Annotated in this window: 53 protein-coding genes, 2 tRNA genes and 1 pseudogene (1 of these 56 only partly in view); 13 read left to right on the top strand and 43 right to left on the bottom strand. The window is 45.1% G+C overall.

All coding sequences use genetic code 11. The features are described 5' to 3' along the window. From proC to glpX, 3 genes are all read right to left on the bottom strand, one after another. Positions 1 to 415, bottom strand: the start of a protein-coding gene (gene proC, locus RJ60_RS07465; RefSeq protein WP_099828673.1) for a pyrroline-5-carboxylate reductase. Its footprint begins 416 nt before the window's first position; 415 of the gene's 831 nt are visible here — the first part of the coding sequence; the start codon lies at positions 413 to 415; its stop codon lies off the left edge, out of view. Between the two features lie 21 nt (positions 416 to 436). Further along, a complete protein-coding gene (locus RJ60_RS07470; protein WP_103134395.1) occupies positions 437 to 1,024 on the bottom strand; it encodes a type 1 glutamine amidotransferase in 588 nt (195 codons plus the stop codon). Positions 1,025 to 1,165: 141 nt separating this feature from the next. Continuing rightward, complete coding sequence (gene glpX / locus RJ60_RS07475) at positions 1,166 to 2,179, bottom strand: class II fructose-bisphosphatase (protein WP_099828675.1); 1,014 nt, start codon at positions 2,177 to 2,179, stop codon at positions 1,166 to 1,168. Between the two features lie 394 nt (positions 2,180 to 2,573). Between glpX and RJ60_RS07485 the strand changes: the two genes are divergently transcribed. The 4 genes from RJ60_RS07485 to RJ60_RS07500 all read left to right on the top strand — a co-directional run bounded on the left by RJ60_RS07485 (position 2,574) and on the right by RJ60_RS07500 (position 5,563). Next, positions 2,574 to 3,275, top strand: a complete 702-nt coding sequence (locus tag RJ60_RS07485; RefSeq protein WP_099828676.1) for a DUF3298 and DUF4163 domain-containing protein — start codon at positions 2,574 to 2,576, stop codon at positions 3,273 to 3,275. Between the two features lie 100 nt (positions 3,276 to 3,375). Then, a tRNA-Leu gene (locus tag RJ60_RS07490) sits at positions 3,376 to 3,465 on the top strand. 68 nt (positions 3,466 to 3,533) lie between these two features. Next, positions 3,534 to 4,280 carry a WecB/TagA/CpsF family glycosyltransferase gene (locus tag RJ60_RS07495; RefSeq protein WP_243392199.1) on the top strand — a complete coding sequence of 249 codons (747 nt, stop codon included), beginning with the start codon at positions 3,534 to 3,536 and terminating at the stop codon, positions 4,278 to 4,280. After that, positions 4,277 to 5,563, top strand: a complete 1,287-nt coding sequence (locus RJ60_RS07500; protein ID WP_099828678.1) for an amidohydrolase — start codon at positions 4,277 to 4,279, stop codon at positions 5,561 to 5,563. Before RJ60_RS07495 ends, RJ60_RS07500 begins: the two co-directional genes overlap by 4 nt. Here the strand turns inward: RJ60_RS07500 and disA are convergent. The 6 genes from disA to RJ60_RS07530 all read right to left on the bottom strand — a co-directional run bounded on the left by disA (position 5,544) and on the right by RJ60_RS07530 (position 13,785). Further along, entirely contained in the window at positions 5,544 to 6,623 is a 1,080-nt protein-coding gene (disA, locus tag RJ60_RS07505; RefSeq protein ID WP_099828679.1) for a DNA integrity scanning diadenylate cyclase DisA, read from the bottom strand. The genes RJ60_RS07500 and disA overlap by 20 nt on opposite strands. Beyond that, positions 6,610 to 7,938 carry a DNA repair protein RadA gene (gene radA / locus RJ60_RS07510; protein ID WP_258006221.1) on the bottom strand — a complete coding sequence of 443 codons (1,329 nt, stop codon included), beginning with the start codon at positions 7,936 to 7,938 and terminating at the stop codon, positions 6,610 to 6,612. Before radA ends, disA begins: the two co-directional genes overlap by 14 nt. A 98-nt stretch (positions 7,939 to 8,036) precedes the next feature. After that, positions 8,037 to 10,529 carry an ATP-dependent Clp protease ATP-binding subunit gene (locus RJ60_RS07515; protein ID WP_099828680.1) on the bottom strand — a complete coding sequence of 831 codons (2,493 nt, stop codon included), beginning with the start codon at positions 10,527 to 10,529 and terminating at the stop codon, positions 8,037 to 8,039. Between the two features lie 5 nt (positions 10,530 to 10,534). After that, the gene (gene tmk / locus RJ60_RS07520; protein ID WP_099828681.1) at positions 10,535 to 11,164 is read right to left on the bottom strand and encodes a dTMP kinase; all 630 of its coding nucleotides are present in this window, start codon (positions 11,162 to 11,164) and stop codon (positions 10,535 to 10,537) included. Between the two features lie 5 nt (positions 11,165 to 11,169). Beyond that, a complete protein-coding gene (locus RJ60_RS07525; RefSeq protein ID WP_243392200.1) occupies positions 11,170 to 11,841 on the bottom strand; it encodes a tRNA1(Val) (adenine(37)-N6)-methyltransferase in 672 nt (223 codons plus the stop codon). Between the two features lie 9 nt (positions 11,842 to 11,850). After that, positions 11,851 to 13,785 carry a hypothetical protein gene (locus tag RJ60_RS07530; protein ID WP_243392201.1) on the bottom strand — a complete coding sequence of 645 codons (1,935 nt, stop codon included), beginning with the start codon at positions 13,783 to 13,785 and terminating at the stop codon, positions 11,851 to 11,853. A gap of 91 nt (positions 13,786 to 13,876) precedes the next feature. Between RJ60_RS07530 and RJ60_RS07535 the strand changes: the two genes are divergently transcribed. Then, positions 13,877 to 14,410, top strand: coding sequence for a dihydrofolate reductase family protein (locus RJ60_RS07535; protein WP_258001830.1), 534 nt, complete (start codon positions 13,877 to 13,879; stop codon positions 14,408 to 14,410). A gap of 1 nt (position 14,411) precedes the next feature. Here RJ60_RS07535 and RJ60_RS07540 read toward each other — a convergent pair. From RJ60_RS07540 to RJ60_RS07635, 20 genes are all read right to left on the bottom strand, one after another. After that, positions 14,412 to 14,487: transfer RNA gene (locus RJ60_RS07540), tRNA-Gly, on the bottom strand. 65 nt (positions 14,488 to 14,552) lie between these two features. Beyond that, positions 14,553 to 15,923 carry a GlmL-related ornithine degradation protein gene (locus RJ60_RS07545; RefSeq protein ID WP_099828683.1) on the bottom strand — a complete coding sequence of 457 codons (1,371 nt, stop codon included), beginning with the start codon at positions 15,921 to 15,923 and terminating at the stop codon, positions 14,553 to 14,555. Beyond that, on the bottom strand, positions 15,920 to 16,381 hold the full coding sequence (locus RJ60_RS07550; protein WP_099828684.1) for a GatB/YqeY domain-containing protein: 462 nt from the start codon (positions 16,379 to 16,381) through the stop codon (positions 15,920 to 15,922). Before RJ60_RS07550 ends, RJ60_RS07545 begins: the two co-directional genes overlap by 4 nt. Positions 16,382 to 16,391: 10 nt before the next feature. Further along, entirely contained in the window at positions 16,392 to 17,897 is a 1,506-nt protein-coding gene (lysS, locus tag RJ60_RS07555) for a lysine--tRNA ligase (RefSeq protein ID WP_099828685.1), read from the bottom strand. Between the two features lie 12 nt (positions 17,898 to 17,909). Further along, positions 17,910 to 18,383, bottom strand: a complete 474-nt coding sequence (greA, locus tag RJ60_RS07560; protein WP_099828686.1) for a transcription elongation factor GreA — start codon at positions 18,381 to 18,383, stop codon at positions 17,910 to 17,912. Between the two features lie 17 nt (positions 18,384 to 18,400). Next, positions 18,401 to 18,862: a transcriptional regulator NrdR gene (gene nrdR, locus RJ60_RS07565; protein ID WP_099828687.1), complete on the bottom strand. Its 462-nt coding sequence runs from the start codon at positions 18,860 to 18,862 to the stop codon at positions 18,401 to 18,403. Then, positions 18,863 to 19,789 (bottom strand): DNA-binding protein WhiA, encoded by a 927-nt coding sequence (whiA, locus tag RJ60_RS07570; RefSeq protein ID WP_099828688.1) that lies wholly within the window; start codon positions 19,787 to 19,789, stop codon positions 18,863 to 18,865. It lies immediately after the preceding gene. Next, complete coding sequence (gene yvcK / locus RJ60_RS07575; RefSeq protein ID WP_099828689.1) at positions 19,786 to 20,748, bottom strand: gluconeogenesis factor YvcK family protein; 963 nt, start codon at positions 20,746 to 20,748, stop codon at positions 19,786 to 19,788. Before yvcK ends, whiA begins: the two co-directional genes overlap by 4 nt. Further along, the gene (murI, locus tag RJ60_RS07580) at positions 20,745 to 21,572 is read right to left on the bottom strand and encodes a glutamate racemase (protein ID WP_099828690.1); all 828 of its coding nucleotides are present in this window, start codon (positions 21,570 to 21,572) and stop codon (positions 20,745 to 20,747) included. The genes yvcK and murI overlap by 4 nt, the downstream gene beginning before the upstream one ends. After that, positions 21,562 to 21,843, bottom strand: a complete 282-nt coding sequence (locus RJ60_RS07585) for a cell division protein ZapA (RefSeq protein ID WP_099828691.1) — start codon at positions 21,841 to 21,843, stop codon at positions 21,562 to 21,564. Before RJ60_RS07585 ends, murI begins: the two co-directional genes overlap by 11 nt. 11 nt (positions 21,844 to 21,854) lie before the next feature. Continuing rightward, positions 21,855 to 22,091 (bottom strand): hypothetical protein, encoded by a 237-nt coding sequence (locus RJ60_RS07590; RefSeq protein ID WP_099828692.1) that lies wholly within the window; start codon positions 22,089 to 22,091, stop codon positions 21,855 to 21,857. Positions 22,092 to 22,183: 92 nt separating this feature from the next. Beyond that, positions 22,184 to 24,151 carry a triose-phosphate isomerase gene (tpiA, locus tag RJ60_RS07595; RefSeq protein ID WP_099828693.1) on the bottom strand — a complete coding sequence of 656 codons (1,968 nt, stop codon included), beginning with the start codon at positions 24,149 to 24,151 and terminating at the stop codon, positions 22,184 to 22,186. Positions 24,152 to 24,211: 60 nt separating this feature from the next. Next, positions 24,212 to 25,207, bottom strand: a complete 996-nt coding sequence (gap, locus tag RJ60_RS07600; protein WP_099828694.1) for a type I glyceraldehyde-3-phosphate dehydrogenase — start codon at positions 25,205 to 25,207, stop codon at positions 24,212 to 24,214. Positions 25,208 to 25,219: 12 nt separating this feature from the next. Next, the gene (locus tag RJ60_RS07605; protein WP_099828695.1) at positions 25,220 to 25,585 is read right to left on the bottom strand and encodes a YbaB/EbfC family nucleoid-associated protein; all 366 of its coding nucleotides are present in this window, start codon (positions 25,583 to 25,585) and stop codon (positions 25,220 to 25,222) included. Between the two features lie 2 nt (positions 25,586 to 25,587). Beyond that, positions 25,588 to 27,045: a DNA polymerase III subunit gamma/tau gene (gene dnaX / locus RJ60_RS07610; RefSeq protein ID WP_099828739.1), complete on the bottom strand. Its 1,458-nt coding sequence runs from the start codon at positions 27,043 to 27,045 to the stop codon at positions 25,588 to 25,590. Positions 27,046 to 27,181: 136 nt separating this feature from the next. Further along, positions 27,182 to 28,546, bottom strand: a complete 1,365-nt coding sequence (locus RJ60_RS07615) for an MATE family efflux transporter (protein WP_180977930.1) — start codon at positions 28,544 to 28,546, stop codon at positions 27,182 to 27,184. Positions 28,547 to 28,644: 98 nt separating this feature from the next. Beyond that, positions 28,645 to 30,426 (bottom strand): M3 family oligoendopeptidase, encoded by a 1,782-nt coding sequence (locus RJ60_RS07620; RefSeq protein ID WP_243392203.1) that lies wholly within the window; start codon positions 30,424 to 30,426, stop codon positions 28,645 to 28,647. Beyond that, the gene (locus tag RJ60_RS07625; RefSeq protein WP_099828696.1) at positions 30,419 to 30,976 is read right to left on the bottom strand and encodes a hypothetical protein; all 558 of its coding nucleotides are present in this window, start codon (positions 30,974 to 30,976) and stop codon (positions 30,419 to 30,421) included. The genes RJ60_RS07620 and RJ60_RS07625 overlap by 8 nt, the downstream gene beginning before the upstream one ends. Further along, on the bottom strand, positions 30,973 to 35,454 hold the full coding sequence (locus tag RJ60_RS07630; protein ID WP_099828697.1) for an MG2 domain-containing protein: 4,482 nt from the start codon (positions 35,452 to 35,454) through the stop codon (positions 30,973 to 30,975). Before RJ60_RS07630 ends, RJ60_RS07625 begins: the two co-directional genes overlap by 4 nt. A 15-nt stretch (positions 35,455 to 35,469) precedes the next feature. Further along, complete coding sequence (locus RJ60_RS07635) at positions 35,470 to 36,459, bottom strand: DUF1175 domain-containing protein (protein ID WP_099828698.1); 990 nt, start codon at positions 36,457 to 36,459, stop codon at positions 35,470 to 35,472. Between the two features lie 181 nt (positions 36,460 to 36,640). Between RJ60_RS07635 and RJ60_RS07640 the strand changes: the two genes are divergently transcribed. Then, on the top strand, positions 36,641 to 37,126 hold the full coding sequence (locus RJ60_RS07640; RefSeq protein WP_102818937.1) for a hypothetical protein: 486 nt from the start codon (positions 36,641 to 36,643) through the stop codon (positions 37,124 to 37,126). Positions 37,127 to 37,234: 108 nt separating this feature from the next. On the opposite strand, the gene RJ60_RS07645 is transcribed toward RJ60_RS07640, so the two are convergent. The 5 genes from RJ60_RS07645 to RJ60_RS07665 all read right to left on the bottom strand — a co-directional run bounded on the left by RJ60_RS07645 (position 37,235) and on the right by RJ60_RS07665 (position 41,570). Continuing rightward, the gene (locus RJ60_RS07645; RefSeq protein WP_099828700.1) at positions 37,235 to 37,609 is read right to left on the bottom strand and encodes an FMN-binding protein; all 375 of its coding nucleotides are present in this window, start codon (positions 37,607 to 37,609) and stop codon (positions 37,235 to 37,237) included. 145 nt (positions 37,610 to 37,754) lie between these two features. Further along, complete coding sequence (gene dnaA, locus RJ60_RS07650) at positions 37,755 to 39,098, bottom strand: chromosomal replication initiator protein DnaA (RefSeq protein WP_099828701.1); 1,344 nt, start codon at positions 39,096 to 39,098, stop codon at positions 37,755 to 37,757. A 194-nt stretch (positions 39,099 to 39,292) separates the two neighbouring features. Beyond that, complete coding sequence (locus RJ60_RS07655) at positions 39,293 to 39,472, bottom strand: ferredoxin (RefSeq protein ID WP_099828702.1); 180 nt, start codon at positions 39,470 to 39,472, stop codon at positions 39,293 to 39,295. A gap of 32 nt (positions 39,473 to 39,504) precedes the next feature. Continuing rightward, positions 39,505 to 40,428: a hydroxyacid dehydrogenase gene (locus tag RJ60_RS07660; protein ID WP_099828703.1), complete on the bottom strand. Its 924-nt coding sequence runs from the start codon at positions 40,426 to 40,428 to the stop codon at positions 39,505 to 39,507. Then, complete coding sequence (locus tag RJ60_RS07665) at positions 40,428 to 41,570, bottom strand: alanine--glyoxylate aminotransferase family protein (RefSeq protein WP_099828704.1); 1,143 nt, start codon at positions 41,568 to 41,570, stop codon at positions 40,428 to 40,430. The genes RJ60_RS07660 and RJ60_RS07665 overlap by 1 nt, the downstream gene beginning before the upstream one ends. Before the next feature lie 344 nt (positions 41,571 to 41,914). On the opposite strand from RJ60_RS07665, the gene RJ60_RS07670 reads away from it, so the two are divergent. From RJ60_RS07670 to RJ60_RS07680, 3 genes are all read left to right on the top strand, one after another. Continuing rightward, positions 41,915 to 42,847 carry a 6-bladed beta-propeller gene (locus tag RJ60_RS07670; RefSeq protein WP_243392209.1) on the top strand — a complete coding sequence of 311 codons (933 nt, stop codon included), beginning with the start codon at positions 41,915 to 41,917 and terminating at the stop codon, positions 42,845 to 42,847. Between the two features lie 29 nt (positions 42,848 to 42,876). Next, positions 42,877 to 43,863: a hypothetical protein gene (locus RJ60_RS07675; protein ID WP_099828705.1), complete on the top strand. Its 987-nt coding sequence runs from the start codon at positions 42,877 to 42,879 to the stop codon at positions 43,861 to 43,863. Positions 43,864 to 44,747: 884 nt separating this feature from the next. Then, complete coding sequence (locus RJ60_RS07680) at positions 44,748 to 45,014, top strand: hypothetical protein (RefSeq protein WP_099828706.1); 267 nt, start codon at positions 44,748 to 44,750, stop codon at positions 45,012 to 45,014. 108 nt (positions 45,015 to 45,122) lie between these two features. On the opposite strand, the pseudogene RJ60_RS07685 reads toward RJ60_RS07680, so the two are convergent. Both RJ60_RS07685 and RJ60_RS15435 read right to left on the bottom strand, forming a co-directional pair. After that, positions 45,123 to 45,443 (bottom strand): annotated as a pseudogene (locus tag RJ60_RS07685) (Pr6Pr family membrane protein); the annotation flags it as partial. A gap of 12 nt (positions 45,444 to 45,455) precedes the next feature. Continuing rightward, entirely contained in the window at positions 45,456 to 45,797 is a 342-nt protein-coding gene (locus tag RJ60_RS15435) for a hypothetical protein (RefSeq protein ID WP_133117305.1), read from the bottom strand. An 897-nt stretch (positions 45,798 to 46,694) separates the two neighbouring features. Between RJ60_RS15435 and RJ60_RS07690 the strand changes: the two genes are divergently transcribed. From RJ60_RS07690 to RJ60_RS07700, 3 genes are all read left to right on the top strand, one after another. Continuing rightward, complete coding sequence (locus RJ60_RS07690) at positions 46,695 to 47,099, top strand: DUF4332 domain-containing protein (RefSeq protein ID WP_099828708.1); 405 nt, start codon at positions 46,695 to 46,697, stop codon at positions 47,097 to 47,099. A gap of 179 nt (positions 47,100 to 47,278) precedes the next feature. Further along, complete coding sequence (locus tag RJ60_RS07695; RefSeq protein ID WP_165775320.1) at positions 47,279 to 48,268, top strand: GNAT family N-acetyltransferase; 990 nt, start codon at positions 47,279 to 47,281, stop codon at positions 48,266 to 48,268. A gap of 66 nt (positions 48,269 to 48,334) precedes the next feature. Further along, positions 48,335 to 51,010: an HAD-IC family P-type ATPase gene (locus RJ60_RS07700; RefSeq protein ID WP_102818936.1), complete on the top strand. Its 2,676-nt coding sequence runs from the start codon at positions 48,335 to 48,337 to the stop codon at positions 51,008 to 51,010. Positions 51,011 to 51,032: 22 nt separating this feature from the next. Here the strand turns inward: RJ60_RS07700 and RJ60_RS07705 are convergent, their stop codons facing one another. Both RJ60_RS07705 and RJ60_RS07710 read right to left on the bottom strand, forming a co-directional pair. Beyond that, entirely contained in the window at positions 51,033 to 51,857 is an 825-nt protein-coding gene (locus RJ60_RS07705; RefSeq protein WP_102818935.1) for an alpha/beta fold hydrolase, read from the bottom strand. Beyond that, positions 51,838 to 52,512, bottom strand: a complete 675-nt coding sequence (locus RJ60_RS07710) for a non-canonical purine NTP pyrophosphatase (RefSeq protein WP_258001825.1) — start codon at positions 52,510 to 52,512, stop codon at positions 51,838 to 51,840. Before RJ60_RS07710 ends, RJ60_RS07705 begins: the two co-directional genes overlap by 20 nt. A 1,534-nt stretch (positions 52,513 to 54,046) precedes the next feature. On the opposite strand from RJ60_RS07710, the gene RJ60_RS07720 reads away from it, so the two are divergent. Continuing rightward, positions 54,047 to 54,595 (top strand): manganese efflux pump MntP family protein, encoded by a 549-nt coding sequence (locus RJ60_RS07720; RefSeq protein WP_102818932.1) that lies wholly within the window; start codon positions 54,047 to 54,049, stop codon positions 54,593 to 54,595. Positions 54,596 to 54,597: 2 nt separating this feature from the next. Here the strand turns inward: RJ60_RS07720 and RJ60_RS07725 are convergent, their stop codons facing one another. From RJ60_RS07725 to RJ60_RS16145, 5 genes are all read right to left on the bottom strand, one after another. Then, positions 54,598 to 55,089, bottom strand: a complete 492-nt coding sequence (locus tag RJ60_RS07725) for a flavodoxin family protein (RefSeq protein ID WP_102818954.1) — start codon at positions 55,087 to 55,089, stop codon at positions 54,598 to 54,600. Between the two features lie 4 nt (positions 55,090 to 55,093). Further along, positions 55,094 to 56,224 carry a beta-aspartyl-peptidase gene (gene iadA / locus RJ60_RS07730; RefSeq protein WP_102818931.1) on the bottom strand — a complete coding sequence of 377 codons (1,131 nt, stop codon included), beginning with the start codon at positions 56,222 to 56,224 and terminating at the stop codon, positions 55,094 to 55,096. Then, positions 56,225 to 56,560: a S41 family peptidase gene (locus tag RJ60_RS16135; RefSeq protein ID WP_258006222.1), complete on the bottom strand. Its 336-nt coding sequence runs from the start codon at positions 56,558 to 56,560 to the stop codon at positions 56,225 to 56,227. 270 nt (positions 56,561 to 56,830) lie between these two features. After that, entirely contained in the window at positions 56,831 to 56,992 is a 162-nt protein-coding gene (locus RJ60_RS16140; protein ID WP_258006223.1) for a hypothetical protein, read from the bottom strand. Positions 56,993 to 57,021: 29 nt separating this feature from the next. Next, positions 57,022 to 57,522, bottom strand: coding sequence for a hypothetical protein (locus tag RJ60_RS16145; RefSeq protein ID WP_258001821.1), 501 nt, complete (start codon positions 57,520 to 57,522; stop codon positions 57,022 to 57,024). Positions 57,523 to 57,671: the final 149 nt, after the last annotated feature.

The following is a 57,671-nucleotide window of genomic DNA, read 5'->3' on the forward strand; positions in this document are numbered from 1 at the left end:
TTCCGGTCAAAGAAGTCGAGCAGACGAATCCCGTCATCCCTCGTCCGATAGCGCTCGGAACATTTGGCATGATCCTTGCAATCTTCTCCAGTCCTGTATTCTTCGAAATGACCTTGATTTCTATCCCGGTGATAGTACTGATAACCACCGGACCGTCGTTCTTTCCGTTAATTATCTCCAGGAATAGCTCCCCACAGTCTTGAGGTTTCACCGAAATGATCACGTGGGTGCAATTGGAAAGAACTTCATCTGGACTCTTTGCGATTACCACTTTTTCACTTTCGGCAGAAAGACCGGAGAGTCTGTCGAGATTTCTGTCCAGCAAGTAAAGCTTCTCAAGGTCATGCAGCTCGTGAAGCAGTCTGTTCGCAAAAATACCACCTATGTTGCCAACACCAATAATGCCTATTTTCATTTTCCCCTCCTGAATAGCTGTCTAGCGAGAATTAACTATAGTCGAGAAGTTGGAGAAGATTCTCAGCAACTCTTCTTCAGAACCAAGTTCGATTTCCTCTGGATGGAACTGCACACCAAATCGCGATCCGTCAAGAGAAGCTATCCCTTGTATGAAGGTCGATTCCCCCCATGCAATTTGATAATAGCCACCGGGAATGTATGGAAGGCCATAGTTGTGACGCTGATAGGCATTCACTTCCGATTTCATTCCCCTGAACAGCTCATTCGAAGTGTCCAACCTAACCTTTGATACTCCGAGCTCACGCGAGGCTACCAAGGATTCCTGAAAGAGCCGAGCCAAGATTTGCATTCCCAGACAAATACCCAGAACAGGACCATGAAAATCCTTAACAAATGATGCTCCCCAAGAAAGAGCACCACCATCGAAATACTCGCTCATCGAGAAGCCTCCTGACAGAACCAGACCATCACATCCCGATCCATCTTCAGGAAAGCCCTCAAGAAATATCCTCCAGGTTCTGTATGCTACGCCTGCTGTCTCCAAAGCGCTTTCAACAGGCGATACAGATGTCCCAAAATCGGTGTCGTTCACCAAGATGCAAATCACAGAGTCTCCCCCCTCTGTTTTGCGGCAATTATAGCACTTTATCTTGTGGTAGCTGTCCGCAAAATGAAAAGCAGATCATTTATGATTTGAAACGACTTCAGACCTTCAAACTCAGGGAAGTAAAGAACTGCGGATAAACTACTAACCTCTCTTACCAAGCAAGCTGTTGAAAATGAAGACTTCACCTCCCGATTTCGTTGTGATGGTCTTATAGGCGATTTCGTGATAAGCCCTTATTCTCCTAACCGTTCTGGTGCTTGATCGCATGGCGATAGAATCGGTTATAGCCTGGTTATGGGTGAAGCGAACACCCTTCAGGAATGAACCGTCAGTTATTCCGGTGGCGCTGAAGACAACCTCCTCACCATCAATCAGATCCTTTGTTCGATAGACTCTATCAAGCTCAAACGAAGAATTTTCTACCTTTTCAATCTCTTCTGAATCTCTTGGCCAGCACTTCACCTGGATCTCACCACCCATACACTGAAGTGCCGCTGCAGCCAGAACTGCTTCTGGAGAGCCTCCAACGCCCATGTAGATTTCTGTCCCTCCATCAGGAAGAGCAGTCGCGATTGCCGCAGCAATGTCTCCATCATTGATCAGTCTGATTCTTGCACCGACAGCTCTAACGGCTTCAACGAGAGGGTAGTTTCTCTCTCGATCGAGCATTGTCACCGTCAGTTCCGATACTTTGACACCAAGGATAGCTGCCGCGATACGGAGGTTTTCTCGTGGAGTTGCGTCGATATCCAGGTTTCCTGCAAGCTCCTTTCCAACCGCCAATTTGTCTACATAGTAGGTTGGTAAGGGAGCTACCTTGCCTCCTTCGGTTGCTGCAATCACGCTTAACGCATTAGATCTTCCATTCGCAACCAACCTGGTTCCATCTACCGGGTCAACAGCGATAAGGACTTCCGGATCGTCGTCATTCCACTTTCCAACATGCTCTCCGGCAGCCAGCATTGGTGCATCGTCCTTTTCTCCTTCGCCAATGATTATGGTTCCCTTCATGTCGAGCAAATCTAAAATACCTCTCATTGCATCTACAGCTCTTTGATCTACTGCTTCTTTGTTACCGCGGCCAAGATAAACACTAGAAAAAAGGGCCGCCGCCTCTGTCACCCTCACCATATCTAGGGTTATTTCTGCAATCAAGACTATCACCCCCCATGTGATAATCATAGCACCGGAATAAGGCTTTTTTGCTGAATGATTTCAGCGCCCGTTTTCGAATTCTGTAGTTGTCAGAAACATTGCGAAGCGTTTGTGCTTTTTCGGAACCGATATTTGCTGCAAATCACTGCTCATTCTGTACAGAAGACCGTTGTGAGAAACGATAACAGAGCTTGGACGATTAAAATCTTTCCTGATTCTGCGGCAATCAATATCTGTATCCATTGACCTCTCAATGATCACGACCCACACTTTCTTGATAGGCAACTAATCCCGATTTTCAGTGATATGATCTTTCTAGATGATCGCAGGAGAACGCTTCCGGTTGTGAAGAATACTGGACCGGTCTTTTAAGTGATCAAAAGGAGGGAATTGTATGCGTAAGCTGTTGATAGCAGGCTATCTATTTATTGCACTGGCCGTTGTCTTCTCCTATACGGTCGATCTTCCTGAGCAGATCTTTGTTTCTCAAGGGAAACTGATCTCCGTTCTTGGAGAGAATGTAATTGAGGATTCCGAAATCTGTGCCGTAAATGTACAGATACCTTCAGTCAATGGACTTAGAGACAGACCTTTCGAGCAGTTTCTGAATTCTACTATCGAGGGTGAAATATCCCAGTATAGAAGCGAAATCGAGGAATTGGCCCGGAAAGCTTTTGAAGAGTCTAAGACTTCTGAGTGGCCATTCAGAACTTTCGATGTCTATGTTGTTTACTCCGCTTATCTTAGTGATGGAATTCTAAGCATAGACATGGTCTTCAGTGAGTTCACCGGAGGCGCACATCCAAACGCATCGAGAAGAACGTATAACATCGATCTGGAGAAGTCCCGACTTGTTGCTTTGCACAACATTCTCGGAAGCAAAAAAACTGAAGAGAAATTGAACGGATTGATTAAGGAAGAAATCTCTGCCCGCGATGATCTCTGGCCTGAGTACTTTGAAGGAGTCACGTCGGATCAGGGCTTCTACCTTAAGGGAGGAAGGCTTTGCATTTACTTCCAACCGTACGAAATCGGTCCCTGGGCAGTTGGAATGCCTGAGTTTTGTTTTTCGCTTGAGGAGTTGCTTGGCAACTGATGACTCTTACCTAGCTTGCATTCCAAAGTGATTTCTATGCTTATCTCTGAGTGAACGCTCGTTGACACCAATAATCATTGATGGTAAAGTTTTATTGCTGGCCGAGGTGGTGGAACTGGCAGACGCGGCGGACTCAAAATCCGCTGGGGTTGAGAGCCCCGTGCGGGTTCGATTCCCGCCCTCGGCACCAGAGGAAGGCTTAGCCTTCCTCTTTTCGTTGAAAAGGTTTTCATTTGTGCTTTAATGAAGTGTGGAGGTGTGTGTTTGCAGTTCCTTGATTTTGATCTCCAGGAAAAAGACCTCTTTTCTGCAGCCGATGAGCTCATACAGCGAACGCAATTGGGAGTGAGATCACATGTGCTTACGCTCAACGCCTTGATTGCTTATGAATACATCAACAACGAAGAATACAAGAAGGCTCTGAGTACAGTCAATTATGTAGTTCCCGATGGCAGCGGTGTGCTGAAAGCGATCAAGCTGATTTCAAAACAAAGAATTGAAAGAGTACCCGGAATAGACCTAATGCTGAAAATCTGCGAACTTTCATCCGAGGCGGGTCAAAAGATATTCCTTCTGGGGTCGAAAGAGAGTATCGTAACAAAGACTACCGAAAAACTAAAACAAAGATTTCCACTAATAGACATCGTTGGGTATCACAGCGGCTTTTTCACACGAGAGGAAAGTGATACAATCGTTTCGAAAATAAACAATTCATCAGCGGATATTGTTTTTGTCGGTATGGGTGTTCCAAGACAAGATATCTGGATTGCGAAGAACCTTGACAGACTTAATGCCATGCTTTTGATGGGAGTCGGTGGATCGTTTGATGTTATCTCAGGCGATCTGAAGAGAGCTCCTTTGTTCATGCAGAAAGCCGGCCTTGAGTGGCTGTACAGGATATTTCAAGAACCAGGAAAACGACTCAAGATTATCCCGAAATTATTCAGCTTTGAGTGTTACGTTATCAGATCCTATTTCAAATCAAGAAGAGGTGGTTCCAGATGATCGTAACTAATGTTTTGGCATTCACAAATGATCTAAAGAACCCTCTTGTGGATGATGCTTTGGTTAGATTTGAGAATGGGAAGATCACTTTTGTCGGACCGAGGAGAGAGTACAGCATCCAAGAAGACGAAGAGATAATCGACGGCGAAAAGGGAATTCTCTTGCCTTCGTTTTTTAATGCACATTACAGCGTCTATTCCAGCATCTCCCCATATCCATTGAAACTTCTTAAAGATAATCAGACTAACAAAAGCTTTTTCAGCAATCTGCTGGAATCCGTCAGAAGCGAGATTAACCCTTCTTTAGTAAGGCTTTCTGCGGAAGTTGCCGTATTGAAAGCAATCAGGAGTGGTTCTGTCGCAATCAGCAGCCCAATAGTCGATCATCCTGAAATCGATCCAACATTCTACAAGGAAGTCGCAGCCAAGTACGGAGTTTACCTTGCTGTCGGACCTGTATTGACCGAGGAGACAATTGACAACGTCGCGGGGCGCTGGGAAAGCGTTACTCGCGATTCCACGTTCTGCCCAATAGTCTACGTAAGTGAGCTTGCCACCTATAGCGAAGATAGCCTGAGAAAATTGAGGGAGCTGTACGAAAAAGGGATGAATCTGAACCTCTTCATTTTCGACATGAAGAGAGAGAATGAGACTTGTCTTCTCAGGTGGGGAGAGAGTCTTATAGAGAGACTCCTGAAAAACGGTATCCTTGGACCCGAATGTGGTGTCATCTACGGAGGTAATCTAAGCGAAACTGACATGGATATTATCTCTTCCCGGAGAATCTTCGTGACGAAATCACTTAGATCAGAAATGTACGCAGGTAGCTTTCAGTCAAACATATCCGACCTACTCGGTCGGGGGATGCAAGTTTGTTTGGGCACAGGATTCATTGGTTCGGATATGTTTGGAGAGGCAAAGGAAGTTATTCTTACTGAAAGGTACCACAGGGGTTTCGACAATTATGTCATCGATTATGAGATAAGAAAGACTCTCTTCGATAACAACCACAGGTTGTTCCAGAGGTTGTTCGGAAAAAGTACGGGAGTGCTTAAAGAAGGCTATTCGGCCGACCTGGCGTTGTCGAGGTCCTGCCTTGACCTGGAAAAGTTCGATCCTCATTTGCCTATAACACTTCAATTGGTCCTGAAATCGTCCTTTGACACGAGTTTTGATAAGGTTTGGAATTCAGGGGAATTGATTCTTGACAAAGGTTTCCCTCAGAGGATTTCGAAGAAAGAGCTTAAAGATCTCTCTAAGGAGCTCAGAAACCTGGAATTGTGATCTCGCCGGACTTCTTGTAAACTTCAATTGCGTGCCTTATTGCAGAGGCACGCTTTTCGCCAATTCCGTCGACATCCATCAGTTCGTCTTCCGTTCCCTCAAGAAGATTAGATAGCGTCCCAAATTCCTTGCCCAGGTTTATTGCGACCTGAAGAGGAATTCTAGGTATATGCCGAGCAAAACGTATTCCTCTTGATCTAATGAAATACTCAACAGCCTGAGAGGCAGTGTTAATTTCGTATCCAAGATGTCTCAATATTACCCCGAAACTGCTTATCTCTTTTTCGCTTAGATTCCTCAATTTTCCAATTGCCTCTTCAAGATTATCCTGATCAAGCAACTGTTCACTGAAATCCAGGACGAGACTTTCGATTTCTTCATTAACATTCACCAAAATCTCTGCTAGTTGCAATGCAGGAAATCTTCCGTGGTTACCTAATTCGGCTATTGTAAACTCTGCTTCCTCGCAAATTTGAAGGACCATCAGTCCCTTTTGTATTGTCTTAACAACATCAAAGAGCGTGAGTGAACCTGCTCGCTCCATGAATTCTATTCCCTGCAGCGCCTCAATGAAGGCCTCTTTGTACTTCTCTGCCGTTCTTATTGTCTGAGTTATTTTGGAGGTAAGCGTCTCAACACTGTTCAAGGTATAAGTGTAATCGCCCAAAAAGATAGTCATCGTATTTCTTCTCTTTGAAACTGCAACAAGCATCTTGCCAGTCTCTTTAGCCATTCTTTCGGCAGCCCTGTGCCTCATGCCTGTCTGATTGGTCGGGATCGTGTGATCGGGAATCAGCTGAACGTTAGCTCCAACTATCGTTGTGAGATCATCATCCACCACGATCGCACCATCCATTTTGGCTAACTCATACAACTTGTTAGGATTGAACTGGCAGTTCAGAAGAAACCCTATCTGCATAAGCTGACCATACTTCTTGTAGTCATCGACAAAGAAAATCAGACCTCCCACGCTGGCATCCTGTATATCATCGAGAGCATGTCTTAACGGAGTCCCCGGCGCAATCTTCTTGATTTTCTCTATTAGTTCACTCCTTTCCACTCTTCATACCTCCGATGATTTTCAAGAGTTGCTTCACATCTTTTATACCATTTCTTCCCTCTGGCGAGACTATCCTTGAGAAAGATGATTTTCTAGCTCTCTCCAGCCTCTTCTCTGTTGAAGATACTGAGCGAATGGTCCCGTCGAGGCCGATCTCACCAAAAAAGCCTACACCTTCAGACAATGATGTATCGGAGTACGAAGATATCAAAGCTGCTGCAATTGCTAAGTCAACACCGGTATCCTCTATCTGAAGCCCTCCTGCAACGTTAAGGTATAGATCAAGACTGTCCAGTGGAATACCCGCCCTCTTATTCAGCACGGCGCTTACGAGAAGCAGTCTTTCTAGTGGCACTCCGGTTGATAGCCTCCTGGGGGTTCCATATACTGGTTTCGAAACGAGCGCCTGAACTTCTACCAGAAAGGATCTTGAGCCTTCGTAGACAACCGATACTACGTTGCCGGGAGCACTTGTGTAATCCTCAACAAAGAGGCTACTTATGTCAGGAACCTCTTTCAGCCCTTCCGCAGTCATTTCGAAGACGGCGATTTCATCGGATGGACCAAATCGATTCTTCACGGTTCTAAGGAACCTGTATCCCGTCTTGCTTGATTCGAAATAAAGGACTGTGTCGACAAGATGCTCCACAAGCTTTGGACCAGCGATTTGCCCACCTTTAGTTATGTGAGATACTATCATAACAGGTATTTCAGAGGTCTTCGCCAGTGAAACGAGCATGTTTGCACACTCCTTGACTTGCACCACAGAACCGGGTAATGAAGGAGCGCTGGACACCCTTATGGTCTGCAATGAATCTACCACCAGCATACCGTACTTTCCAATCTCAAGCGATCTGAGAGCGTCTATTTCGTTAGTGGATACAACTTCTATTCGTTCCTTGTTTAGTAGCCAAAGTCTGTCGCCCCTCAACTTCAGTTGATGGACAGATTCCTCCCCAGATAAATAAAGAACGGGTCTCTCATCTGCCACCAAGTCTGATAGTTGCAGCATCAGAGTAGACTTCCCAATTCCAGGTTCTCCACTGACAAGAATTGCGCTACCGGGTACTATACCGCCGCCAAGAGATCTGTTCAACTCTTCGATGTGAGTGTCTATTCTCAAGGATTCTCTAGTGTCGATTTCAGAGAGAGGTCTAGCCTCTAGGTCTGCAATCGAGGAAGCTTCTTCGCGGCTTCCTTCTGCAGTAAAAGACACCGCGGTATTCCACTCGCCGCAGGAAGGGCAACGGCCGAACCAGGCAGGGGAATCATAACCACAGACTTCGCAAACGTAACTTCTTCTCTTCTTCATCATTTACAACCGCTTTGCTGCGGCTATTGCACCCCCTATCCTTAGATTCCAGAAAGGGGGGCGAGAAACTGCCCCCCTTTCTATCTTATCTGGAATGAGCTCTAGGTAACTGCTTTCACTTCAGTTTTCTCATCCTTCTTCTTCTTGAAGACGAGAACTCTGTTGTCAACTTCAGCCGTTATTAGATCCCCTTCTTGGAATCTTCCTCTGAGAAGTTCTTCGGAAAGAGGATCTTCAACGTACTTCTGGATAGCTCTCTTCAGTGGTCGAGCACCATATACAGGGTTGAACCCTTCATCGACCAGAAAGTCCTGAGCTGCTTCCGAAAGAAGCAATGTCAAGCGTTTCTCCTTAAGTCTCTTTCTCATATCGTTCATTAGTATATCGATTATCGACTTTATCTGAACTTTGGTTAGTTGATGGAATACTACTACCTCATCGAGTCTGTTAAGGAACTCAGGTCTAAAAGTTCGTTTTACCTCTTCGAGGACAGAAGTTTTCATGGCCTCATATTCTTTTTCCTCCTGAATAGACTCGACAAAACCTATCGAAGATTTCGTTTTGTTTATGAATTCCCCGCCTAAATTGCTCGTCATTATAACTATGGTATTCCGGAAGTCGACCTGTCTACCCTGCGAATCGGTAAGTCTACCATCGTCCATTATCTGTAGAAGAATGTTGAAAATATCGGTATGTGCCTTCTCAATCTCATCAAAAAGTATCACCGAAAAAGGCCTCTTTCTTATTCGTTCTGTCAGGGTTCCGCCTTCGTCATAACCAACATAACCTGGAGGTGCTCCAATAAGCCTGGAAACGGAGAACCTTTCCATATACTCCGACATGTCGAACCTGACAAGGGCCTTGTCATCCCCAAACAAGTACTCGGCTAAGGCCTTCGCTAGTTCAGTCTTTCCGACTCCTGTAGGACCTAAGAATAGGAAGGCTCCAATCGGTCTTCTAGGATCTTTAAGACCGCTCCTAGCACGCCTAATTGACTTTGCAACGGCGGTAATTGCTTCGTCCTGGGATACTATCCTCTCGTGTAACGCGGATTCAAGAGTCAGCAACTTCTCGCTATCGGTCTCCTCAAGTTTTCTGAGCGGAATCCCAGTCCAATTGGATACGATCTCGGCGACTTCATCATCATCGAGAGTTACAATCTCGGAATCGACCCTGCTTCTCCATTCGTTATAACCGTCTCTATATTTCTGCTGTATCAGACGTTCTTTCTCTTTAAGCTGAGCCGCCTTCTCATATTCTTGATCTGCTGCAGCTGTCTCTCTCTTTATCTTAAGAACCTCGATCTCTCCCTGCATGTTCTTCAACTCATTCGGTACTGTGAGTTTCTTCAGTCTAGCCCTGGAACCTGCCTCGTCAATGATGTCTATTGCCTTGTCAGGAAGGAATCTGTCAGACACGTACCTATGTGACAAACTTACCGCCGCCTCCAGGCCCTTATCTGTATAACGAACTTTGTGGTGAAGTTCATACTTGTGTCTTATACCTTTCAAAATCTCTACAGACTGTTCGGGAGACGGCTCGGTCACATAGATTTTCTGAAATCTCCGCTCCAGAGCTGCATCCTTTTCTATGTACTTCCTGTATTCATCAGGAGTTGTCGAGCCTATACATCTAATCTCCCCACTGGCCAAAGCTGGCTTTAGGATATTTGCAGCATCTACGGCACCTTCAGCCGAACCAGCGCCAACTATCGTATGGACTTCATCTATGAACAGAATGATGTTTCCGTTGGATTTCACAACATGGATGAGTTTCTTCAGTCTCTTCTCAAATTCACCTCTGTACTTTGTCCCGGCTATGAGTGAAGCTACATCCAGTGCAAAAATGACTTTATTCTTGAGTGTCTCGGGAACCTCTTCATCAACGATCATTTGTGCAAGTCCTTCAACAATCGCAGTCTTTCCGACGCCAGGTTCTCCAATCAAGACAGGATTGTTCTTCTTCCGTCTGGAAAGAACCTCCATTAGCCTCTGCCTTTCAATCTCTCTACCAACAATCGGATCTAGTTTTCCCGCTTTGGCCATAGCAGTAAGATCGGTGCCAAAGCCCTCAAGCTGCTTAATCGCTGAACTCATTGTCGGACTTTGTTGAACGAAAACATTATCAGGCTGCTCACTTCCTCCTTCTTCCCAGTCGCCCGTGATGTTTTCAATGATCTCTCTCCTAAGCTGCGACAAGTTCACTCCCATCTGCTTCAAAATGTGGGCCGCGATTCCTTCTCCTTCGCGAACGATTCCGAGCATAATGTGTTCCACATCAATCTTGTCTTGCCCGAGCATCTTCGACTCGTCATTTGCTAGCTCGATAACTCTCCTTGCTCTCGGGGTCATCTGTGGAGCCCCAACTACAGACTGATGTACATTCGTTCCAACCATCGAAGTAACTTCTCTGGAGATTCTCTCGTATGTAATCGAGTAGTTTCTCAGAATCCTAGTTGTTTGCTCATTATCAACCTTGATGATCGCTAGGAGGAGGTGTTCAGTTCCAACGTAAGGGTGGCCGAGACTTCTAGCCTCGTCCTGGGCTGTCACAAATACTTGAGCAGCGCCTTCAGAAAACTTGTCGAAGTACATTATCGTCACCTCCCATTTGGCTTCCTCTTTCCTAAGAAAACTGATAAAGCCTTTCTGATGTCTTGTTGCACTCTCTCTTCACTGTTTGTTCCGTCTATAACAACAAATCTCTCTCTATTCTCAGCCATCAATTCTTCGTATCCTTTTCTTACTCTTTCGAAAAACTCTAAACTCTCCACTTCTATTTTATCATTTTTCCTTTCTTTTCTCATCCGCGAGATAGCAACATCAGCCGGTACATCAATATACAAGGTAATGTCAGGTAATGTGTCTGCCACAGCAAAAGAATTCATCAACTGTACAATCTCACGCCCAAGACATCTTCCGACTCCTTGATAAGCAACTGATGAGTCCATGAACCTGTCGGCGATGACTATGCGACCGCTCTCAAGAGCTGGCTTTATGACCTCTCTGACAATCTGAGCGCGGGCAGCCATGAATAGGAGCAATTCCGATTCGGCGCATAAAGGATAATCCTTGTGGAGAAGTATCTCCCTGATCTCCTCGCCAGCTCTAGTTCCTCCAGGCTCTCTGACAATTGCAAACTCCACATCTAATAGACTCAAATACTCTTCGAGGAGTTTGATTTGAGTAGTCTTTCCACATCCGTCTATTCCTTCTATACTAACGAACATAGCTTTCACCTCATCTCTATTGGAGGTTCTACAACGACTTCAGACGATGAACCCTTTCTTCCGCTCAAAAGAACTAGCTGAGCTTGTTTGTCGAGAGATCCATGTGCAAAACGTACTCTGTGAATCCCAAGACCTTGATCCTCCAGAAGACGAAACCACTTCGTCATATCTCTAGGATGCAGCAGAAAAAAGAACGCGCCTCTGTTCTTCAAGAGTCTACCTGTGGCAAAGGCGAATATTCTCGCGGATTCACGATCGGTCCTTCTTGCAATGTTTCTTCTTTCATCGGGGCTTTCCACTCCTGAGTGAACGAAATGCGGCGGATTAGCGATCACTACATCGTAGACCTCTTCACTTTTGTCTCTCAAGTATTCTTCTATATTGCAATTGATGAAAGTTGTGAGTTCTTGCACGCAGTTCGAATATGAGTTCTTGACCGAAATATCGCGGAGATTTCTATCGATCTCCAGCCCGGTAGCCTTCAGGCCGAAGGTCTTCGCAAGAAAGATCGATATTGCTCCACTCCCAGAACCCAGTTCAAGAACAGTCCTAGAACCCTTTGGAGGATCAATAAACCAGGATAATAATACCGTGCCGTGGTTTACACGAGCATGTGGAGAAGTGAAATCCAGTTTCAACCGCTCAAGAACATGCGGATCGAATTCTCTAAAACTCATTCCCATAGCTCAGAACACCTTGATTGCAGACTTTTCATCTGAAAGAATCTCGAGTAAACCCTCCACTTTCTTCTGAACGGATAGACGCGACAGCTCTTTAATGTCGATCGTAACACTTCCGATTATTTGAGGTTCATCAATATGAAGAGAAGACGCACCGGAGACTTCAATTACTGTATCGATCAACGGACCTCCGATAAATGAGAATCGGGAGGTCTTGTTCACCAGAACACTCTTCGATTCGATAAGAGAATCAACCACTTCGATCCGCGAATTGATAACTCGAAGGGTCTGAGACTTCATATCGCTCCTGGAGAGCATTGCCATTCCGAGATTGCTGAAAGTGACTTCGGTTCCCGAAAAGTCGCTAATATGAATAAGCATTTCTCTAACGTTCTCAACGACAACTTCGCCCTTAACGTTGCTCCCGTATATCTGGACAGTACGCGCTCCTTCTATCTCGAGCCCTCTGGAAAAGGTGCAATTCTCAAAGACAACTACAGCAGCTTCCTTAACCAGTATTCTGGTGTTGTTGAAATCAACGCTTCTCGCAATCAGAACCCCATTATTTGCAACTTCAATAGTACCGGTTGAACCTCCCGGGTTCACCGAAATTCGATCCTTCCGTCCTTCTAGATCAAGAACTCCGCTCACCAAAAGGGTGTTACCCTTAGGAATTGTAAGAGAAGAGCCAGATTCGGCTCTCATCACCGATCCGTCTCTTACAACAATGTTCCCGTAGAATCTGTAGTCGTTACCTCCAACTAGTAGAGCGTCCATTCCCAAGAAGGACGAGATAACCTCAGTGCTGAATCTCCTGAACAGACTTTCTTTCGCGAACACCGGAACTGAAGGCATGAATCTCTCTCTATCTGACTCGAAAACAATTCTGTACAAGTCGCCATTCTCAGATATGCTTTCCTTGGTTATCACAGAAGACCTTTCGTTTGGCATATGAGTAGAAAGTGTTATCCATTCGCCATCTCTGTATCTCTGCAATTCGACCGGACCTTCTGAAGCACTCCATCTCGCATTTCTGATTGTACCCTCTTCAATATAGAGCTCGGGAAGATCAACCGAAGTCTTGCGAATAACTTGAATCTGTCTTCTGCATTCGGTCTTGTTGCCGGAAGAGTCTATCACTTGAACTACAAGAGTATTCTGTCCTTCCGGAAGAGGTATCTCCGGAATCAACTTTGTCCCGTCAAAGAGAAGGGGGATTCCACTTTCTTCAATATAGGCCCTAATCGAAAGATCGGCAACGCTGTCCCAATCGTCGCTTATTGCTGCTCCAAATGACCCTCCCAAATACGGTTGTCCTATTGACAGGTCGACGACAGGAGGAAAATCCTCAGAAAGTCTCAAATCAATTACTGAGGGTTTTGAAGTGATGGAACCAGATCTTGAGAATGCTTGTACTATGTATTCGTTGTCCCTCTCAATAGGAAAAGTAAAGACCCCATCCGATGAACCGTATTCGGTATCGTTAACGAGAATAAGGTAGTCGGTAACTGAACCATTAGTCTCTGTCTCCAAAGTCAGAGTCAACTCTCCTTGTGCGAGATTCCATCGAAATACCGGAGCGTTAGGTGGCTGAAGATTTACGGTTGCTTTCGCATAGGCCGGCGTAGTCAAGAATCTCTTTCCCTTGATCAGAGTCACATAAATCGAATGAGTACCATGCTCTTTCAGCTCAAAGGAGATCTCCGAGCCTTTGAACTTCATTCCATCATTGCCGTCAAGGGGCGATCGACCGACGGTAACCAGAACCGAAGGAAGGTCTCTGCCGGGAGAAGACACATCCAGCTTCAAATAACACATAGTACCTTCACATTCGATGTTCACTATTGACAAGCTGTGACTCGTACTGTCACTGCAGGCACCAAGTATTACGACCAACAACGTAACGACAAATAGCCACCTAATCTTCCTGATGTCCTTCACACTCCCATCTTAAGAAGAATAACACATCTTTCTGAAACTGACTCTCGAAATGTTGCCAGAAGTTGGGGAAAAAAGATACAATCAACGAGTAATGAAACCAAATGCGGATCGGGAGGTGTTCAACCTGCGAGTTATTGCAGTATTTGCAAGCACGGTAAACGGTAAAATTGCGCTGTCTCATGACGACAGAAGCGAATGGACATCCAGCGAAGATAAGAAGTACTTCAAATCTCTAACATCAAGAATAGGAGTAGTCATTATGGGTAGAAAAACCCACGAGGCAATCGGAAAACCTCTATCCGGAAGGTTTAATGTAGTTTTGACTAGGCATCCGGAGAGATACCGGAACTCGAGGGAATTGCTCTTTACTTCGACTACGATCCTTGAACTACTTGAAGAGCTTGAGAAGAGAGGTTTCAAGGAGGTATGCCTAATAGGTGGAACAGAAACGTTTGATCAATTCGCCAATCAAGGTTTAATCAACGAACTCCATATCACGTTTGAACCCATCTTGAGCAAGGGAATCAAAGGGTTGGGAGAAAACCTTAGTCGCAAAATGGAAATGAAACTCAGAGAGTCCCGTCAACTCGGTGAAGCAACTCTTATGGTCTATGATGTGAAATAGATGGAGCGGGCGACGGGACTCGAACCCGCGACCCTCAGCTTGGGAAGCTGATGCTCTACCAACTGAGCTACACCCGCATTCATGGAGATTCTATCACCCTGGTGAAATGCTTGTCAATCACTCTAGAAGGATCGTTCTCCAATCAAATGTCTACAAGTTCTTCTAAAGAAGCTTTCGCAAGATCCGCAGCAGACGAAGAGTCTACAGTAGATATCAGACCTATGGCTCCAAGAATATAGTCTCTATCCCTGAAAAGACTGACTTCCTTTCTTGGAAGGAGTTCCTTTTCATGTTTCGCCGATAGACTTCTTATACTCTCCATAATCTTCGAGGCAAACCGAGACCTGCTGAGAATTCCTCCTGTGCCAATTACTGACCTAACGGCAGTAAGATCCTTGCCGTAAGCCACTTCTATTCTTCCAGTTGGCCCAAAGAACTGCTTGAGGCCTCCGGCATGTCTTCTGATTGAAGTCTCGAAACAATACGTTGCCAAACGAGCAGAGAACGCCTCATCATTAGCGTCCTTGGGATAGGGAGTAAGGTTGCTCACGATTTTATCTAGATGAGGAAACTCGATTTTCAGTTTGTCCCTGCCTATGTGTTCAACAACGTGACGGGCATTAACGTAGATCCCCAGATCTCCTTCAACTGTTCTCTTGGATCTCGGTTCAGGAGAAACCAGCATTGAAGCGATTTTGGGGTCTCCATCTGTAACGGAATCGACATCCGTTGTAGCCCCTCCTATGTCTACAGCAACAACGTCCCCATGAAAACTGGAAAATAACTCTGTTGCAAGCATTACCGCTGCTGGAGTAGGAACTATTGGTCTGTTGATCATTGAGTAGATCTTCTCCATACCAGGTCCTTTTACAATGTTTTTCGAGAAAACCTCTCTGATTACTTCTCTGGTAGGCTCGACATTGAGTTCATCTATACGAGGGTACACATTATCTACAATGTGAACATCTCGCCCCTTCTGCGAGATTATCTCCTCCACCTCATCGGCTGCCGCGGAATTGCCTGCATAGACAATGGGGATTTCGTGATCTATGTTTCCCAGAACTTCAGCGTTGCGCACTACCGTCTCTCTCTCCCCATAGTCTACCCCGCCCGCAAGAAGAATCAATTTAGGACTTGTTTCCATTATCCTCTTCAGGTCTCTTTCTGAGAGCTTGCCAGCAGTTACCAACTTTATAACTCCGCCAGCCCCAAGCGCCGCTTCTCTGGCGGCTTTTACTGTCATATCATAAACAAGTCCATGAACCGTCATTCTGAGTCCGCCGGCCGCACTCGAAGATGCGAGGAATGCATCCCATTCAAGACTGTCAATGCGAAGAGATATCTTAAGAGCTCTCAAAGCCTTCTCTATCCCAATTGTCACATCTTGCTCATCAACTGTAGTATAGGATTCACCCTGTCCAAGAAACCTCATTGATCCAGAAGCGTCAGAAGAAAAAGCAGAGAGCACCGTAGTGGTGCTCCCGATTTCAGCAGTCAGGAACTCAATTCTCATCTGCTTTCAAGGAGCTCCCTTACGATCCTGTTGGCCAGCTTGCCATCTGCTCTTCCCTTCAGTCTGGCCATCAGTTCTCTCATTACCTTGCCCAGATCTGACGGATTATTGGCCTTTAAATCATCAATCGTCTTCAATGCAAGTTTCCGAATTTCATCAACGGTCATTTCTTCAGGAAGAAATCGCTTAAGGATTTCCAGCTCTGCCGATTCGCTTGCAACGAGATCGTCTCTCCCGGCCTTCTCGTAAGCCTCAATAGATTCTTCGCGTTTCTTAGCTTCCTTCGCAATGAGATCTATCAGCAACTCATCGGTAACTTCTGCGCCTCTTGTTTCTTCAGAAGACGCAAGATATGTCTTCACTGAAGCGATAACTCCCCTAAGTGTGTTGGTTTTCAGGGTATCCCTGGATTTCATGGCTTCTTTCATCTCTTGTTGGATTCGATCGAACAGACTCATAAAATCACCTCTACAGATCCTCGATGTCGCTTAGCGACTCTTCTTCATCAAAAGAGATCGGTCTCACGAGCGGGAACGGAATGATATCCCTTATTGACGGCGAATCTGTAACAAGCATGATTACTCTATCCCAACCCACCCCCAAGCCTCCAGTAGGCGGCATTCCGTATTCAAGAGCCCTTATGAAGTCTTGATCCATCATCTGAGCTTCCTCATCTCCAATATCTCTCAAGCTAGCCTGGTGAAGAAAACGGTTGTACTGCTCTATTGGATCGTTCAGTTCACTAAAGGCGTTGGCCATTTCCATTGAGCTGATTATCAACTCGAATCTTTCGGTCACTCTAGAATCTTCTCTGTGGACTTTCGACAATGGAGAGATTATCACCGGATGCTCGGTCACAAAAGTGGGATTCACAAGATTATGTTCCACGAGATCCCAGAGCTTCTCAATCAAGTGGCCCCTTTCCTTGATTTCGAGTTCAGTATTGTTCTTTTTCAAAATGGCTATTAGTTCTTCATCGGAGTCTTTCAAAATATCTACGCCTAGATTCTCCTTGATAAAATCTGCCATCCTCACTCTTCGCCATGGTCTGGAAAAGTCGATTTCTTTTCCCTGATATGTAATCTTTTCAGAACCCGTGATTTCGCGCACGACGTAATTGATCATCTCTTCAGTGATGTCCATTATGTCGTTGTAGTCCGCATAAGCCCAATACAGCTCCATCATAGTGAACTCAGGATGATGCTTGTAGGATACTCCCTCATTGCGGAAATTCTTTCCGATTTCAAATATCCTTTCAAATCCACCAACGAGATACCTCTTGAGGAATAGCTCTTCGGCGATTCTAAGATACATGTCCGATTCAAAAACGTTTATGTGAGTCCTAAAAGGCCTTGCTGATGCCCCTCCCGTCAAGTAGTGGAGCATTGGTGTATCCACTTCGATGAAATCCTTAGACTGAAGAAACTCTCTAACAAGCCTGAACAGTTCCGAACGAACCTTGAACCTTCTGAGAGCATCATCGCTTGAAAGCATTTCGACGTATCTCTGCCTGTAGATTATCTCCTTGTCCCTCACTCCGTGCCATTTTTCGGGCATCGTTCGTATCGCCTTTGAGAGTATTTCAAATTCCTTGACGAAGACCGACATCTCACCTGTATGGGTCTTGAATGGGAAACCGACTACTCCGACGAAATCTCCGATATTCACAAATTTCTTGAAGACTTCGAAGTTCTCGGCACCGACCCCATCAAGCCTTACATAGGCCTGGATCCTATCGGAATTATCTCGGATAACAAAGAAGGCTGATTTTCCGTGGTTTCTCATCGCCACGATTCTTCCCGCAATTCTTACAGTCGTATCTTCCTTTGTTTCGGAGTCCTTGAGGTAGGAAAACTCTCTCTTGATTTGATCTGCCCAATGAGTCTTGTCGAAACGATACGGAAACGGCTCGATTCCTTCATTGCGCATCTGATTAATCTCTTCTATTCTTTGTCTTCGTGCTTCTTCGCCCATAAATATCCCCCATCACTTGCCGATGGTAAGAATCTTGTACTTAGCCCAGCCTGCAGGGGTTTTCACCCTTACCACTTCATCCACTTTGTGAGTCAGGATTCCCCGTCCAATCGGAGAATCGGAACTGATTTTTCCCTCGAAAATGTTGGCTTCCTGTGCGTTAACAATTCTGAACTGAGATTTTTCGCCTGTCTCTATATTCTGAAGCTCAACTACATAACCGAGCTTCACAGAGCTTGTATCTCCGTCATCTTCAATAATCTCGGCATTATTCAGAATTTCCTCAAGCTGCTTTATCCTGCTATCGATTCTTCCCTGTTCGTTCTTAGCCTCGTCGTATTCGCTATTTTCGCTAAGGTCTCCGAGCTCCCTTGCCTCCTTAATCCGCTCCGCAATATCATACATGAGCTTCTTCCTTAGGCTCTCGAGCTCCTCTTTCATTCTGTCGAAACCTTCCTGCGTGAGGTAGATAACCTGCTTTTTCACGAACTGAATCCCTCCATTCAACGATCTCTATCGTCTCTGAGTTCCTCAATTATATCCATGAAATGGTCTATGTCCCTAAATTCTTTGTAAACAGATGCAAATCTGACGTAGGCAACCCTATCCAGGGACTTAAGTTCCGCCATTATCATTTCACCAATCTCGCTTGAGATTACTTCATATTTTCCCGATTTCACTACCTCGTTTTCTACTGAATTTACTATCCTGTTGACTGTGTCTACAGATATGGGCCTCTTTTCACAGGCTCTGAGTAGCCCGTTTAGGAGTTTCTCCCTGCTGAACTTCTCTCTCCTTCCATCCTTCTTAACAACTAAGAAAGGAAGTTTCTCATACCTTTCGTAGGTAGTAAATCTTGCACCACAACTCTCGCACTCTCTTCTTCTCCGAATGGAAGTGCTTTCATCGGTCGGCCTTGAATCAAGAACTCTTGTCGAATCTCCACCACAAAAAGGACATTTCATCTAGCTATCTCCCAACTCTTCCGCCAATGCCATGAGCTTCTTCAACCTATTATATACTGCTGACTTGCTCATCGGCGGATTCATAATCTCGCCCAGCTCTCTCAGATTAAGATCCTCGTTTTCAATCCTGAGGATTGCAACTTGACGAAGATCCTCATCCAATCTGTCGATGCCGTACTTCTTATCGATGATTCTTATGGCTCTTACATGCTTTGCCATTGCCTGAGCAGACTTGTTTGCATTTGCTGTAAGGAAATTCAGAGTCCTGCTTACATCGCTCCTGATCTTTCTTACTTCGATCGCGCTCGAAAGTCTCGTCACCGTCTTCTTTCCCCCCATCAGAGAAAGCAGTTCTATTAGGTCAAGCGACGACTTCACATATGCTTTGAACTTATCTCTTACTCTTACTATTCCGATCTTAATGTTGAAATTGTCTGATATGTACTCCTTCAGTGAACTAACAAAAGCCTCAGTAGTATCAAGCGTTATTTCCAGGTGATACTCCTTGGATGGATCAACAATCGAACCTCCAGCCAAATACAGTCCCCTGATGAACGCACCGAAGTAGACCGGATCATCTCTAACGGGTTTTGGTATGGAGTCATCTCTGACTGAAATGCCATTCTTTCGGAGGAACTCTTCTACCTCTTCAAAGCGAAAAGTAAGCTCTCCGCCTCTCTTTCTTCCTAATCTGATTTCTTCTATTACCTGTGTTTCATGAATCGGCATGGAAAGCTTCTTCGAAATCTGAAACAGCCTTTTAAGACTCGTTATAGATGTAAGCGGGATAACAAGGAAAGCGGTACTTCCTCTTAATCGTAATGTCCCTCTCGACTTAACAAAACCCAGATATTCAGATCTGCACTCGTCTTGGTCGTCCAACGGGAGATGACAAAGCTCTTCTTTGAGTTTGTCGGCATAGCTCACATCTTTTCCTCTCCCAATAGATTCAGCTCTTTCAGGATCGACAGAATGCTGTCTCTCGAATGACGAACGACCAGACGGTTCCGTCCGTCATCAATCAGCTCTGCAGTACCGCCTGAAACTACCCTAACCCGAGTATCGGTAAGCATATCGTTTCTCACCGGCATAGAGCCCCTTTCATAATACCTATTCAGCACGGCAGGCTCTACTTCTCCCACTTCAGTCCAAAAGATCATGTCAAAAGTCACCCCACTATAGTCTTCAACGACATTGACGTGATCGGCAAGTGAAAAACCTGTAGACTCACCAGGTTGGGTCATAATGTTACATATGTAAACCTTATTTGCTTTGGACTTCCCGAAGGCCTCTCTGACCCCGGAAACCAGGAAATTGGGTACAACACTTGTAAACAGGCTGCCGGGGCCCACAATTACCGTCTTTGCAGATTCTATTGCGCCCAATACCTCTGGAAGTGCCTTCACAGCCTTATCGAGAAATACCCTTTCTATTCTCTTTCCGGCAGCCGATATCCTTGACTCTCCCTTAATGAATGATCCATAATCAATCTCAGCCACAAGATGCACAAGATCGTCGGCTACGGGCAAGACTCTCCCTTTGATTTTCAGCATTCTTGAGGCCGCGAGGACCGCTTCTGGAAAGCTCTGAAACATCTCAGTAAGACCTGCAATAATTATATTGCCAAGAGAATGACCATTCATAGCGCGAGCCTCAAATCTGTACGAAAAGACTTTTGTTAGGAATTCCTCATCATCAGCCAAAGCAATCACGTTATTCCTTACATCCCCTGGCGGGGGCATGCTCATGGCTTCCCTGAGAAATCCTGAGCTTCCACCATCGTCCGTAACTGCAACTACAAGCGTTAAACTACTATCGTAATGCTTTAGGACCCTTGCAAAGGTAGAGAGACCAGTTCCGCCACCTATCAAAACCGTCTTGCTCATGATGTAACTCGTTCCTTCAAAGCAATCCCTGAAGACGTAAGGTCAACGCCCCTGACGTTTTCCGCCTTTCCTAGATATCTTCCAAGAATCTCCTGGAAAAAGCGAATATTACCGCTTACATAATACTCAACAGTAGATGAATGATGCGAGGAAATCGTTGCCCAATCGGCAACATTCTTGGCAATGTACTCCGCGGGGTCTATGATCCTTGTCCTGGGAGACAAAAGCGACTCGATCGAACTCCTAATAAACGGATAATGAGTACATCCAAGAATCAAGAAGTCCGGTTGAATCTTAGCGAGGTCTGCCAAATAATACTTGACGATCGAATCAACGATTTCACCCTCCCAGATTCCCTCTTCTATCAAAGGAACGAAAAGCGGGCAGGCCCTTTGTAAGATTTTGCTGATGCTTTCATAACGAAACAGCCTTCTTAAATAGAGAGACTTCTTCACAGTATTCTCAGTTGCGATCACTGCAACTGTCGACTTGTCGGGTGCAGTCTCCCCAAGAAACTTCGCTGTTGGATCGATGATGCTGAAGTATGGAGTAGTCAGCTCCGTCTTCTCCCTTTGAGAGAGTATAGAATCGGAAGTGTTACAGGCAGTGACGATTGCATCGACACCCAACTGGGCAAAAAAGTCGAAGATCTCTCTGACATACCTTCTCAGTGTCTCAACTGGCTTTGAGCCATAGGGTACCCGCGCAGTGTCGGCAAAGTAGTGCAGGCTTACTCCCTCGGGAAAGGCTTCCAATAGTCTTTTAACAACTGTGAGGCCACCAATTCCAGAATCGAAGACACCGATCCTCAGACTATTTTTCAACCTCGTCACGTCCCTGGAAGTATTCCGAAAGAACCTCTTCATATTTCGCCTTTAGCCTAAGCAGTTCATTCTGACTTCTTGCAAGGTCGTGTGCAAGGTTCACCGAAATCCCCACAAGCAACTTCTCATAGCCGACTTCCTCTTCGTTCTTGCTTATTGAATTGTACATCTCCGTAATCTTTGAAAAGACCTGATCCACGAGTTCCTGAGGATCGCTTGTAAGAAAAGTGTACTTCCTTCCTCCGAGGTCCAGAGTGACTGATCGCTTCATTGTTCGACTCCTTATACCTTCTTGCTGTCTTCGACGAGGCTGCCTCTTACCCTTTTTATTAATGAAGAAATTGTCCTTGACTCACTTTCAAGGCGGAGTTCAAGTTCCCGGATTCTTAGCTCGGATTCCTCAACTTTTTTCTGTGCTGTCTCGAGCTGCGTCCAGAGCTGTTCGTTTTCCTTCCTGAGACGGTTGAATTCTTCAACCATCTTGTCTACGACTAGTTCAAGCTCCTGATAACTGTCCAAGAACAACACCCCCTATTTTGAGATTATAACACCTCAACAGAGAAAGAAAACGCGAGCAACCGCCCGAACGGGCGGTTGCTATATCGCTCTGATTAAGCGTAAATCTTTGCTATTGCTACCAGTTGGACAAAGCTCTCTTGAAGGCTGGCCCCTCCCACCAAACCACCGTCAATATTTTCCATAGCGATTAGGGAATCAAAGTTATCCGGTTTGATACTGCCACCATAGAGAATTCTTGTTCGCTCTGCCACGCTGCACTCGTATAGCGACGATAATAAACTCCTTATGTACTTCATGGTGGCCTCGGCCTGTTCGGGAGTAGCCACAACACCAGTTCCGATCGCCCATACTGGTTCATACGCTATGATCACTTGCTCAACCTCACTCTTGTCAAGGCCGGCAAGACCTTTTCTGATCTGTTCTTCGAGAACCTGCTCCGTCCTGCCTGATTCCCGTTCTTGAAGAGTTTCCCCAACACAGAATATTGGAACTAGGCCCTCTCTTAATACTGCCTTGATTTTCTCGTTAGTCATCTCGCTTGTCTCGCCGAATATGTGCCTTCGTTCTGAATGACCAACAAGAACGTACTCCACCGCAAGGTCCGAAAGCATAGGCACAGAAATCTCGCCTGTAAAGGCTCCACTATCTGCAGGATAGACATTCTGGACTCCGACCTTAATCGACGTGTCCTTGAGAATGTCTGCCACCCCGGCAACTGAAAGGCTTGTTGGAAATACTACAACATCAACGGCCTTCTCGTTACCGATTGAAGATGCAAGGAAACCGGCGAACATTCGCGCTTCATTAGGCGACTTGTTCATCTTCCAGTTTCCGGCGACCATTATTCTACGTTTTTTTTTACCTTCCTTAGTCGCTAGACTCCTTATACCAGGCATCTCTTTTCCCTCAAGCATCTCAAGAGAAGCCCCGCCACCGGTTGATACGTGAGAAACTCTGTCGGCCAAGCCAAACTTGTTGATAGCGGCTGCGCTGTCTCCGCCTCCGATAATCGTTACTGCACCCTTGAGCGAAGCCAGCGTCTTCGCGATCGATTCGGTTCCTTTCGCAAAATCATCGATCTCGAAGACCCCCATTGGACCGTTCCAAACAACGGTTTTGGCGTCAACCAGCTTGCTTCTGAATAGCTCAATAGTTGATGTCCCGATGTCAAGTCCCTTCCAGCCGGATGGGACTCCTTCATCTATGAGAACCGTCTTCGATTCACTACCTGCAGCGATTTCCTTGGACACAACCGTGTCAACAGGGAGGACGAGCTCAACCTTCTTCTCTTCGGCTTTCCTCATTATCTCCTTTGCCAGCTCGATCTTGTCCTCTTCAACCAGGGAGTCACCAGTTTGCTTCCCCAGAGCCTTAAGGAATGTGAACATCATCGCACCGCCGATTAGTATTCTATCGGCCTTCTCCAGAAGATTCGTAATGACTCCGATCTTATCGGAAACCTTTGCTCCTCCTAAAATGACTACGTAGGGGTGCTTGGGACTCTCAACGGCCATGCCAAGCATTTCGATTTCCTTCTGCATAAGGAAACCAGGTACACTGGTCAAGTACTGGGCAGCACCCACATTCGATGCATGACCTCTATGTGCTGTTCCGAAAGCGTCGTTTACGTGAATGTCTGCGATCGCAGAGAGCCTCTTCGAAAACTCCGGATCATTCTTCTCTTCTTCAGGGTAGAACCTAACATTCTCCAGAAGAAGAATATCTCCGTTGTTCATTTTTGAGACAGCTTTCTCCACTTCATCTCCGATGCAATCAGGAACAAAGGCAACGGGCTTGCCGATTAACCTTTCCAGACTTTTGCTAACCTTTTCCATTGAGTACTTAGGGTCTCTCTTGCCCTTGGGCCTCCCCAGATGGGAAACAAGGATTGTCTTTCCACCATTTTCGGCTACGTACTTTATCGTTGGTATTGCAGCCACAATCCTAGTATCGTCACTCACTTCGCCAGTCTCTTTATCTAGAGGAACGTTGAAATCGACCCTTACAAGCACCCTCTTTCCACTCAAATCAACATCTCTTAGTGTTAGAACTCCAGACATCTCTTACCTCCTTTCCTCAATAAAACGGGGCCTCCAGGCCCCGTCAGAAAAAATCGAGAATTACATCTTCATCATTTTCTCAGCAAGATCGACTACCCTGCAAGAATAGCCATATTCATTGTCATACCAAGCGCAAACTTTCAACAGGTTACCCATCACTGCTGTAAGCTTGCTGTCAAATACTGAGGACACCGTTGTTCCGACAATATCCGAGGAAACGAGTTCTTCTTCAGTATATTCGACTATTCCTTTCAGTTCGTTTTCCGCCGCTTTCTTCACGAGCGCATTTACTTCCTGCACTGTTGTATCTTTTTCGAGAACCACGGTTAGATCAGTTATTGAACCGTCAGTTACAGGAACTCTCATAGCTATTCCATCAAGCTTGCCTTTGAGTTCAGGAATGACAAGCCCTACTGCCTTAGCGGCGCCTGTTGAAGTGGGAATCGTATTGGCGGCAGCAGCCCTCGCTCTTCTCAAGTCACTGTGAGGCAAATCAAGAATTCTCTGATCGTTCGTATAAGCATGGACAGTCGTCAAATAACCTTTCTGAATCTTGAAACTATCGTTCAAGATCTTTATTATTGGCGCAATAGAGTTAGTTGTACAGGAGGCATTAGAGACAATCTTCATCTCCGGCCTCAGCATATCGTCATTGACACCAAGTACAATTGTCGCATCCACTTCACCCTTTGCAGGGGCAGTAATCAATACCTTTTTTGCCCCGGCTTCAATATGGGGCATTGTCTTCTCTCTGTTTCTGAAGACGCCTGTAGACTCAATGACCAGTTCAACGCCAAGGTTTTTCCAGGGAAGGTTTGCAGGACTCTTCTCTGCGAAGACTTTAACCTCCTTGCCATTTACAACAATCGCTCCATCCTTAGCCTCCACTGAACCCTTGAATCTCCCGTGAACCGAATCATATTTGAGAAGATGAGCCAGGGTAGCTGCATCGGTTAGGTCATTGATTGCAACTACATCGAAATCCCCGCGTTTTACCATCTCTCTAAAAACAAGTCTTCCAATTCTTCCAAAACCGTTGATTGCTACTTTGTACATCTCTTACACCTCCTAAAGTATATTGTCAGGTAGATTGAGCGATCCTGTAACCTTAGCCGTTTCTTCATCTCTTCTCTTCGCTACCTCTGCTAACGCCTCGTTTATCCCCGCAATTATCAAATCTTGAACAATCTCAAAATCCTCTTCTCTTATCTCAGGCTCGACCTCGATCGACTTAATGCGATAGTCGCAAGTTGCAACAACGTTTATCGCTCCTCCTCCGGCAGAAGCCGTCACCTCCAGAGTCTTGAAGGTTTCTTCCAGGCTCTCCATTTCTTCCTGTGCTTTCTGAGCCCGTTTCAGAAGTTCACTCATGTTTGATCCCTTCCTGGAACCTCCATAGTTCTTACCGCCGAGACCTCTAAATTTCTTTGCCATTGTTAGTCCTCCTCAAGCTCTATCTTTATCTTTCCTTTATTTATGTCGTCCTTCAACCCCAAGTTCGAAATCACAAAGTTAACGTATTCCTCAGAATCTTTATCCAGACCTTCAAAGAGATTGCCTCCAACTGATTCATTGGAGAGAAGGAATCGTTTCCCGATTAAATCTTCTGCAATCCCGTTCAGCGACTCAAGTCTATCTTTCAGAAGATCGTAAGAATAGTCGCTGTCCGCTTCCAGAGTTAATACCCCGCCAGATTCGCTTCTAGTAACCTTCGAAAGACTTAGAAGAGTCCAGAGCAGAACGAAGTTGTTATTTCGAAGATGGTCGATAAGTTTGGACAAACTATTCTCTTCTGTAGTGTCTCTTTTTGGAGCTTTCTCGGTCTTATCACTCGTTTCAAAAACTTCGCTTTTTACGTTTTCAGAGTTACCAATTCTCCCTATTGCCGACTTCTCATAACCACTCTTCAGAAGGACCATTACTTCAAATGTTCCTCTCTTATCCTCGGCAAATTTGAGCTCTTTAGTGATCTCCCATAAAGAAAGCAAGAGCTTGAAACGCTCATCAGTTGATTCAGCGATCAGCTGATCCTTCACAGTATCGATCACCTGTTCAAGGAAGACTTCGTAAGTATATCCTGCAGACTGGATCTCTTCAGAGATTTTCAATATCGAAGCCGGCTCTCCCGAAGAAAATGCAGTAATGAACTCCTTAACAACTTCTTCGGGCAGAATACCAAGAGTAGCTCTAACAGATTCTTCACTAACATCACCCGAATAAGAGACAACTCTCTCCATAAGATTAACCGCGTCTCTCATGCCTCCGTGTGCGGCTTTCGAAATGAACCTCAATGCTTTGTCGTCATATTCCAGACCTTCAGATTTCGCGATTCTTTCCAGATAAGTAGCTATGTCTCTTTCGATGAGTGGTTTGAAATAGAAGATCTGACATCGAGAAAGAATTGTTTCAGGAACCTTCTCAAGATTGGTAGTTGCAAGAATAAAAATCACTTTATCGGGAGGTTCTTCAAGAGTCTTAAGAAGTGCATTGAAAGCTTCCCTGGTCAGCATATGGAATTCATCAATTATGTACACTTTGAATCTGCCCATGACAGGTCTATACGATACTGCATCCCGGATTTTCCTGATCTCGTCAATGCCTCTGTAAGAAGCTGCATCCAGCTCAATGACATCCATGTGTGAAGAAGCATCAATCGCTTTGCATGAATCGCAAATACCGCAAGGCTTCTCAGAATCCTCTGCAAGACAGTTCAGCATTTTGGCGACGATCCTTGCACTAGTTGTCTTCCCGGTACCTCTAGAGCCAGAGAATATGTAAGCATGAAAAACCGAATCCTTCTCTATTGCTCTTCCCAGGATCTCTTTCACTTGATCCTGCCCAACCAGCTCACTAAATTTTCTAGGCCTATATTTCCTATACAAAACCTCAGACATCTTAATCACCCGTTCATCTGAATTATAGCAGATCACCCAAAGTTTGTTTGCTGCAAAGATGACCGAAGTGAAACAGTTAGTGAAATTCATAACTAACTCATCCATCTGCAGCACTTGGGAATGAATTCGACTTTCGCTAGTAGACCCTTCTCTTCACCCACTTACCCTTTAAATAGTAAAAGACCATCACCGCAGCCTCTGCAATATCCGAGAATACATATGAAAGCCAGACCCAAACTATGCCGGCCTTCAACACGAACACTGCAATGACCAATATTGGCACTTGAATAAGCCACCTGGATACTACGCTCCCCACTACAAACGGGAAGTTGTACCCGGACCCTCCGAAGACCGATGAGAGACCAAAACCGTATGCCAAGACAGAAATGCCGAGTGAGCCGTATTTCAGGAAACTGGCACCGTAAGCAATTATCTCCGGATCCTTATTGAACACAGCGATAACATGCTCGCCTGCAAAGAAGGCTATTAGTGCAAAGAAAAACATGAAAAAGAACCCGATTAAGGCAGCGGTTCTGGCTGTGGCTCTTGCACGGTCGGCGTTGTCAGCTCCCAGGTTTTGACCGACCATCGCAGAGCCGCCCATGCTAAGCCCTACAAGAGGCATAAACGCTAGTCCAAAAAGCCTCCCCGTTACTCCTACCGCCGCAACCGCAGCGGTCCCGTAGAAGGCAACGAATTTCAGAACTACTACAGCTGACAAGTTCCTGAAGAACCCCTCCAGCCCAGTTGGAAGCCCTATAGTCAAGAGCTTCTTGTCTATAGCTCTATCAAGCCTGAAAAGTCCGGACAGTCTTGGTTTTACGCCTTCCTTTCCTGAGAAAAGAATGTAGAATCCCAGTAGAAATGCTGCCGATTGAGCGATTACCGTAGCGACGGCCGCACCAAAAACGCCCAGGCCAAATCCGGGAATCGATGTCCCCGGAATCTTTTCGAACATCATTATTGGGTCGAGAGAAATATTGAGAACACTCGTGAACATCATTATGTACATTGGACTCTTTGCGTCCCCTATGCATCTGAGAGCCGTGTTGACGGAGTAAGACGAAAACATCATTGGCAGGAAGAAAAGTCTGATATAGCCGTAATCAAGAGCTGATCTCATTACTTTCATATCGTCAGTAAAGAATCCTAGCGATGGTTTTAGGAAGGAGGCAACTAGAACAGCGGAAATCAGAGCAACAATGAACTTGAAAGTAATTGTCTGTTCTATCGCCTTACTTGTTCCTTCGAAGTCCTTTTTTCCGAAGCCCTGAGAGATCAAGGAGATTGAGCTCTGCCCGATTATCGAATTCAGAATATCCACAATCCAAAAAAGAGTGGTGAAAATCGTAACTCCTGCAATTGCTTCGCCTGAGATGCGCCCAATCCAGAAGATGTCTACAATGTCGTAAACCATCTGTGCGCTGAACCCTATCATTGTGGGCACAGACATTATAAGAAGATTCTTCAGAATGCTCCCTTGAGTAAGATCCCTTGCCATTTTTGCCCCCTAGCTTACCTTGTGAAGAAATGTGAAAGAATGCCCGAGTCCAAAATGGACACAGGAATTATACACCCTTTCTAGAGATCGGAACAGGTCTAGATCATCTTCCTCAGTGTATCAAGGAAATTCTCCTTGATAAAACTAATTCCCTTTTGCCAAAAGACAGGATCTGAGACATCTATGCCTACTTTCTGCAGAAGAGATTTGGGAGATTCCGATCCACCGCTTTCAAGTAAAGCGATATACTTTCTTCTGAAGACAGCCCCGTCCTCAAGGTATTTCCTGTACAAAGAAATTACGAGAAGCTGGGCGAAGTTGTAAGCATAACAATAGAAAGGGGTATGAAAGAAGTGAGGGATGCGAGCCCATTCGAACTCGCTTTCCGGGAGAAAATCAACGGTGTCCCCAAACATGAGTTTGAGCTCCTTGGAGTAAAGCTCGGATAGTTCTTCAAACGCCAGATACTCGCCTGACATTTTCTCGTGGGCAGAGATCTCGAACCTGGTGAACATGTTCTGCCTTGCGGTTGTTGCAAATATCTCTTCAATCCTGTTGACCAGAAAAGAGATCTTCTCCTCTCTTTCTTCAATGTTTTTCAAAAGAAAGTCCGTCATAAGCATTTCAGAAAAAACAGAGGCTGTTTCGGCCATTGTAAGCGGCGTATCATAGTTAACTAGGGTCTGTTTGGACGCCAGAACGCCGTGAAGGCCGTGGCCTAGTTCGTGTGCTAGTGTCAAAACGTCACTCATCTTGCCATTGTAATTGACAAGCACATACGGATGCATTCTTGGCGAGGCATACGCGCAGTAAGCTCCACTTCGCTTTCCCGGCATGATCGATCCATGAATATAATCCTCATCGAAGAATCTAGCAACTATACTTTCAATCCGGGGATCAAAGTTTCCCATAACCTCCAGAATCATCTTCTTCGCTTCCTGCCAATCAAATGTCCTGTCTGAAGTTCCAACAGGAGCATATATATCGCTGTGGAGAAGGGCTTCCCTCCCCATAATTGTCGCCTTCAGTCGGTAATAGTCGTGAACAACAGAATAACCATCAGTGGTGGCGTCGATGATACAATTCACTGCCTCATCTGAGACTTCGTTCAGTTCGTTCCTCATTGAAATAGGGGAATCATATCCCCTCTTGTCTGCTTCCAAGTCCCAATCTCTGGAAAGAGAATTGTAAAGATTGGTCAGAACAATACTGTTTTCCTTCGCCTTTCTAAAGAGGCTTTCAAAGGCCTTCTTTCTAAGCTCCGAATCATGATCTCTTCTTAAAGTCTCCACTTCACTCTCTGTGAGCGTCTCTTCCGATGCACCGGTAGTAATTCTATACGTAAAACTCGATGTGAATTCATCATAGAGATTCAGAATCGCCTTCTTGCCCGTTATCTCTTTTAGAACCATAATTCTTTCTTCCGGCTCAGAAAGCATGTGCTTCCTTTGAGTTCGAATGAGATCGAGATGATGTCTGTAATCTGCTAGTTCGGTAGAATTCATAAGACTATTAAAGAAGTCCTCGGAGACTTTCGAAAGTTCGAGTTTCAGAAAGAGAAGCTTGCTTTCAAGTTGCGATTCAAGATCATCTATCTTACGTAGGAGCTTCTGAACAGCTGGTTCCTTAGAGTCTGTTGAGTGGCTCAAGAACGAGAACATCGATAATCTGAAAAAACGGTTCATAAGGTCTTCTTCTCTTTCAATAGCTATCTTCAGTTCGCTAGCCTTGACACTCTCGGTCTGAATTCTCCCTTTGAAGTCTTTAATAAGCTTATCACTCTCACTTATCAGAATTCGTATGTCTTCTTCCAGGGAGGGATCGTCCGGCGAACCGTACAATCTTGTGAGATCCCACTGAACCAGTTTCCCCTCACTCAATTCTTCGTTTACCTCCTTCTCCAAATTCTGCAATCAATTCTCCAAAAGATCTATTGCGAAGAAGCCTGGATACTTCTACCCAACAAGTATAACTGTACGAACGATATGTCATGAAATCCATCTTCGAGTAATCAAGAGTCTTCACCTCGTCAAGAATGATTTCTTCTCGACCAACCCACTCACCCGTAATATAACAGACAATACCTTCTTCTAGCCAATAGGGAAGTTGGTAATCCCTCAGAATGAGATGGCTCATCTCATGTGCAAGCGTTCGCGGCAGGTTCTGAACTAGAGTAAGCGGCTGCACAATAATCGTGTTTCCAGTTGCTGCAGCGAGAAACCAATAAGCTATGCCGGAGAGTTCAGAGAACTCTCCAGCCGAGGAAGCGATAATTAGAATATAGGTACCATTTACGGATCTTCCCGTTAGTCTTTCAAGCAAGCTTCTATAGCCTTCAAGCTCTGGCATTTCCCATGAGACATACGCGCTTGTGAAACAAAAAACCGTCACTTGAAGTAGCAAAATGACAACAATAGCTAGTGCTTTCATTCAACGTTCAGCATTACCGATTCTGTGTTTGCCCGATAGTCTGCATCGTACATTGCCCATGCCTGTACAGGAGGAATAATGAATTCCCCTCTGGTGAGAATTCTCCAGCTGCTTTTCGTCACGAACTCTCCTCCGTCATTGAAGAAGAAGGCTATGCGGTCGTATCTTGAATCCTTGAAGGTGTATCCCCACCAGTAGTAGTCAAAATAGTAGAATTTTGTGTATCCGAGTGTGTCACCCTCAATGTTCTCCTCAACGGAGATTCCTGTGGAGGGCAACATATCTTCGACCACAACATAGGGAACTGTATCGGGAATCCTTATTCTCACTTCGGAGACTATCGTCTCCCCGACTCTTATCGGGCCGGGTTCACCAAGCTTAACAGCGAAAAGCTCCATCGTGGCGTCATTGTAGTAACTGTATTCAACCGACCTGACGATTATCTCGCCATTGCTAATACCGAGAACATCGCCTTCGTAGATCTTGAGACCGAGTCCAAAGTTTGAAAGCTTCAGCTCACCGTCTACTATCGCAACAACCATCCCTTCAATAGTCTTGGAGGCACTTATTTCAAGAGAACCTACTTCGTCAGCCGACAGCGTCCTGATCGAAGTAACTACGGCGGGCGAGTCTATCTGAGGTGTGGTGAGAACGTGAGTATCATCCATAGGCACGGCTACCTTTCTTCTCAGAACCCTTTCGACAATCAGACCCGCGTTTTCAGCTTTGATTTCCTCTGACCTAACTGCCGTTTCGCCGTTAATCGATACCGCTACCATTTCAGAGCTTTCAATAACAATTGTCTTTCCGGTAATCGGTATTGTTATTGAATCCTCCAACCCGCCTTCGAAGACTACATCCCCGTCTTCAAAAACCACTTCAACTTCCGCATCCTTTGAAAGCGAGCTGCTAACTGATGAAAGCGAGAGAATAGCCATAGCGGTCGATGATGTTCTATACCAATAACTGCCGTTTCCCATCTTCAGGAGTCTTTTGGAAATTTCTGCAACTGTTGCGGAAGGTACATCTAGATCTACCGCAGCTTTCAGAAGGAAAGAGAGAGTAACCGTATCGTCAAAGAAATAGTTGAAACTGCTACCCGAGATAACGTCAGATGCGCCTAGGTCGACATACTCCATGGCCTCCTCAAAAAATGCAACCGCCTTGGCGTCCATGTTTAGAGTCTCGTATGTCAGCGCGGTCAAAACGATCGAGGCAACATCATTCTTATAATCTACGATTGAGCTTATCGGGTCTCGCAGTTTCCTGCTGAACAGTGTAATGACATACTGAAGGAAAGGATCCGGCTTGTCTCTGTTAAGACTCTTCAATGCCGAGTACCCCATCGCGATTACATCCCTATTTATATCGTAACCGTTTTCTGTGGCAAGATATAGACCTAACATCACGTAAGACGTCATGAATGGAGTGCTCTGGTCATCTTTCCACCAACCCCAACCTCCGTCGTAGTGCTGATAGCCAAAGAGGCGTTCAAGACCATCGCCAACTACAACCGAGACTTTGTCTGCAAAAGACTCATCGGCACCTGCAAGTAGTTGAGAAGCCGCCAATGCTGGAAGAAGCCTACTCATTGTCTGTTCCACACAGCCATAGGGATAATCTACCAGATACCTTATTGCTTCAAGAAGAATTGGATCAATTGTGGAAGAGATGGTAACACTACCAATTGAGTCTTCCATAAATTCAATTACTCTATTCCCTTCAAGAAAGTCAAGGTCGCCAAATCGGATATATGAGTACCTTGGCTTCAAAGGAATTTCGTATTCAACACCGTCGGAGCCGCGACTTCCTTCAACAACAAACTTAACTCTGAGACTCTCATCCTTCTCCGAAGGCAAGAGATCTCTTAGAACCATCTCATAGCTGAAGGAAAGACTTCCGAAGGCGTCAATAGTTGCTCCCTTCTCTTCAATGACTTCATCATCAACATAGAAACCGGTGATGACAGGCATACGAGTGTCAAGATTATTCTTCACGGAAAAGACTAGATTCACTGTATCGCCAGCGATCAGAAACTCCGGAAGGAAACTGCTAACGGTCATGGGCTTCCAAGTCTCGAAACTAGACTTCTCGTAGCTGAAATCTCCCGAAAAGTCGGCCGCAAGAGTTCTGACAGTCCATGTATCGAGATCTTCCGGTACAACAAACGACAGTTCCGCAAAGCCGCTCTCATCGGTGAAAGTTCCAACAGACCAGAAGGCGCTGTCGCTGAAAAGTTTCCTGGCTCTCACGTCCGAAGTCAAGCTTTCGCCATTTCCACCACGATCGCCCATCCCGAAAGTAGCACCACCAATTACCTTAGATTCGGCCGCGGGTGGTTGAGATTCCAGTAGATCTCCTAGCTTGGCTATTGACGGGTAGGCAGAATAATACAGGTCGTTTATACTTACAGTGTTGAAACCCCTGTTGAAGGGACTGCCCAGTGATTCCTTCCACCGATCGGAATCGCCTTCAAAGAGAGAAAGCATTGCCTGAGATACTACTGAAACCGTCAGTCCTACAACGGCGGGATTCCCTTCATCATCGAGGACCTGCAGCTTCATATTGACGGTATCGCCAGGTTCATATCTATCCTGAGTAAGCACATTGATTGAAAGGTCTCTTGAAGCAATCTCAACTTCGATGACTCTTGACTGAATAATCTGATAGTTCTTATATCCAACGATAAAGAGCATGAAGTTCTCGTAACCATAGTTCTCGGGGATCTCTATTTCGATAGTGTTCTTGCCCTCCGTAGAACTGAAAGGAAACTGCTTGAATTCACCCGAAAAATCACCAATGACCCAAAGATCCATTGGAGATGATGTATAGAATGATACTCTTGCCTTGGAGCCAGGAGCAGCAGACTCAACTGAATCCACCAGAATAGACCCGTAGTAGTCATAGTACCCACTAGTATAGACTGAATATCTGTTAACCACTTCCGGTTCATTTGAAGGGGCCCCGTTGGCCTCGAAATACACAACCGTATCCGGCGGGACGTCCCTAAGACTGATCAGAATCTCTGCCCTTCCACCACTGTCAGTGGAAAGTTCTTCCCTGAAAATGTTGATCTTAAGCTTCTTCTCAACCTGTTTTCCTTCGTCCATTAGAATTACAGGTTCTTCATACCACGCCTTCATCTCAAATGCCTTGGAAACAAGAGTATCGTTGTTCAATCTTGTTTCGATTTTCACGAGTGCTTCTTTATCGGTGAATCTGTAGTCAACATTGAAATCGAATGTTCCCTGTACTACCTTGAAGTCAACCGTACTTCGTGACTGCATACCGGTATCGTCTGAGACAGTAATAACCGCGTAGTATGAACCGCTCTCAAGCTCTTCAGAGTAGCCAATCACCGCTTTACCCAGGCCATCAAGTCTCGCAGATCCATTGTCAATATACTGACTGCCCTTGTATATCGTGTAGTCTACTTTGCCAAGCGAGACGGGATCTCCGAAGTAGTACTCGGACAAAACGTTGATTGTAACTGCCTCTCCCTTTCTGAATGCCTTTGATGCAGATTCCGCTGTTGTGAAGAACGTAGGCTTTTTGTAGTCGGCAATCTGGAAGTAATAGTAGTCCTCGTTTCCTTCCCACCGGATGATAATCCTGTAGGATCCCCTGGTGATTTCGGAGTATGTTCGGAACGTACCACTAACAGAGCCAAGGTTATCCGGGCTCAACTCTTCAGTGAAGACGCTCCTGTTTAATGGATCTACTATTTCAACTTCTACAGAATTAGTTCTAGGTATTTGATAGCCCGAAGATGTTATCTCCCTTATGAAAGCTCTGAAATTAACAACTTCACCGGCTTTGTATGCCGGTCGATCAGTAAATATCAGAGAGATGTTTCGAGACGAGAAATAGTAATCATACTCGCCCGGCCTCCACAGGATCGATCCATTGGCAGACTGAACAAGTATTGCATCTCCTGTCGTGGGAAGATAGTCAAAAACGAACACTCCATTTTCTGTCCGTCCCAATAACTCCCCGTCTATGAGTCTGTAAAGGGAGAAGCTATCAATGAAGCTGGAATCTTCCTTTTTCCAGAGTCTCATCATCGCTCCATCTTCATAAGCAAGCAGCTGAGCTCCAACCATACGATAGCTTGTCATCAATTTGGCACTTCCTGACTGCGACGAAACAACAATCAGTCTCAGGCCCATTAGAGCTTTCTCGGGCAAGTATATCCTTTGTTTCTCCTTTACTGTCTGCCTGAAAGCGTAGAGTGGATCGCCGGAGATTCCGACATCCCCGATGGTGATCGCCCCAGTAAGATCCTGCTCGTCCAAATCATAAATCTTGATATCGATGTAACTATCCTTGCCGTCTGTGTATATTGTAGGTAGATAGTCCATAGAGTACAACTCTACGAAAGATGATCTAAGCTCATAACCATACTGCTGAATCTGAAAAGCAAGTGCCGTTAAACCTGTGAATAACAGAATAATAAGAAACACCAAGGTTCTTCTCATTGCCTTCACTCTCCATCACTTGCGGGGTAGAAACTTGAAGGAATATACCCCGAGATAGTTTTCGTTGTTGTATATTGGCAACCATTGATAAGGCATCGTTCGTAAATAATCATCTATTCTCCAGAGCTTCAGAACACCTGAATCACTTTCGGAAAGAGGTCCGGTATGATAGATCAACCCATCGCCAGTGTATATCATCGAGTGAAAAGTTGATGGAGAGGGGTGGTGAAAAAAGAGTATATCTCCAGGTCTTGCAACGCTGAGATCTCTGCCCTTAAATACCATACTACTACGAATCAGGTTGTAAGCATCGGCAAAATAAGTGAATTCTCCGGTGTTACTTATGAAGATTCTATTCTTCAGAATTGGTATATCCGGGTAGTTGTACTTCTTAACGTCAGGTACCGCTTGCAAGTCTATTCCTGTCTTTTCGTACCAAAGCTCTTTGTCAATACCCGAATCAAGAAACCACTGTTCATCATGCCTTTTGAGAGCCTCTCTAGCTGCGAATCTTATTAGCCCGCTGCAATCCCTCTCTTGAGAGCTCCACCTGCTGGAAAACTCAATAACCTGATAAGCTGAAATATTCACAAACCAAGTTCTGAAGTTCTCTGTATCTTCCAAATCAAGCACTAGATTGTCGGGGAAGCCATCTGAATTGATATCGATGAAATCCTCGAACTCTAGAGAGACAGTCTTACGTGCTTTGAATAGTCCTTGAAACGAAATAACAACTACCGCGTCGCTATCGTCAGCAACGAAAGAGTATTGAGTATACCCTCGATCGGCTGACAAGCTTTCCAGGGTTGCTCCTCTCACGTATGTTAAGGAAGGCCTTCCGAAAAGCGAATCAGGAACCTTAACTGTGAAAGCGTCGCCACGTCTAATACCGTTTCTATTAACAACTATCCGTTCAAAACTACCTCTAAAACTCAAATATGTCGCAGATAGGAAAGTAGTTATCAAGAGAGCCAGAACGAAATACACAAGACTGATTCTTTTCAATGCAATCCCCCTCTGTAAACCATCATACTCCTTCAATGATAGGACTTTGGATAGAGGTTTTTGTTCGGGAAAAGCAGATAGTTAAGATCCCCCTCTTTGTAGGTTCACTTATTCTTTTGAAAGATCCTTGGATAAGCAAATCTGTTATTATTAAGAGAAGAAGATGAGCGGGGGTGACGATATGATAAGGAGAAGAGCCTTTTTTGCTACAGTGGTGATGATTATCTCTATGATTCTCACTTCTGGTTGCGTTGGATATATACTGGCAAGACCCGACAGCTTGATTGCGAGGCTGGAGCGTGAGATCAACAGGGGCAGGGAAGACAGAATTCTTGAGCTCTACGCAGAAGAGATTTGGATCGCCACTTCGGGAAGTCCATTAGGAAGAACGCTTCCAAAAGACACCGTTGCCTCCTTCTATGCGGACTTCTTCGAACTCTACGATGGCATTAGTTACACTGTTGAAGTAGATAGAGAAAGAGTTGAAAGAGACTCCCGAGAAGCAACAATGACTGTGTTCTTCACTCTCGACTATTCATCTGGGGAAGAGAAGTATTCAAAGAGCGGCGAGAGTACGATCTTCTTGACGGGAATTGATAGTCAATGGAAGATTTCCGGAGAATTCAACAATCCGATTATCAGTTTCTTTGAGCCTGCTAGTATGTAATTGCAATATGTATTCATATTTCTAATTTCTAACAAAACTCGTAAGACGATGCAGCGCACGATATCGGCTTTTTGCTTTGGAATCTATCTGTTCTTCTTGAACGGTGATCTAATCTTCGATTTCGCCTATTGCCGCCTTTACCGCTGCAACAATTGACTCACTTGTTGCTGTGGCTCCGGTAATCACATCTACATCGAGACTCTGAGCTTCAACAATTCTTTCGGTTAAGGCTTCTGCACTTCTAGCATACCTATCTGAACGATTCTGAACAATTCTTATCTCAATTATCCTCCCATCCAGTATTTCAACCTCAAGTCCAACGTAACCTTCTCTTCCAACATACACTCCATCTTCCAGATTGCCAAATGGTTGTGAATTGATCTGTGAAATCTTCTCAGGCCTATTGACTTGCCAGTTAAATACTACTCCGATTATCACCATAGCGAGAGCCAAGAAAATCGAAACGCTAATCGTGTATTTCATCGATACCTCCCATCCATAAAAAGCTTATAAAGAAATTGTCCCTCGCATCCCAACCCGAGAGATTTCCTGAATGAAATATTCGGATTACTTTTATCGGCTATTCTCCGAAAATCACGTACCTCATTTCTGATTCAGGTCCAAGAGGTCAAACGGCAGCGGAATTCGAAGAGAGTATCCCGATAATGTCATCAAACAAGAGCTTTGTGGCACCCTTACCCATCATGACGCTTTTATCAATCTTCTTCAGAGAATGAATCACTGTTGAGTGCTGCTTCCCGGTTTCCCTTGCTATCTCCGTTACTTGTTTGCCGAAGTGATTTTTCAGAATGTACATTGTCAGCTGTCTGGCAAGAACTATATCTTTACTTCGACTTCCCGATTCAATCTCCTTTCTGGTAACTTTCATAATCTTCTCAATAGCAGCATAGATCTGGTCTATCGGTCTCTGAGATACTGGAACATTTACTGATCCCGTAAAAGACTGAAGTATTTGAGTTGCCAGAGAAAGGTCTATCTGTGATCTGAAAACACTGCTGTGAACTATCAACTTTATGATTGCGCCTCTAAGTCTTCTTAAGTTTCCGTCGATATTGTCGGCCAAAACTTTCGCCACATCGTCCGGAAGTAAAACGGACTCTCTCTGAGCAAGCTGTTTAGCAATATGAAATCTCGTAGAAGGCTGGGGCTCCTGGATCGACATAAGCATGCCCATCTGGAATCTTGATTTAAGCCTGCTGTGGAAAGTATCAAGCTCCTCAGGATTTCTGTCAGAGCATATTATCAACTGCTTTCCCGAATCGTGAAGCTCATTAAATGAATGAAAGAACTCGTTTTGAACTCCTTTCTTCCCAATTAGAAACTGGATATCGTCGATCAAAAGAATGTCGGATTTCTTTCTGTAGTGGTCTCTGAATTTCTGAATGTTGTTTTCTTTTATCGATTGAATCATGTCGTTCATAAACTGCTCGCTTGTTATGTATAGCACCTTCTTGTCAGGAAAACTGTTCATCGTCTCTTGAGCGATTGCCTGAAGGAGATGTGTCTTACCCAGCCCAACATCTCCGTATACGAAGAAGGGATTATATTTGCCCGGATTCTGGGCAACATCAAGCGCAACTTGGTAGAGCGCCTTATTCTCGCTCCCAACAACGAAATTTCTGAATGTGTATTCCGGGTTTAGGTTGGAAATCATCAGCGGCTTTCTTTTCAACAGAGAACCGGAAACTCTTGAATCGCTTTGCTCCTCAGAGGGGGTCTCTTTGCTTTTGTAGATTATTTCGAAAGGCATTTTCTTTCCAAGGATACTTGATATTGAATCGGAAATGACTCCTCCGTATTTTGTCTGGAGCCAATCCTTTATGAATAGATTGGCAACAGAGAAAACCACTTTCTCATCTTCGACTTCTTTCAATTCAAATGTGGAGAACCAGTTGTCCCACGTTTTCTTTGAGACCTTCTTCTTAAGAGTGCTTATTATAGAATTAGACACAACGACCTCCACGGATAATAGCTGTAACCCTGAAGCGAACCGCATAATAGGAAATAACGAATAATATGTAGCTCCGAAGCAATTACTACTATACCAGACTTAACACGCAGAAAAAATAGACAAATTTTGTGTTCCACTATAGAAAGGGGCAGACCATTTGTCTGCCCCTACATGTGATCGTTAAGAATTGGAAACTATTCTACTTTTATTGACTGAACTGGACAGGAATCAGCGGCATCCTGAGCACAAGCCGCTTCTGTCTCCGGAACAATCACCTCTGCCTTTCCATCATCATTCATTCTGAAGACATCGGGGCATATTCCTTCGCACACGCCACAGCCAATACAAGTATCTTTGTCTACATATACTTTCACACTCACACCTCCACCAGAAAAATCATTGTGAATTATATCATGCCCTTACACTCTTTAACGATTATCTTGGCCATCTCCAGGCCAACTCTCTTCTGACCCTCCGATGTACTTGCTCCTACATGAGGAACGCAAATGACGTTCCCCAGTCCGATAAGTTTCCTTCTCAACTCGTCGGACGGCGGCTCTACCTCAAAAACATCAAGGGCTGCTCCAGAAACCTTACCTGAAACCAATCCGTTGTAGAGTGCCTGTTCATCTATGGTCCCACCTCGGCTTGCATTGATAATAATAACGCCGTCTTTCATCAGGGAGATCTCTTTTTCACCAATTATGTGTTTCGTTTCGGGAGTGAGGGGTATGTGGAGCGATATTATATCCGATCTCTCAATAAGTGAGTCAATGGTGTCCGTCAGATCGACTTCCAAATCGGTTTCCTTAACAAAAGGATCGTACGCACAGACTTTCATTCCAAATGCCAATGCTCTCTTTGCTACTTCTCTGCCTATTGCTCCAAACCCGATCAATCCTATAGTCTTGCCAAAGATCTCGGTACCCTTGAGCTCCTTCTTCTCCCACTTTCCTTCCTTAATTCCGTAAGTACCTCTTGGAATATGTCTGACCAGTCCAAGAAGCAATCCAAAAGTCAGCTCAGCCACCGATATCGCGTTCGCGCCAGGTGTATTTCTGACAAGGATATTGTGCTTCCTTGCCGACTCGACATCTACATTGTCCAACCCAACTCCAGCTCTTGCGATTAGCTTGAGTTTCTTCCCTGCCTCGATTATCTCTGATGTGACTTTCGTCGCACTCCTGACAACGAGCACTTCAACCTCAGGCATTATCTCAAGCAACTGATCTTTATCGAGATGCTCTGCAGATATCTGGAAGAGATTGCTGTCTTCGAGTATCTTCATCGCAGTTTTATCTAGAGGATCGTTAGCATGAAGTCGAAGCATCACGCACCCTCCTTTTCGAATACTTCCATAGCGACTTTCGCTCCGGTCCCGTACTCGACATTGAAGCCGAGTCTTCGCAAGACTTTCTCAAGAGCCGTTAGGGCAATTACTACGTCATAGTCGGACATATAGCCGAGGTGTGCAATTCTGAAGATGTTTCCTTTCATCGCGCCCTGTCCTCCTGCGATTGTTACGCCATATTCGTCTCTCATAATAGAGACGATTTTGCCGCCGTCGACTCCTTCAGGTACTTTGACAGAAGTGAGGACGTTTCCCGGTCTCTTGGAAAAAAGCTCCAGCCCCATAGCTTTTATGGCTTCTCTTGTTGCCTTTCCCATCAGTTCGTGTCGTGCCCACACATTCTCCATGCCTTCGTCAAGGAGCATTTTTACTGCAAGGCTCTGCTGATAGATCAAATTAACTGCGGGCGTCCATGGAAGAGGGTCTTTGAGATATTTCTTCAGATTAAAATAGTAGCTTGTCGATTTCGTGTTCTTAGCCTTTTCAACGGCTTCTTTGCTGAATGATATGAAGGCCAGTCCAGGAGGTAGCATGAAACCCTTCTGAGAACCGGAGACAACGATATCCAGTCCCCACTCATCCGTTAGCAATGGCTCTGCAACAAGACCGCTTATACCATCAACCACAATCAGCTTGCCGGCCTTCTTCACAACTTTGCTGATACCTTCGATATCCATTACAGTACCTGTGGATGTCTCACTAAGAGTCGTCAGAACTGCAACCGCATCCGGGTTGGCATTAAGGGATTCTTCAACCATTTCCGGAGTGTAGAAATCTCCATACTCCCTCTCCAACAAGACAACATCTGCACCGAAAGTCTTTGCTAGCTCAAGCCATCTTTCGCCAAACTTTCCAACACTGCAAACTATGACTTTCTCGCCGGGATTTACAATATTCGTGACGGCCATTTCCATGGCACCTGTTCCTGAAGAAGCTAGAATGAATAGATCATTCTCCGTCTTGAAGACATTCTTAGTGCCGCTTACCGCATCTTCAAAGATTTTTTTGAACTGTGGAGTTCTGTGATGAATAGTATCCCTAGCACCTTCAAGTAGTACATCGATAGGAACCGGGGTGGGCCCAGGAGCAAGTAGGTAATTCTTCTTAATCATCTTTGCCAATTGAGGCACCTCCAATTCAATTTGGTTTTTGGTGTTCATTCTATCTTGAGGGTATATACTTGCTAAATTGAATCACCATCGATTATGAGGAATAATCAACGACATCTCATCTATAGTTTAGAACACGTAGCTTTATGTGGCAACGCCCGGTAACCTCAAACAAAGACAATGATTGTTGGTAGAAGCATCACATCACGTTTATACTTGGTTTTGCGCCTTCCTCGCTCCTTCATTTTCATTTGCGACCGAAGACCCGGAATCACCCGATACGAGTGTATGAAATCGTTCTGTTTTGAGCATCAGGGATGATAAGATCAGACAGGCAAAATGAGATGCCAAAAGGGGTGGATTTTTTGAAGTGGTTTGCCATTCTTACGGTTCTGATTATTTCTTCTATTTCGTTGCTAGGTTTGTCCGTGACTTTCGAAAAGTCATGGGGGTCTCAAGGAAACAAGGACGGACAGTTCAGTGACCCTCAGGGGCTTGCCTCAGACGGGAAAGATTTCATTTACGTAGCCGACACACTTAATCATAGAATTCAGGTTTTCGACAGCACCGGAAAACACCAAATGTCCTTCGGAAGGTTTGGCAGCGAGCGAGGTGAATTCCTTTTCCCGCATGATGTTGTTGTAGATTCTAAAGGCAGTATATACGTCGCTGATTCCCAGAATGGCAGAGTTCAGAAGTTCGATAACGAGAACAAGTTTGTGAAGTCATGGGGAAGTAAAGGTGCAGAACCCGGTCAGTTTGACGGACCTATGTATATTGCAATCGATGGCGCAGACACAATATATGTAGGCGATGCTTTCAATCAAAGAGTTCAGGTTTTCGATGGGGAAGGAACTCTTCTGCTGACAGTAGGCGCAAAGGTAAACATGTTCGAGGCAATGAACCCCGGCAATCTCGCCTCAATATCGGGGTTGAGTGTTGACAGCAATGGAAACATCTACGTATCGGACGACATAATGAGAAGAATCCAGAAGTTTGATTCCCAAGGGAACTACATTTCAAACTGGGCCTCAACCTATGAAGGCAACTGGGGCCAGCCTGGAGAGTCTGTGGTAGATCGTTTTGGAAATCTGTTCTTTATAAACAAAATGACAAGTATGATACTAGTTCTTGATCCGGACGGAAACTTCCTCTTTGAGTGGGGAGGTGTAGGAACTACAAGTGGTTTATTTACGAAGCCTTTCAATATATGTGTCGACGGTAAAGACAATGTGTTTGTACTGGAGCAATTAGGAAATAGGATTCAAAGATTCAAGATCAATTACTAATCAAGGTATAGGACAAAGGAGGTTGGTTTATGAAGAAGTTTTCTGTTTTGCTGATTTTGATAGTCCTTATCGCCAGCTCCGTTTTCTCCCAGCGGTTATTGTCACAAGACAGTGCGAAGTTCATCAGTATTGTAACCGACGGAACTTTCAATAATTTCCCCGATGTGCCCATAGGCGAAGCCTTTGACTCATTCTTCGAGATGTCAAGATGGAAGCATTTGAAGGAAGGAACGCAAAACATTGTTGAGTTCAGCGGCAGCTTCGCGGATGAATATAGGGGAAGTTCAACGGTTCTGATGCGATTCTCGGTTGTAGAAGAGGACTCTACCTTCACATTGAGCTATTGGGAGATCAATGGAGTTCCTCAGGATAATAGCGGCCAGTACGCTTTTTTGGAGAGGATCTTTCTTCCCGATAGGGCTGCTGTAGCAATCTCCATAGTAAGAGACGGTTTCTTCTACGAATTCCCCGACAGGGTAATAGGAGAGTCTTTCAGCAGCTTTTTCGCCGATAGTTACTGGGATTACTTCCTTACTTCCGACAATCTAGACGTTGTAGAGTTCTCGGGCTTCTTCTACAGCAACGACGAGCTTGTTGAAGCTCTCTTCCAGTTCATAGTAAACGTCGATGAACGGACCTTCGAGATCGCTTACCTCGGAGTTGACGATGTTACTCAGGACGATACGTTGATTAATACGTTGTTGAACTCAATCTTTGCATCGAAAATCACGGACGTCAAGAACTCATATTTCGACGTGTACTACAACTGGATGACGCTAGGGGAAGCCTTTGACAGTTTCTTCTACGATCCATACTGGGACTACTTTCTATCAACAGATGATCTCGATATTGTAGAGTTCTATGGAACCTTCGACCTTGGAGGGATTCCAGCAGAAGTGTACTGCCAATTCGAAGTATATGACGATGGCAGCTACGATCTCTATTACTGGGAGATAGATGGATACTATGAAAGCATAAATGCCTTCTACCTGCTTCTTGAATTGATTTACTACTGAATTTTGTAGAGAGGGCTCATCAGGGCCCTCTTCTTTTCCGCCTTCAAACTGAACAGATCTACGAAACAATCGGCATGAAATCGACAAAACTCTATTTCTAGGTTTTTGTTGAGCGGTGGAATCGTGGAACCGAAAGATAAGTGCGTCACGATTTTCAAGGGGCTTTGCTAGCGGGTAGTTTTAGGTCACCCTTCAATAAAGGAGGGATGTTATAGAAGGTTACTTGGAGGTTCTCATTCCTCACGAGATGAACAATACCGTTAGGGAAATCATAGAATGATAGTGCAGGAAAGACCAAGCGGTTACTAGGAGCTCCAAGGAGTCCCCAAGAACACAGAATGTCAGAACATTGATTCACGGGTTTCAAGCAGAACGTTGTTAACGAGTGGAGGCTTCCTGAATGGCCTTTGCCCTGAGTGATTCCGTTTCAAGCAGAACATTGTTAACGAGTGAAAATCCTTTCAAACTCTCCCTAGTGTTTATTACGAAAACTCTTCTAGCAAAGCGACAATTGGAAAATGCAATCACCTACAAAGCTTTGGAATACAGATGCTAATGCATTGAGGGAGTTCTAGCATACGTTCTGGAACTAGAGATGCTCAACTACTCTAGGGAAGAAAGGAGAGATCACTTAATTCAATTCGTATTTCCTCTTTGTTCTTGAAGGGATCCGGTCAAAGCAGTGATATCGAATCTCGATTATTCAATGAACAGCATAATTAAATCTACTTGGAACTCCACGATCTGTTTGCTGATTAGGTGATGCTATTCGCTCCGTCCAAGTGTTTGCTGCAGAATATAAGTCCAAGTTGAGAATCTAAGGAAACTCTAAGGAATGGATAGTAATATCTTGTGTACTGCTTGAATGAAGGAGGTGCATAGGGATGAAGAAAGTAGTCATAATCGTACTTATACTTTTCCTGGCGGCAACTCTAACCTATGCTGTTGGTCAGCAACTCAGAGGAAACAAGGGCGCTAGACTTGCTTCCGAAGAGTGTCCGCGTTTTGCTGAAAGAACTGAAGCCAATGTAGGAGAGTCATGTCCTAATGACGGAGAGATGCTTCAGAAACGCTTGAGAAATGGTAGTTCTGAAGCGGAGAAGTCTTTCGGCGAAGGAAGAGGATACCGCAAAGGTTTGGGAACACGCTAACAGCGAGTTGTTAGTTCTCTTAAGGAGGGCCCAGCCCTCCTTTTCTTAACTTACATAAGGACAAGAGATATGAATCAATGCAAACTGACTTTTAGGCCAGTTTTCTAATCAAATTTGGTTATTATTCTTGAATAGATTTGTAAAGCGACCGCCAGAAAGATGTAGATGGTTCAAGAAGACCATTAGATAGCCGGTCGCGATGAAAATCAAACCGACAACAAGAGTGAAGATGAAGAGATTTAGATATGAACCAATTCCGTTTGGATAGGCCGCAGCGGGTTTTAGAAACCAGTAAGGGAAAAAACCTGTTATGGCTCCTCGAATCACCGAAACAACCGCGTAGGAAAGAGGATATACCGCCCAGAGTAAGGGATAGAAAAACCTATATGATTTCCCTTCTTCAAAGATTAGCCAGAAGATTATCGCGAGAAGCGGTGTAACTTAGTGCAAAAGGTTGTTAGCGAACAGAGCCTGTCCTCTGGGCCAATAGTGGTCCGAAAGAAGGAGATGGTAAATAGTCATAGTCACTGTTATCCACAACACCGAACCACCCGTGATAATGCTCAGTAATCCTGCTGTTATTTGTGATTTTGCTGTCCTTATGGAGAATACTGCATTCAAGAGGGCGACTATTGCGACTATCAGATTCGTCTGCAAAGCGTAGTAGCTCAATTGCATCAGTGCTCCCGAAAGATTCCTGGACAATAACAGTTGAAAGGCTATTCCAGAAAGAGAGATACAGAACAACGATAATTGAGAAATCAGATTCACTTTCCTTTTCACTTTGAGCTCCTAGTATCGAAGAATTCGGTTCGCTCGTAATTCAGCTCTCGGAAGAGTTTTGAGCTCCAATGATTCACAGCCAACATACTGAATTATAGAGTCTGCAAGTCTTAAAGTCCGTATTACTAGATTTCGGAAGGACTGAATCCAGGAGTATTGATTTCCTCGAGTGTCGACTCTCTCCAAGTACCTTTCTTTTTATAACAAGGAAGTATAATAACATTGGTGTTACCTAATTTCAAAGGAGGGAGGCCATTTGTGAGACTATTTGATCTCGAGCTGAAGCAGCTTTGTGAAGAAGATGACGCTTCGGAACTAGCCCGATCCGTTAATACAACTCCGGAGAAGGTCAGAGAACGCACTTAACCTGTGTCCCTACGCTCCTAAAGGGGCTTTTGCTCTACTCCTCGACTGAGCCAGGTTTTGAATCTCTCAGCAAGGGGTTAAAGAAGCATCGGGAAGATACTCCAGAGAATGTCCGTATATCCATCTCAGCCGTTCACAAGACCAAAGAGTCTGAGATGCGTTAGCTGGACTATGTGGAAAATGAAATGAAGAAGAATCTTGGGAGCCGACAAAACTATAGCCCAATCGTGTTTCAGGCATTCTTAGGCAACTGGCATAGTTGCTTCTGGTGGTCCTTGACAAGGAGAAAAAAGATGAAAATATTGATTCCGCGCCAACAAGTGATTGCTTTGTAAATAGGGCAGCAGCGGAGATGTTTAGAGGATGTCATCCGATTTGCTTGACAAGAGCAAAGAGGGGCAAGTTGTTGATTGCGAGAGTTCCTCCGTTGGGGACTTGCTCAAGAAATGGCCAAGTGAATCATGTGGTTGTGGCAGAGCAGTTGCGGGATAGTTTGAAATCAAAACCACTATATAGAAGGGAGGAAGATCAATGGCGAAACTCACTATTGTAGAAGGGATCGGACCCGTGTTTGAAAAGAAGCTCAAGGATGCGGGTGTAAATTCAATCGAAGCGCTTCTGAAGACCTGCGAAACAAAGAAGGCACGAGCCGAACTTGCTAAGAAAACCGATATTCTTGAAGAGACCATCCTTACCTGGGTGAATCACGCAGATTTGATGAGAATCAAGGGAATCGGGGGAGAATACTCTGAACTACTTGAAGCAGCTGGAGTCGACACAGTGCCAGAACTCTCTAAGAGAAACGGTGATAACCTTTATGAAAAGGTAGTGGAAGTAAATGCAGCAAAGAGACTCGTGCGCAAATTACCATCCAAGAAACAGATTCTGAATTGGATTGAGCAGGCCAAGAAGCTTCCTAGAGCGATTCAATACTGAGCTCCTCAGATAAGCTCAGCAGCTCGAGACTGATGAAAAGTGGCCGGGTGAATTCCGGCCCTTTCTTTTGGTTGTACTGTAGCGAGAGACTTGGGGAGAGTTGTTGGATTTGCTGCTATGGTATAATTCACAATTATTCGGTGCAGAAAGTCTCATGCTATGTTCAGGGAGGGATCTCTTTGAAGAAAGATGTCACCATGAGGAGCTATGTCCCAGAGAGTGACTACATGAGAATAAGAAACCTGATAATAGAGACTTTCCCACTCTGTGGAGGACCTTTCAACTGGACCATTGACAGGTGGAATATCTGTAGATTTCACATCATACCTCTCCATAAGTACTATTCAACAAGTTATTTCGGCGTTCCGACGAGACCACATGTGGACCACAGAGACGATCTTCCTCTATGGCAAAACGGAATTGGAATCTGGGAAACCGGCGATGGAGAAGTAGTTGCTGTAGCACATTCCGAAAACGAAGAGCCCGGAGAAGCCTGGACACAAATCCATCCGAATTACGGGTTTCTTTGTCCTGAGATTATCGATTACATTGAAGAGAACCTTGCAGACTGGGCAAATGGATATGGGTTCGTGAAACTCTATGTCAAAGATCTTGACGATCTTGAATCGGTGGTGGAGGAGAAAGGCTACATCAGACTGGAGACACCTATTCCCTACATTGTCTATGAGATTCACGATGATGCAGAGACTCCTTCCTTTCCGGTAGGATACAAAGTACTCAGTATTGCTGAAGAAGACGATCCGATCAAGAGATCAAGAGCAAAGGCGATGGCCTTTCATGGTTTTTGTCCACCTTCACATTGGCCTCCAGCAGACGCTTTCAGAGAGATTCAGAAAGCTCCTGATTACGGTAGAGAGCTAGACCTTTTTGTTGTAAGTCCCAATGGCGAGCATGTTTCCTTTTGTACGATTTGGCTCGATCTGGAAAACCGATATGGAAACTTTGAACCGGTCGGCACACACGTTGACTACAGAAATCTCGGTTTTGCAACTCAACTACTTTTGGAAGGCATTAGAAGAATGAAATCATTTGACATTGAAAGATCATTCATGAATTCTACTGTTGAGTTCTACAGGAAATTTGGATTCAAGGATACTTCTAGATATTGCAGACCTTGGGTGAAGTATTTCATCACCCAGAGCAATTGAGGTCAGTTCATTGAGGGCCTTCTCAAAACCAGGAAACTCGAATTCCTGTTGATGCAGGGGGGAACAATGCAGAAGAGTATTGAAAACACAAAGTGGTATAAGCTTTCGGTAGAGGAAACTCTCCAGAATCTGGATAGCTCGAAGGAGGGAATCTCATCAGAAGAAGTCAAAGAGAGGTTAAACAGATTCGGTCCAAATGAACTCCCAAAGAAAAAACCCGTCACTATCCTCCAGATAATTCTCTCGCAGTTCAAGGACCCTTTGATCTACATACTCCTGATTGCCGGATTAATTTCCGTGATAATTGGTGAACCCGATGATGCAATCTTTATCCTTGCCGTGGTTGTCCTGAACGCAATTATCGGAACAACTCAAGAATTCAAAGCCGAGAAGAGCGCCGAGGCTCTACTGAAAATCATGAAAGTGGAATCAAGAGTAATACGCAACGGGGAGACCAGAACGGTAAACTCAAAAGAACTGGTGCCTGGAGACATTGTTCTTGCCGAGTCGGGTGATAGGTTATCCGCTGATATCAGGTTAATAGAAACCAACAATCTTTCTGTCGACGAGTCGTTTCTAACAGGCGAATCTACTACCGTTGAGAAGAACACGGATCAACTCGACGAAGATCTTGAGATAGGCGATCGAAAGAACCTGGCATTTGCCGGTTCAACAGTAATAACGGGTAGAGCAAAGGGAGTCGTAGTCGCAACAGGCAACAGCACCGAAATTGGAAAGATTGCAGAAGTCGTAACTGGATCCGAGCAAGGGAAGGCTCCTCTCGTGATTAGGATGGAGGAATTCACGCGCAAGATTGCATATATTGTGCTGATAGCAGCGGCCGGATTCGCTCTGCTCAGACTCTTGCAAGGATACCCTCTTTCCGACGTCTTCTTTCTCGCCGTGGCGCTCTCTGTTTCCGCCATCCCCGAGGGGCTTCCCGTTGCTCTAACTGTTGCGCTTTCAGTCGCAACGAGCAGGATGGCAAAAAGGAACGTTATTGTCAGAAAGCTCGAAGCAGTTGAGAGTCTCGGAAGTTGCACCGTCATCGCCAGTGACAAAACCGGAACACTTACAGTTAACCAGCAGACTGCAAGAATTGTAAGACTAGCTTCTGGAAAGGACTATGAAATAAGTGGTGAAGGATATAACGACAAAGGAGAGTTTCAAGGAATCGAACATGAGATTCCCGAAGCTCTGAAAGAACTAATAAAGATTTCCGTTATAGCCAATGAAGGTGTTCTCGAAAAGGAGAACGACCATTGGCATCAAAGTGGTGACGCAATGGACGTTGCTCTTCTCTCAATGACCTACAAATCGGGTCTTTCACCGAAGTCGCTTCGTGAAGAGACTCGGGTATTGAGAGAAGTTCCATACGAATCGGAGAAGAGATACTCTGCAGCCATTTATGAATACCAGGGAAAAAAGATATGTGCTATGAAGGGAGCGGTCGAGACGATCCTTTCGAGATGCAAAACTGTGTTGAATGATGACGGTAGCACCAATGAGCTCGACAGCAAGGAAATTGAGGCTAAAGCGCTTTCGTTGGCTGAAGGCGGCTACAGAGTGCTGGCCTTCGCTTCAGGTGAAGTAGACCGTGATGATATTGAGATTGATGAGATTAACGACCTTGTGTTCATCGGACTAGTCGGATTCATAGATCCGCTGAGGCCGGAAGTCAAAGGTGCGGTCAGAGAAAGCCAGGATGCTGGAGTCAAAGTCATTATGATAACTGGAGATCACCCGTCTACGGCCAAAGCAATTGCAGAAGAACTCGAAATCATAGGAAAGAACGACAAAGTAGTTACGGGCAAAGACCTCGAGAGCGCCGGCGACCACGAAAGCAAAGAATTTGCCAACCTATGCCTTTCTTCCAATGTCTTTGCAAGAGTGTCTCCAGTCCAGAAGCTTCATATCGTTGAAGCACTGAAGAGAGAAGGCCACTTCGTAGCAGTTACGGGTGATGGTGTGAATGACGCTCCTGCACTGCAAAGGGCAAACATTGGTGTAGCAATGGGTTCGGGTACAGATGTTGCCAAAGATACCGGTTCGATAATCATCACAGATGATAATTTTGCTTCGATAGTATCGGGAATAGAGGAGGGTAGGTTCGCGTTTGCAAACGTTCGCAAAGTGATCTACTTATTGATATCGACTGGCGCCGCTGAACTTCTGCTATTTGTTCTCGCGGTGATCTTCAATGTTCCTCTCCCTTTAGTTGCGGTTCAGATTCTCTGGCTAAACCTTGTCACGAATGGAATACAAGACGTTGCCCTTGCCTTCGAGAAAGGCGAACCCGGGGTGATGAAGAATCCCCCAAGAAGAACAGACCAGGGGATCTTCGACAGATTGATGATTGGAGAGACACTCTTGTCAGGGTTCTCAATGGGGCTTGTTGCCTTTGTTGCCTGGATGGTGTTTCTGGGTTCCGGAATGGAAGAGGACTCCGCAAGAAATCTACTTCTTCTTCTGTTTGTCCTTATGCAAAACGTTCATGTTTTCAATTGCAGATCAGAAACAGAGTCGGCCTTTAGGGTACCCCTTAGGAGAAACTACATTCTGGTTTTTGGAGTTATTGCAGCACACGGCCTTCACCTGATTGCAATGAACACTTCCTTATTCCAGAACTTGCTCGGTGTTTCTCCTGTTTCGATCTCCCAGTGGCTGATTTTGCTGGCATGTGCAGCGCCTCTGTTGATAGTGATGGAGCTTTTCAAGCTATTCCAAAGAAGAAGCTCTTAACTGATAACGGTCATAAAACTAATTAAGCTCCAAGATCGGAGTTCTTCATAATGAAGCCTAGAAGCAGGCTGTTCAGTACGTCTGGCTTTTCAAATATTGTCACGTGACCACAATCAGGAATAACAGCGAATTCCGATCTCTGGATCCTGTCCGCCATGATTTTCGAAAACTTCCTGGGCTTCAGAATATCTTCTTCGCCACAGACTAGAAGCGTTGGGCAGCTGATTCTTCCAAGTGAATCGCTCATGTACACGTCGCTCAAGAACGTATCATATAGAGTTATCTGGCCCTCTAAGTAGTCCTCTGATACCCTTTTCAATGCATTCGCTCGCTCTTCAAGCATCTTGATATTGCTCTTTATGAAGGAATTGCTGTAGATTGCTGGCACCATATTCCAGAAGAATTTCACAGGGTCACCTTTGCCAGCTGCTTCTTTCCAATTGCGGATAAAAAGCTTTAGAACCTCGTCGAGCTCACTCACCGAATCAATGATTGAAATTGACTTAACCATCTCAGGAAAATCAATGGCAAATCTTAGAGCTACTTCGCCTCCGTAAGAAGTACCGATTATGTGCACTTTGTCAATATCCAGTTCCTTCATTAGAAGCAAAGCCTCTTCAGCATGCTCTCTGAACGTATAAGGCCCAGCCGGTTTTTCCGAGAGAAGCTGGCCCTTGAAATCGTGAAGGAGAATCTTGTACCCGAATCTCTCAAAGACACCTGTTTGCAGCGACCAGCTGTTCGTCGAAGCCATGACTCCATTGAAAAAGGCGATCGTCTCGCTTCCTCCTTCATTGCCTCTAATCTCGTAGTAAAGTCGAGTTCCATTAATTGTCTTGTAAGCCATTTCTCCCTCCTGTCGATTTTTCGGTGTCGTATGGCGAAATTCGAACCGCGGGGGTCACCTTCGTTGCGGTTATACGATCCCTTTCCAGAACCAAACGAATTACTTCGCTGAAAAACCTCCTGAAACCATTATGACAGTGATCGATACTGGATCTCTCTTCCTCGTTGAGTTCAACGAAGTACCTTCCAGTTCGAATGTCTACAGAGAGTGAATTCGGAGGAACCCCTTCAGCTCTTAACGAATGAGACTTACTCACAAGATAAATTTTTTCCTCAATCGCATCGTCCATCGGCCAGTATCTTTCATCTTCTTTCAGAACAAGAAAGACTGCATTTCTACAATGTGCTACTGCTCGACCCCCGAGACCAGCCGCGAGCTTACTGTAGTAGATCATCTCATCGTCATTCATGACCGTGTGACCCAACCTTCTGATTTTCACTCCCGGCTGAAGTTCAGAATCTAGGCCTTCGATGTAAAGTCCGGAGTCACAAGCAAAGATGGGTTTGCCAATTAAGCGATAGTAAACCTCCGCCTTTGTTTTGGCATTTTCGAGAGGACTAATTCCGGACTCCTCAACAGTCGGAAGATGATCGAGTGAACACAGGTCTTTTATCTGGAGATCCAGTCCATCAAGCATCTTCTTCATGCTCGTCACTTTTGCCGGGTTTCATGTGCCATAGATAAGCTCCATCCTTGCACCCCTCGAACCACATTGTACTCCCTTCTTTCATGATAACATTCGATACCTTATTAAAAACTTCTTCATATGGTGCCTCTCTGAGGTTCCCCTGCTATGACCTGGAGATAAGATAAACAAGAGCTCCACTAGGGTGTCGGCCTTCCCGGAGTCACGCTTTGGGTAGATTTGTCCGAGCCGCGCCGTTTCGAATTACGAAAACTTATAAAGTGTAGGGAGTAGACTTCAACTGCCGAATACTAACCGCAATAGCGGCCATTGCTGCATCAACCTAAGCCACTTCCTGGATGAGTGATTGCGAGGGTTCAATGTGAGGCTACTGCCTGTTTCTCTGTCTACCCTTCCGATTGCTCTTAGTGCAATTTTCATGGAGCACAAAAGAGAAGACACTATTTTAGTAGACGATAGTGTAAAGGCCCTGATATCGAGAATGGAATATGTTCCGGCTTCTGCCCTTGCTTCAATGTATAAAATCCACTGACAATACATCGAAAGAACTGAGGAAGAACGATACTTCTTTTCTCAGGCATCAACGGAACTGAAATTCCTGCTTCCGGGTGAGTTAGCCTGGGATTCTGCTCAGCGGGATCGTGAAACAGATTCACTTTTCAGAACTATGGAAGGACAGATAAATGGATTTTCAGTCCATAGATCAGGCGATGATCTCTGGACAATAGAGACGGGACCCAGCGAGAAATTGATGGAAAAATACTTCGAACTAATCTTCTCACAGATGATGTTTCAAACAGTATTTCTCGAATCTCACGGGAAGCCCTCAAAGGAATTCCAGGATCATTCAGTGACGGAGCAATTACTCACACGAAGATCACAAAAATCGTCCTACCCGAAGGCGCAAAAGCCAACAACCTCTGAACAACTAGGATGATTGAACTGGCTGGTTGACTTCGGAGGCCGCTCAAAGGTGGCGGCCACACTCTCGGTGGCGAATAACACCCTGTACTAGATTGAGAGTCTCGATCCTTCCTTGTCATGATCAACCACGCTTTTCGAGCAAAGAGGCGTCTTTATCAAGATGCTCTATAACAACAGCAGGTTCAAGGCAGAGTATCGTCCTCCGGAGAAGGATTGTACGAACTATACGTAGCAGTAAGCGATCAAAACGATGCAGGCTCCGGACGTGACGCGGGTGACTCTCGTCCCGAATTTCCCGGTTGCCGGCTCCACCCAGTCTGCAGCTACCCATACCGGTACGCTTAATGAGTCAGTTATAGCGGCTCACAGAATATTAGCTATCGAATTCCGCAGAAGGAGCAGAGTGGTTGAGAATCGTCAGACAATCTGGTGGTGGAGAGCACACGTTCTCTGTCTCCAGAGGACCTCTGCTGAAAGACCGGTGAAGTGAATGAAACTCCGAGAGGAAAACCGGTTTCCGCATGATTGAAAGCAGTAATGAGTATGCTTTTGCTTCTTTCTGAAGACTTCTCGTCTCTCGGTGTGTTACTATCTAGGTATCTCACACCAGGAGCTTCAGATGGAGAACCTGCTCGTCGCAACCGGTCTAGCACTGGACGCATTTGCCGTTTCGATATGTACTGGAATCTCTCTGGAGGATGTAACCCGCAGACATGTTTTCAGGGTAGCATTTCATTTTGGACTGTTCCAGTTTGGAATGCCGATCATCGGATATTTCCTCGCAGCAAGCTTTCGAGACTATATAATGGATTTCGATCACTGGATTGCCTTCATTCTTCTTGGAATTATCGGCGGAAAGATGCTGCTCGAATCTCTTGACAGGAAAGAAGAAGTCTCATGCAAGGATCGAACCAGAGGCCTTACGCTCATCTTACTTTCGATAGCTACCTCTATAGATGCACTGGCTGTAGGGAGTGCATACGCATTCCTTGGAAGACCAATCATCCTCACTGCTATGATGACGGGATTGATAACTGCAACGCTCTCCGCTCTAGGTGTAACGGGCGGACAGAGACTGGGTCAGAAATTTGGCAAGTTCATGGAAGCAACCGGAGGAATTGTGCTAATCTCGATTGGACTAAAGATCCTCTTCAAACATCTCTACTAGGTCTATTGGACAAATCTTTCGATGATTCCGGCTAATTGTTTCCCGCTTTCTATAAGATTCGATTTGACCTCCTTCAAATCCTGTTTAATCTGCAATCCTTTGAAGTTTTTCGTCCCGACTACTTTCACGCCGGCCTTTTCGGCTTTTGCGGAGAATCTCTTTAGAGCTTTCTCATTTGTCTCACCGGCTCCTACACCTACTAGAAACACACTCTTGCCTTTCAGATTGGCATTGTTCACGAAAGTATTCATCTGAGGCGAAGGATGCCAGGCGTAAATTGGAGTCAACAGCACCAGGAATTCGAAACTGCCGATATCTGGAAGCGGTTCCTTCAACGGACTTCCGAGGCCAAGCAGCGCATAGAGACCGGACATCGATTTCAAGGGCTTTTTGTCTTCAAGTTTGAAGAGTTCTGCACCAATAGAATCGGAAAAGCTTTCCGCAATTTCCTTTGTCGAACCAGATCTGCTGTAATAAACTGCACATAGTTTCATACCATCATCGCCTTTTTTCCAAAATTGATCTTCCACTGGAAATCACTTCGACTATCTGGAAATCCCGATCAATGAATAAGATGTTTGCAGAGCCTCCCCTCTTGAGCAGCCCAATTCCGTTTCTCTGCAGATGATAGAACGCAGCCGGGTTTGCCGTAAAAGGCTTCAGAGCTTCATGTATCGGAAGACCTCTGTCTTTGACCAATCTTGTGAAGGTTTTAAGAAGAGTATCGACCGGTGCCGGCTTTATCCCGACCAGGTTCTTTTCATCATCGAATCTGGGAAGAGAACCGAGGCCGTCAGAAGAGACACAGATCCTGTCGAATCTGATCTTCTTGCTGTAGATGTCTTTCAGAACCAGGTGTGTGCTTTGTTCATCCGCAGTGAAGTCAATATATCCGCCCTTGTTGCTCACCCAGTCGATGCCCTGACTTAGGAGTTCCTCCGATCGACAGATGTGTGTAGGGATAATCTGTCGTGGATTGAGAGTACCGTCGGCAACTGCTTCATAAAGAGGTTTAAGCTTCTCCTGTCCATCTCCAAGATGCAGCACGGTCACTCCAGCCTTGCCGGAAAGCATTCCGGCCACACGCGCGTCCATAGCAAATCTCTGAAGCTCTGTGGAACTAAGGTTACTGCTTCTATGATCCGAGACGGCCACCTCGCCCACGCCGATTATCTCGGGAATGAATACAATATCCCTCATGATATCCCCCGTAAGCGTCTTCAAAGGGTATCTGTAAGAGCCTGTCAGCATGTAAGAATCTATCCCCGAGTTTCGGAAGTCCCTAACCTTTGCAAGCAACGAAACGTGATCTCTGGTAACACCATCGGTGCCCAACATCCCAACAACTGTCGTGGTACCGACTTCGGCGAATTGCTGTGAAGAACCTTCAGCAGTTCTTGATGAAAAGCCTCCTTCTCCGCCTCCCCCGATTAGATGCACGTGCCCGTCAACAAATCCAGGAATAGCGTACGCCTCACCTAGGTCGAATACATCTCCGCTGAGCGACCGAACGGCCGATTCATCAATCCCTTCATCGATTTCGACAATCCTCTCTCCAGAAATCAGAATGTCTTTCCTTCCGAGAGGTTCTGGAGCAAATACTTCAACGTTCTTAAACAGAGTTAACATCTATCCCTCCCCTTCCCATCCAAAGGCCATAACGGCTTCAAAGGCTAGATCGCGCATTTCGTAATAGTCCTGGAAGGATCTCACCGCCAATATGTCCGGCATAAAAGCTTCCGATGTATCGGATGTAGTCTTCCAATAAGTGGTTGAACAACTTACGGAAATTCCCGAGTTAGGCAGCTGAAATTTCTCTACTTCACCATAGTGCCTCGGACTGCCACCGGTCGGTTCACCCACAAAGATCGCGTTTGTGCGTTTTCTCATGGAAATGGCATTGAGAACTGCCGAAGAGAAGGTTCCGCGATCGACTAGAACAAAGAGCTTTCCAGTTCTGTTCAATCTCCAATCTATCATCATTCTTAGAATAAAAGGTGCCAGAACGACAGAGCTGCCTCCTCTATTTCCCCTGAGATCAAGGACGAATTTGCTTACTGGGTTGGTCCAAATGAATGAAACATTCTACAATTAAACAGTATGAACGGGTTTCCTTTTTCCGAACCACATGAAGCATAATGAAAATGCAGGATCCTCGTGTATTGTCATAAGAGAGGAAGTAGAGAGTATAGAATGAGGGTAGAGGGAGTAGCCAGTCGTCATCCTGGAATCAGGTTAGTACTGATACCAGTACTTCCTTCCTTGATAGGTTCTCTCTATCTCATCCGCTCTCTTCTGTATCCAATGGAATCCTTCTCTTTGAGGCTTTACGGAGGCTTCAATTATCTCTCCTTCCTTTTCGACCTTAAGAAGAAGATTTCCATCCATGTCAACCATTCCCAGGCCCTTCATAATCTCTTCTTTATTCAAATAGTCAGATGAGATTGGAGAAATCCCCATTCATTATCGTATGATACAACCTTTCTCAACCGTTCAAAGACATCTTCGACTTCCAGGCCTGCAATCTCAACTACTCTGCAGTTCAGCAGATACTTTTCACTATCCGATGTGGCAACTATATAAAGCCCATCAGTGAACCAGTAAGTGTAAATTGGATAGACAGCAAGCCTGCTATCAGGATAAATCGCCGTGTGGCCGTCTCCAATCGATGCGACGATCTCTGTAAGCCTTGTGTAGATCTCGCTGGACGACAGGTCCTCCAGATCGCGTTCCAGACTTCTCAGAAGGTGTCTGAACGTACCCTCATCTGTATTGAAAAATAGATTAGGGTGAGTGCTCAGCAGTTTCTCTTCGAGAAACCCGATGTCCTGCCTCCACTCGCCGGTAGTTAAATCTTCTAGACTCTTAGCGGAGAGCAGCAAAGTCAGTGAGAGCAGAAGTAAGAACACTAGTGGAATTCTTTTCATCTTCACCATCCTCCCTTTTATAGATGAGATTTTATCATTTACTTCAGGTCTTGCAGAAATCAAGCTATTCGCTCTCAAGAAGAAGCGCTTTGCCCGGTTTGCTATGTATAATAGACTTCTCATGGTTCAATAGAAGCATAGAGTTGATA

Source organism: Mesotoga sp. B105.6.4 (assembly GCF_002896535.1).
Classification (GTDB): Bacteria; Thermotogota; Thermotogae; order Petrotogales; family Kosmotogaceae; genus Mesotoga.

What these genes read in the sequence shown, in the direction of transcription:
- lysS (WP_099828685.1), bottom strand. Translation starts at nt 17,897, where the DNA reads ATGGGCGAAGAAGCACGAAGACAAAGAATAGAAGAGATTAATCAGATG.
- tmk (WP_099828681.1), bottom strand. Translation starts at nt 11,164, where the DNA reads ATGTTCGTTAGTATAGAAGGAATAGACGGATGTGGAAAGACTACTCAA.
- RJ60_RS07605 (WP_099828695.1), bottom strand. Translation starts at nt 25,585, where the DNA reads ATGGCAAAGAAATTTAGAGGTCTCGGCGGTAAGAACTATGGAGGTTCC.
- RJ60_RS07675 (WP_099828705.1), top strand. Translation starts at nt 42,877, where the DNA reads ATGAAGAAGTTTTCTGTTTTGCTGATTTTGATAGTCCTTATCGCCAGC.
- RJ60_RS07660 (WP_099828703.1), bottom strand. Translation starts at nt 40,428, where the DNA reads ATGCTTCGACTTCATGCTAACGATCCTCTAGATAAAACTGCGATGAAG.
- RJ60_RS16145 (WP_258001821.1), bottom strand. Translation starts at nt 57,522, where the DNA reads ATGAAAAGAATTCCACTAGTGTTCTTACTTCTGCTCTCACTGACTTTG.
- RJ60_RS07700 (WP_102818936.1), top strand. Translation starts at nt 48,335, where the DNA reads ATGCAGAAGAGTATTGAAAACACAAAGTGGTATAAGCTTTCGGTAGAG.
- RJ60_RS07615 (WP_180977930.1), bottom strand. Translation starts at nt 28,546, where the DNA reads ATGGCAAGGGATCTTACTCAAGGGAGCATTCTGAAGAATCTTCTTATA.
- RJ60_RS07500 (WP_099828678.1), top strand. Translation starts at nt 4,277, where the DNA reads ATGATCGTAACTAATGTTTTGGCATTCACAAATGATCTAAAGAACCCT.
- RJ60_RS07515 (WP_099828680.1), bottom strand. Translation starts at nt 10,529, where the DNA reads ATGTACTTCGACAAGTTTTCTGAAGGCGCTGCTCAAGTATTTGTGACA.
- RJ60_RS07720 (WP_102818932.1), top strand. Translation starts at nt 54,047, where the DNA reads ATGGAGAACCTGCTCGTCGCAACCGGTCTAGCACTGGACGCATTTGCC.
- RJ60_RS07625 (WP_099828696.1), bottom strand. Translation starts at nt 30,976, where the DNA reads ATGAAAGCACTAGCTATTGTTGTCATTTTGCTACTTCAAGTGACGGTT.
- RJ60_RS07680 (WP_099828706.1), top strand. Translation starts at nt 44,748, where the DNA reads ATGAAGAAAGTAGTCATAATCGTACTTATACTTTTCCTGGCGGCAACT.
- RJ60_RS07690 (WP_099828708.1), top strand. Translation starts at nt 46,695, where the DNA reads ATGGCGAAACTCACTATTGTAGAAGGGATCGGACCCGTGTTTGAAAAG.
- iadA (WP_102818931.1), bottom strand. Translation starts at nt 56,224, where the DNA reads ATGTTAACTCTGTTTAAGAACGTTGAAGTATTTGCTCCAGAACCTCTC.
- gap (WP_099828694.1), bottom strand. Translation starts at nt 25,207, where the DNA reads ATGTACAAAGTAGCAATCAACGGTTTTGGAAGAATTGGAAGACTTGTT.
- RJ60_RS07545 (WP_099828683.1), bottom strand. Translation starts at nt 15,923, where the DNA reads ATGAGAATTGAGTTCCTGACTGCTGAAATCGGGAGCACCACTACGGTG.
- RJ60_RS07640 (WP_102818937.1), top strand. Translation starts at nt 36,641, where the DNA reads ATGATAAGGAGAAGAGCCTTTTTTGCTACAGTGGTGATGATTATCTCT.
- RJ60_RS07645 (WP_099828700.1), bottom strand. Translation starts at nt 37,609, where the DNA reads ATGAAATACACGATTAGCGTTTCGATTTTCTTGGCTCTCGCTATGGTG.
- RJ60_RS16140 (WP_258006223.1), bottom strand. Translation starts at nt 56,992, where the DNA reads ATGGTTGACATGGATGGAAATCTTCTTCTTAAGGTCGAAAAGGAAGGA.
- RJ60_RS07525 (WP_243392200.1), bottom strand. Translation starts at nt 11,841, where the DNA reads ATGAGTTTTAGAGAATTCGATCCGCATGTTCTTGAGCGGTTGAAACTG.
- RJ60_RS07550 (WP_099828684.1), bottom strand. Translation starts at nt 16,381, where the DNA reads ATGAGTCTGTTCGATCGAATCCAACAAGAGATGAAAGAAGCCATGAAA.
- RJ60_RS07485 (WP_099828676.1), top strand. Translation starts at nt 2,574, where the DNA reads ATGCGTAAGCTGTTGATAGCAGGCTATCTATTTATTGCACTGGCCGTT.
- radA (WP_258006221.1), bottom strand. Translation starts at nt 7,938, where the DNA reads ATGATGAAGAAGAGAAGAAGTTACGTTTGCGAAGTCTGTGGTTATGAT.
- tpiA (WP_099828693.1), bottom strand. Translation starts at nt 24,151, where the DNA reads ATGTCTGGAGTTCTAACACTAAGAGATGTTGATTTGAGTGGAAAGAGG.
- RJ60_RS07585 (WP_099828691.1), bottom strand. Translation starts at nt 21,843, where the DNA reads ATGAAGCGATCAGTCACTCTGGACCTCGGAGGAAGGAAGTACACTTTT.
- yvcK (WP_099828689.1), bottom strand. Translation starts at nt 20,748, where the DNA reads ATGAGCAAGACGGTTTTGATAGGTGGCGGAACTGGTCTCTCTACCTTT.
- RJ60_RS07535 (WP_258001830.1), top strand. Translation starts at nt 13,877, where the DNA reads ATGAAACCAAATGCGGATCGGGAGGTGTTCAACCTGCGAGTTATTGCA.
- nrdR (WP_099828687.1), bottom strand. Translation starts at nt 18,862, where the DNA reads ATGAAATGTCCTTTTTGTGGTGGAGATTCGACAAGAGTTCTTGATTCA.
- dnaX (WP_099828739.1), bottom strand. Translation starts at nt 27,045, where the DNA reads ATGTCTGAGGTTTTGTATAGGAAATATAGGCCTAGAAAATTTAGTGAG.
- RJ60_RS07630 (WP_099828697.1), bottom strand. Translation starts at nt 35,454, where the DNA reads ATGAGAAGAACCTTGGTGTTTCTTATTATTCTGTTATTCACAGGTTTA.
- RJ60_RS07705 (WP_102818935.1), bottom strand. Translation starts at nt 51,857, where the DNA reads ATGGCTTACAAGACAATTAATGGAACTCGACTTTACTACGAGATTAGA.
- RJ60_RS07725 (WP_102818954.1), bottom strand. Translation starts at nt 55,089, where the DNA reads ATGAAACTATGTGCAGTTTATTACAGCAGATCTGGTTCGACAAAGGAA.